Annotated in this window: 42 protein-coding genes and 2 tRNA genes (1 of these 44 cut by a window edge); 19 read left to right on the top strand and 25 right to left on the bottom strand. The window is 56.4% G+C overall.

The features are described from left to right. Positions 1-294 precede the first annotated feature (294 nt). Entirely contained in the window at positions 295-657 is a 363-nt protein-coding gene (locus BLR97_RS13980; protein ID WP_089707184.1) for a metalloregulator ArsR/SmtB family transcription factor, read from the top strand. Positions 658-735: 78 nt separating this feature from the next. Here the strand turns inward: BLR97_RS13980 and BLR97_RS13975 are convergent, their stop codons facing one another. After that, positions 736-2,835, bottom strand: a complete 2,100-nt coding sequence (locus tag BLR97_RS13975; protein WP_089707140.1) for a carboxy terminal-processing peptidase — start codon at positions 2,833-2,835, stop codon at positions 736-738. 136 nt (positions 2,836-2,971) lie between these two features. On the opposite strand from BLR97_RS13975, the gene BLR97_RS13970 reads away from it, so the two are divergent. Next, positions 2,972-4,276, top strand: coding sequence for a M18 family aminopeptidase (locus tag BLR97_RS13970; RefSeq protein WP_089707139.1), 1,305 nt, complete (start codon positions 2,972-2,974; stop codon positions 4,274-4,276). 61 nt (positions 4,277-4,337) lie between these two features. Here BLR97_RS13970 and BLR97_RS13965 read toward each other — a convergent pair. From BLR97_RS13965 to BLR97_RS13920, 10 genes are all read right to left on the bottom strand, one after another. Continuing rightward, positions 4,338-4,414 (bottom strand) — tRNA-Met (locus BLR97_RS13965). Positions 4,415-4,485: 71 nt separating this feature from the next. After that, complete coding sequence (gene mltF / locus BLR97_RS13960; protein WP_089707138.1) at positions 4,486-5,907, bottom strand: membrane-bound lytic murein transglycosylase MltF; 1,422 nt, start codon at positions 5,905-5,907, stop codon at positions 4,486-4,488. A 128-nt stretch (positions 5,908-6,035) separates the two neighbouring features. Next, positions 6,036-7,127 carry a redox-regulated ATPase YchF gene (gene ychF / locus BLR97_RS13955; protein ID WP_089707137.1) on the bottom strand — a complete coding sequence of 364 codons (1,092 nt, stop codon included), beginning with the start codon at positions 7,125-7,127 and terminating at the stop codon, positions 6,036-6,038. Positions 7,128-7,229: 102 nt separating this feature from the next. Beyond that, entirely contained in the window at positions 7,230-7,817 is a 588-nt protein-coding gene (gene pth, locus BLR97_RS13950; protein ID WP_089707136.1) for an aminoacyl-tRNA hydrolase, read from the bottom strand. Between the two features lie 145 nt (positions 7,818-7,962). Further along, on the bottom strand, positions 7,963-8,631 hold the full coding sequence (locus BLR97_RS13945; RefSeq protein ID WP_089707135.1) for a 50S ribosomal protein L25/general stress protein Ctc: 669 nt from the start codon (positions 8,629-8,631) through the stop codon (positions 7,963-7,965). Positions 8,632-8,726: 95 nt separating this feature from the next. Continuing rightward, positions 8,727-9,668 carry a ribose-phosphate pyrophosphokinase gene (locus BLR97_RS13940; protein WP_170833035.1) on the bottom strand — a complete coding sequence of 314 codons (942 nt, stop codon included), beginning with the start codon at positions 9,666-9,668 and terminating at the stop codon, positions 8,727-8,729. A 58-nt stretch (positions 9,669-9,726) separates the two neighbouring features. Further along, a tRNA-Gln gene (locus BLR97_RS13935) sits at positions 9,727-9,801 on the bottom strand. A 30-nt stretch (positions 9,802-9,831) separates the two neighbouring features. Continuing rightward, on the bottom strand, positions 9,832-10,680 hold the full coding sequence (gene ispE, locus BLR97_RS13930) for a 4-(cytidine 5'-diphospho)-2-C-methyl-D-erythritol kinase (RefSeq protein ID WP_089707134.1): 849 nt from the start codon (positions 10,678-10,680) through the stop codon (positions 9,832-9,834). 11 nt (positions 10,681-10,691) lie between these two features. Next, positions 10,692-11,327 (bottom strand): lipoprotein insertase outer membrane protein LolB, encoded by a 636-nt coding sequence (gene lolB / locus BLR97_RS13925; protein WP_089707133.1) that lies wholly within the window; start codon positions 11,325-11,327, stop codon positions 10,692-10,694. A 64-nt stretch (positions 11,328-11,391) separates the two neighbouring features. Further along, positions 11,392-13,146, bottom strand: a complete 1,755-nt coding sequence (locus BLR97_RS13920) for a tetratricopeptide repeat protein (protein ID WP_244511314.1) — start codon at positions 13,144-13,146, stop codon at positions 11,392-11,394. Between the two features lie 202 nt (positions 13,147-13,348). Between BLR97_RS13920 and hemA the strand changes: the two genes are divergently transcribed. From hemA to BLR97_RS13895, 5 genes are read left to right on the top strand one after another with little or no spacing between them, the layout of a single operon-like run. Beyond that, positions 13,349-14,662 carry a glutamyl-tRNA reductase gene (gene hemA / locus BLR97_RS13915; protein ID WP_089707132.1) on the top strand — a complete coding sequence of 438 codons (1,314 nt, stop codon included), beginning with the start codon at positions 13,349-13,351 and terminating at the stop codon, positions 14,660-14,662. Further along, positions 14,659-15,747, top strand: coding sequence for a peptide chain release factor 1 (prfA, locus tag BLR97_RS13910; RefSeq protein WP_089707131.1), 1,089 nt, complete (start codon positions 14,659-14,661; stop codon positions 15,745-15,747). The genes hemA and prfA overlap by 4 nt, the downstream gene beginning before the upstream one ends. Continuing rightward, complete coding sequence (gene prmC / locus BLR97_RS13905; protein ID WP_089707130.1) at positions 15,747-16,604, top strand: peptide chain release factor N(5)-glutamine methyltransferase; 858 nt, start codon at positions 15,747-15,749, stop codon at positions 16,602-16,604. Before prfA ends, prmC begins: the two co-directional genes overlap by 1 nt. Positions 16,605-16,626: 22 nt before the next feature. Beyond that, the gene (locus BLR97_RS13900; protein WP_089707129.1) at positions 16,627-17,127 is read left to right on the top strand and encodes a winged helix-turn-helix transcriptional regulator; all 501 of its coding nucleotides are present in this window, start codon (positions 16,627-16,629) and stop codon (positions 17,125-17,127) included. A 3-nt stretch (positions 17,128-17,130) separates the two neighbouring features. Then, positions 17,131-17,880: a HesA/MoeB/ThiF family protein gene (locus BLR97_RS13895; RefSeq protein WP_089707128.1), complete on the top strand. Its 750-nt coding sequence runs from the start codon at positions 17,131-17,133 to the stop codon at positions 17,878-17,880. A gap of 15 nt (positions 17,881-17,895) precedes the next feature. On the opposite strand, the gene BLR97_RS13890 is transcribed toward BLR97_RS13895, so the two are convergent. Further along, positions 17,896-18,477, bottom strand: a complete 582-nt coding sequence (locus BLR97_RS13890; RefSeq protein WP_089707127.1) for a bactofilin family protein — start codon at positions 18,475-18,477, stop codon at positions 17,896-17,898. A gap of 254 nt (positions 18,478-18,731) precedes the next feature. Between BLR97_RS13890 and BLR97_RS13885 the strand changes: the two genes are divergently transcribed. Further along, positions 18,732-19,277: a bactofilin family protein gene (locus tag BLR97_RS13885; RefSeq protein ID WP_170833034.1), complete on the top strand. Its 546-nt coding sequence runs from the start codon at positions 18,732-18,734 to the stop codon at positions 19,275-19,277. Positions 19,278-19,308: 31 nt separating this feature from the next. Here BLR97_RS13885 and ahpF read toward each other — a convergent pair whose 3' ends face one another. Together ahpF and ahpC are read right to left on the bottom strand one after the other, a co-directional pair. Then, entirely contained in the window at positions 19,309-20,865 is a 1,557-nt protein-coding gene (gene ahpF, locus BLR97_RS13880) for an alkyl hydroperoxide reductase subunit F (protein WP_089707125.1), read from the bottom strand. A gap of 149 nt (positions 20,866-21,014) precedes the next feature. Beyond that, entirely contained in the window at positions 21,015-21,578 is a 564-nt protein-coding gene (gene ahpC, locus BLR97_RS13875) for an alkyl hydroperoxide reductase subunit C (protein WP_089707124.1), read from the bottom strand. A gap of 320 nt (positions 21,579-21,898) precedes the next feature. On the opposite strand from ahpC, the gene BLR97_RS13870 reads away from it, so the two are divergent. The 4 genes from BLR97_RS13870 (at position 21,899) to BLR97_RS13855 (ending at position 26,074) form a co-directional block, all read left to right on the top strand. Further along, positions 21,899-23,002 (top strand): polyamine ABC transporter substrate-binding protein, encoded by a 1,104-nt coding sequence (locus BLR97_RS13870; RefSeq protein ID WP_089707123.1) that lies wholly within the window; start codon positions 21,899-21,901, stop codon positions 23,000-23,002. Positions 23,003-23,107: 105 nt separating this feature from the next. Next, on the top strand, positions 23,108-24,289 hold the full coding sequence (locus tag BLR97_RS13865; protein WP_089707122.1) for an ABC transporter ATP-binding protein: 1,182 nt from the start codon (positions 23,108-23,110) through the stop codon (positions 24,287-24,289). A gap of 37 nt (positions 24,290-24,326) precedes the next feature. After that, positions 24,327-25,238, top strand: a complete 912-nt coding sequence (locus tag BLR97_RS13860; RefSeq protein WP_089707121.1) for an ABC transporter permease subunit — start codon at positions 24,327-24,329, stop codon at positions 25,236-25,238. Continuing rightward, entirely contained in the window at positions 25,235-26,074 is an 840-nt protein-coding gene (locus BLR97_RS13855) for an ABC transporter permease subunit (protein WP_089707120.1), read from the top strand. The genes BLR97_RS13860 and BLR97_RS13855 overlap by 4 nt, the downstream gene beginning before the upstream one ends. A gap of 10 nt (positions 26,075-26,084) precedes the next feature. On the opposite strand, the gene BLR97_RS13850 is transcribed toward BLR97_RS13855, so the two are convergent. Further along, on the bottom strand, positions 26,085-26,294 hold the full coding sequence (locus tag BLR97_RS13850; RefSeq protein WP_089707119.1) for a zinc ribbon domain-containing protein: 210 nt from the start codon (positions 26,292-26,294) through the stop codon (positions 26,085-26,087). Positions 26,295-26,407: 113 nt separating this feature from the next. Here BLR97_RS13850 and BLR97_RS13845 point away from each other — a divergent pair, with 113 nt between their 5' ends. Next, the gene (locus tag BLR97_RS13845; RefSeq protein WP_089707118.1) at positions 26,408-26,833 is read left to right on the top strand and encodes a DUF3617 domain-containing protein; all 426 of its coding nucleotides are present in this window, start codon (positions 26,408-26,410) and stop codon (positions 26,831-26,833) included. 63 nt (positions 26,834-26,896) lie between these two features. Here the strand turns inward: BLR97_RS13845 and BLR97_RS13840 are convergent, their stop codons facing one another. Further along, entirely contained in the window at positions 26,897-30,010 is a 3,114-nt protein-coding gene (locus BLR97_RS13840; RefSeq protein WP_089707117.1) for an efflux RND transporter permease subunit, read from the bottom strand. Beyond that, complete coding sequence (locus BLR97_RS13835; RefSeq protein ID WP_089707116.1) at positions 30,010-31,077, bottom strand: efflux RND transporter periplasmic adaptor subunit; 1,068 nt, start codon at positions 31,075-31,077, stop codon at positions 30,010-30,012. The genes BLR97_RS13840 and BLR97_RS13835 overlap by 1 nt, the downstream gene beginning before the upstream one ends. Positions 31,078-31,263: 186 nt before the next feature. On the opposite strand from BLR97_RS13835, the gene BLR97_RS13830 reads away from it, so the two are divergent. After that, entirely contained in the window at positions 31,264-32,448 is a 1,185-nt protein-coding gene (locus BLR97_RS13830) for a BaiN/RdsA family NAD(P)/FAD-dependent oxidoreductase (RefSeq protein WP_089707115.1), read from the top strand. Positions 32,449-32,457: 9 nt separating this feature from the next. Here BLR97_RS13830 and BLR97_RS13825 read toward each other — a convergent pair whose 3' ends face one another. The 4 genes from BLR97_RS13825 to BLR97_RS13810 form a co-directional block, all read right to left on the bottom strand. Beyond that, a complete protein-coding gene (locus BLR97_RS13825; RefSeq protein WP_089707114.1) occupies positions 32,458-32,778 on the bottom strand; it encodes a YqjK-like family protein in 321 nt (106 codons plus the stop codon). Beyond that, positions 32,753-33,154 carry a phage holin family protein gene (locus tag BLR97_RS13820; RefSeq protein ID WP_089707113.1) on the bottom strand — a complete coding sequence of 134 codons (402 nt, stop codon included), beginning with the start codon at positions 33,152-33,154 and terminating at the stop codon, positions 32,753-32,755. Before BLR97_RS13820 ends, BLR97_RS13825 begins: the two co-directional genes overlap by 26 nt. Continuing rightward, positions 33,154-33,486 carry an ElaB/YgaM/YqjD family protein gene (locus BLR97_RS13815; protein WP_089707112.1) on the bottom strand — a complete coding sequence of 111 codons (333 nt, stop codon included), beginning with the start codon at positions 33,484-33,486 and terminating at the stop codon, positions 33,154-33,156. Before BLR97_RS13815 ends, BLR97_RS13820 begins: the two co-directional genes overlap by 1 nt. A gap of 70 nt (positions 33,487-33,556) precedes the next feature. Next, positions 33,557-34,585 carry a phospholipase A gene (locus BLR97_RS13810; RefSeq protein WP_089707111.1) on the bottom strand — a complete coding sequence of 343 codons (1,029 nt, stop codon included), beginning with the start codon at positions 34,583-34,585 and terminating at the stop codon, positions 33,557-33,559. Positions 34,586-34,764: 179 nt separating this feature from the next. On the opposite strand from BLR97_RS13810, the gene mscK reads away from it, so the two are divergent. Next, complete coding sequence (mscK, locus tag BLR97_RS13805; protein WP_089707181.1) at positions 34,765-38,070, top strand: mechanosensitive channel MscK; 3,306 nt, start codon at positions 34,765-34,767, stop codon at positions 38,068-38,070. Here mscK and BLR97_RS13800 read toward each other — a convergent pair. Continuing rightward, positions 38,060-38,842 carry a TlyA family RNA methyltransferase gene (locus BLR97_RS13800; RefSeq protein WP_089707110.1) on the bottom strand — a complete coding sequence of 261 codons (783 nt, stop codon included), beginning with the start codon at positions 38,840-38,842 and terminating at the stop codon, positions 38,060-38,062. The genes mscK and BLR97_RS13800 overlap by 11 nt on opposite strands. After that, a complete protein-coding gene (locus tag BLR97_RS13795) occupies positions 38,839-40,881 on the bottom strand; it encodes a hypothetical protein (RefSeq protein WP_089707109.1) in 2,043 nt (680 codons plus the stop codon). The genes BLR97_RS13800 and BLR97_RS13795 overlap by 4 nt, the downstream gene beginning before the upstream one ends. A 492-nt stretch (positions 40,882-41,373) precedes the next feature. Between BLR97_RS13795 and BLR97_RS13785 the strand changes: the two genes are divergently transcribed. From BLR97_RS13785 to BLR97_RS13775, 3 genes are read left to right on the top strand one after another with little or no spacing between them, the layout of a single operon-like run. Continuing rightward, a complete protein-coding gene (locus BLR97_RS13785) occupies positions 41,374-41,700 on the top strand; it encodes a DUF1820 family protein (RefSeq protein ID WP_089707108.1) in 327 nt (108 codons plus the stop codon). Positions 41,701-41,749: 49 nt separating this feature from the next. Beyond that, positions 41,750-42,385 carry a TIGR04211 family SH3 domain-containing protein gene (locus BLR97_RS13780; protein WP_089707107.1) on the top strand — a complete coding sequence of 212 codons (636 nt, stop codon included), beginning with the start codon at positions 41,750-41,752 and terminating at the stop codon, positions 42,383-42,385. Between the two features lie 17 nt (positions 42,386-42,402). Next, on the top strand, positions 42,403-43,035 hold the full coding sequence (locus BLR97_RS13775; protein WP_089707106.1) for a thiopurine S-methyltransferase: 633 nt from the start codon (positions 42,403-42,405) through the stop codon (positions 43,033-43,035). Positions 43,036-43,084: 49 nt separating this feature from the next. Here BLR97_RS13775 and BLR97_RS13770 read toward each other — a convergent pair whose 3' ends face one another. Continuing rightward, a complete protein-coding gene (locus tag BLR97_RS13770) occupies positions 43,085-43,678 on the bottom strand; it encodes a YajG family lipoprotein (RefSeq protein WP_089707105.1) in 594 nt (197 codons plus the stop codon). Between the two features lie 212 nt (positions 43,679-43,890). Between BLR97_RS13770 and BLR97_RS13765 the strand changes: the two genes are divergently transcribed. Next, positions 43,891-44,508 (top strand): alpha-ketoglutarate-dependent dioxygenase AlkB family protein, encoded by a 618-nt coding sequence (locus BLR97_RS13765; protein WP_089707104.1) that lies wholly within the window; start codon positions 43,891-43,893, stop codon positions 44,506-44,508. A 56-nt stretch (positions 44,509-44,564) separates the two neighbouring features. On the opposite strand, the gene BLR97_RS13760 is transcribed toward BLR97_RS13765, so the two are convergent. Further along, positions 44,565-44,785: the 3' end of a sulfate/molybdate ABC transporter ATP-binding protein gene (locus BLR97_RS13760; RefSeq protein ID WP_089707103.1), read on the bottom strand. The gene runs 874 nt beyond the window's last position; 221 of the gene's 1,095 nt are visible here — the last part of the coding sequence; its start codon lies beyond the right edge, outside the window; its stop codon occupies positions 44,565-44,567.

Here is a 44,785-nt window from a genome sequence, read left to right as displayed (position 1 = left end):
CGATAGCTCAGTTGGTAGAGCAAATGACTGTTAATCATTGGGTCGCAGGTTCGAGTCCTGCTCGGGGAGCCAGTTCGTGATTACTTACCTCGTTATTACCTACCTGAATACGATGTCTGGCGGCTATTAATAGCAGCTGACTGACTCGCTTATTTCGTTTGATCCCGCTCTGTGATGCTTAGCGCCCGCTGCCCGATGGTGGCCTGGGGGATTTCTTATGTCTGCCAGACGCTTATTTCAGTGGCGTGAGTGGCGTAAACTGTGTTGATTCATTTATTGGTTGGGGAAATCGTCGTGGGGAAAGCAACCACACTGAATGCGCTACAGGTCTTTAAGTGCTTAAGCGATGAGACACGCCTGATGTTGGTGCTGTTAATTGCCCAAGAGCAGTCGCTGTGCGTGTGCGAAATGACCTATGCCCTAGAAGAGTCTCAACCGAAGATATCGCGCCATCTTGCTCAGCTGCGCCAGTGCGGGCTGCTAGTGGATCAGCGAGACGGGCAGTGGGTGTACTATCGGTTATCACCGCAGCTGCCGCCGTGGGCACAGCGTATTATTGAGGCTGCACCAGAAGGCTGTGCCGCGCGGTTGGCCAGCCTGACCCAGCGTTTAGCGGCGATGGGAGACCGCCCAACGCGCCGAGCTGCCCTGTGTTAGTGGGATAAAATAACAGCGCCGATACCCAAGGCACCGGCGCTGTTGTTTACCATTCGTCTAGAGACAGGTCAGCCGTGATTAGCGGTTGACGAAGCGCTGGGCGGATTGCAGCTGAGCGTAGTCGAGCAAGATTTCGACGGCTTCGAGTACATGGGCGCGATCCACCGGCATTTCCTCGTCTTCATCGTTATCGGCGCTGCCGCTGTCGTTGCCATTGTCGTTAAGCGGGTCTTGCTCGCGGGCGTCAGTCCACTCGTCGAGCTCTTCAAGGCCTAGCGCGCGCCGCCGCTGGTTTTCCAGTGACAACAATTCGGCTTCTTGCGCCTGGGTTTCACGCTCGCGCTGTTCGCGGTTTAGGCTAACGCTTGTGTTCTGCTCGCGAAGTTTCTGCGACAGCGACGACTGCCGCTCTAGGTAGCGGAAATTGGGGTTGTCTTCCGCGCGTGCGTCGTGGGTCGCCAATAGCGCGTCAAGGTAGCGCTCGGGTTCTCCATAACGACGGTATTGTACGTCCTGCACCGTGTCCCATTTCAGAGCATTGTCCAGGCTGCTTTCGCCAATGCGTTCCGGGTCGAGCAGGGTGGGGAAGTCAATATCGGGCTCGACACCGCGGTTCTGAGTGCTTTCACCGGAAATACGGTAGAACTTGGCGCGAGTGAGCTTGATTTCGCCATGGCTCAAGTCGCTCAGCGTCTGAACCGTTCCCTTGCCAAAGGTGGAGCTGCCCATCACCAGGCCGCGCCCGTAATCCTGAATGGCGCCTGCCAAGATCTCTGATGCCGAGGCCGACAGCCGGTTAACCAGGACGCCCAGCGGGCCGTCGTAAAGCGTACCGGCCTCACTATCGCCGTATAGATTGATGCGTCCTTCGGCGTCGCGCACTTGCACGGTGGGGCCGCGGTCAATAAACAAGCCAATCAGCGAGTTGGCTTCCTGAAGCGCGCCACCGCCGTTGTTGCGCAGGTCGAGCACAATGCCTTCGACGTTTTGGCTTTTTAAGTGCTTAATTTCTTTGGCAACATCGCGGGTCGTGCTGCGGTAGTCCTCGTCTCCGGCTTGCCAAGCGTCGAAGTCGACGTAAAAGGTAGGGATTTCAATCACGCCTAAGCGATGGGTGGTGCCGTCGCGCTCGACGTCAATCACTTCGCTTTGGGCGGCCTGGTCTTCTAAATCAACTGTGTCGCGGGTAATTTCGACGATTTGTGAGCGGGTCATATCCACTGCTTGGGCGGGAACCACGTCCAGCCGCACCACCGAGCCTTTCGGGCCGCGAATCAGGTCAACGACGTTGTCCAAGCGCATGCCGATCACATTGACCATGTCGCCGTCTTCCTGGCCGACGGCGATAATCCGGTCGGCCGGCTCTAACACCCCGGCTCGCTCAGCAGGGCCGCCTGCCACCAGGCTCGATACTTTGACGTATTCACCGTCTGATTGAAGCAGTGCGCCGATGCCTTCCAGCGACAGGCTCATTTGAATGTCGAAGGACTCGCCTTGGCGAGGCGAAAGGTAGCTGGTGTGCGGGTCAATCGTGCCGGTGATTGCGGCCATGATCAGCCCAAACACGTCTTCGGACTCTGTCTGGCGTAGGCGTGATAGCTGCCCTTCATAGCGCTGGCGCAGATTCTTAACGATTTGCTCGTTGTCCTGGTCGCTCAGTGCCAGGGTTAGGGCGTCGTTTTTGAGGCGTTTTTCCCACAGCGCATCCAGCTCGCTTTGGTTATCGGCCCAGGCGGCATCCTCACGCTCAAGCTCAAGGCGTTCGTTGCCATCGAATTCAAAGGTGGTGTCGTCATCGAGTCGCTCAAGTAACCATTCAAGCCGAGCGGTGTGGCGCTCGCTAAGCCGGTCATAAAGCGCAAAGGCTTCGTTTAGGCCACCTTCAAAAACGGTGTCGGCCAGGTCGGTTTCCAGGTGACGATAGGGGGCAATATCGCTGCTCAACAGATAAGCTCGCTGACCATCGAGAATATCTAAGTAGCGTTCAAAGGCCTCTTCTGACCACGCTTGGTCAAAGCTGACCTCTGCGTAGTGGCCATAGCGGAGCGAGTCGGCAATTTCTACCGCCGCTTGGCGCTGTTCTTCGGTCGGCTCAAGTTGCGCTAGCACGGTTGGGCTGGTAATCACCAGCGTGACCGCTAAGGCGACCGAGCGCGAAAGCGTTGCAAACAAGCTCATCAGTCAAGCTCTCCCGGATTTGTGTACACTCATGCTCTAGACCCGCATCTGACTTATGAGTTGCGAAGGCCGAGGGAGCATTGTAGCAGGTCGCCTGCTTTGCTGAGACTCAATCATGTCGGTAAAGAGGATTTCCATGTCCGAAACGTTAAATGCTGATCGTGTCACGCGGTTATGCGATTTTTTACGCCAGTCGCCTACGCCGTGGCATGCCACGGTTTCGATGGCTGAGCGTTTGGAGCACGCTGGTTTTCAGCGGTTGGAAGAAACGGCGAATTGGCAGTTAATGCCCGGGCAGCGTTACTACGTTACGCGCAACGATTCATCGTTAATTGCTTTTCAATTACCCGCAGGGCCGCTTTCCGAATTGCGGATGATCGGAGCACATACGGATAGCCCCGGCCTGCATTTAAAACCCAATGCCACCCAGCACGCCGCCGGCTGGTTACAGTTGGGGGTGCAGGTTTACGGCGGTGCATTGCTGGCCCCCTGGTTCGACCGCGATCTGGGTTTGGCGGGGCGGGTGCATATCCGCCATGGCGATGGGCAACTGGAGAGTGTGCTGCTCAACGTGAATAGGCCGGTGGCGATGATTCCGAGCTTGGCGATTCACCTGGATCGCGATGTGAACGCTGGACGCAGTATTAATCCGCAAACTGAAATGGCGCCGGTGCTGCTACAAAGCGATACCGCGAAGCTTCAAGACCTGCTGGCAAGCTGGCTAGAAGAAGAGCATGGCCTCCGGGCGGTCGATGTAGTGGATTTTGAGTTGGGCTTTTATGACGTTCAGCCGCCTTCGTTGGTGGGCGTTAACCAAGAATTATTAGCCAGCGCGCGGCTGGATAACTTGCTGTCATGTTTTGTAGGTTTGGAAGCCTTACTGGCGTGCGATGGTCAGCAGGGCGCGCTGCTGGTCGCCAACGACCACGAAGAGGTTGGCAGCGCCAGCGCCTGCGGCGCCCAGGGGCCTTTCCTGGGCGATGTACTGAAACGCTTGAATGCCCAGGTAGGCGGGGCGAGCGAGGAGTCGCTGATTCAGTTAATTCAGTCATCGCTGATGATCTCGTGCGATAACGCCCATGGCCTGCATCCTAACTTTCGTGATAAACACGACGAGCAACACGGGCCGGCGCTTAACGCAGGGCCGGTAATTAAGATTAACGCCAGTCAACGTTACGCGACCAATAGCGTGACAGGTGGGCTGTTCCGCGATATTTGTCGTGAGGCGGGTGTACCTGTTCAGTCGTTTGTGACCCGCTCTGACATGGGCTGCGGCAGCACCATCGGCCCGATTACCGCCACCGAAGTCGGCGTGCCAACCATCGATGTGGGGCTGCCCCAATGGGCAATGCACTCGGTGCGTGAAACGGCGGGCACCCATGACGTCGAGCATCTTGCCTGCGCGCTGGTAGGATTCTTAAACCGCGCAAGGCTAAGCTGATTTTCGTCGATTGCCCACAAAAAAGCCCGCTGACAGGGTCAGCGGGCTTTTGGCATTCGGTTGGTGGCTACGCCCTGATTTGAACAGGGGACCCCATCATTATGAGTGATGTGCTCTAACCAACTGAGCTACGTAGCCTTTCAACGGGGGCGAATATTACTCAGCGACGCGCCGCCCGTCAAGCGTTTGTTGTGCAAGCACATAGGCTGTCAGCCATCCTCAAGTGGCAACCGCACCATCGCAGCGCTGATTATGTCCTGGTAGTTGCGGATGCGTTGCACATAGTGCACCGGCTCGTAACCCCGCGCGTAGCCATAACGGGTCTGCGGGTAATAGCGTTTGTCAGCCTTGAGCGGCAGCACCTCTTTCATGTCTTCCCAGGAATTCGGATCTTTGCCCAATTCGCGGGCCAGTTTTCGAGCGTCTAGCACATGACCACGACCAATGTTATAGCTTGCCAGGGCCAGGTAGGTGCGATCTGGTTCGGGGAGGGTGCCGGGCAGGCGCTCATGGCGGTCGGCGAGATAGCGAGCGCCGCCGTCGATAGCCGCTGCGGGATTCAGGCGGTTATCGACGCCCAGGGATTCAGCGGTATTCTGGGTTAGCATCATGATGCCGCGCACGCCAGTGGGGGAAACGGCCTGGGGATCCCAATGCGACTCTTGATAAGCCAGGGCAGCGAGCAGGTCAGCGGGCATACCGGTTTCTTCCTCGGCCTTTAGGAATATGTCGAGGAAGTTAGGCAGGCGTTCGTCGATGCGTCGGTTAAGCGCGCGCAGGTCGACGAAGTCGAACTCACCAATGTAGGCATAGTAGTGCTGCTTTACCTCGGCAATGCTATCTTGCCCCTCGGTGCTTTCCATCCATTCATCGGCCATCTCAGCGAGCGCTTGTTGGTCTGGAGGCAGATACCAGCCCAGCCGATCACCGCTGGTGAGGTTCATGGCCACTTCCAAGTGTGGGAAGTGGCGCCGCACTACCCGAACGATATTGGAATCGGCCAGGGTGCAGTCGATGCGCTTTTCGGCCACTTCGGTCAGCAGCATCTCGGTGGTGCGAGGATCTTCCTCGAAGGCGATGCCGGTGTGCTGGTTGACCAAGCTCTGAAGCTTTACGGCGTAGCTGGAATCCGCCGTGACGCGAATATCGACCCCGGCCATTTCCTCAACCTGGCGAGGCATGGGGCGCATGTCACGGTGGCAGACGAGCTGCTCGACGATATCTGTGTGAGTGGGGCCTCGTTGGAAGTGTTCGTCGCGCGAGGGTAGGTGGGTCAGACCGGCGGCGGCCAGTTGAAAATCGCCGTCTTTCAGCGCTTGAAGTACCGCAGAGGTAGACTCGAACAGCGTCCATTCGACCTGCAGGTCGTGGGCGTCGGCGAACGACTCGACCAGGTCGTGCTCCGGTCCTGCCGGTGTCTCGTCACGGTCAAGGTAGTAGGTGGTGGCGCTGTTACGGGTGGCCACCTTGAGTGTCCCGCCCGGTTCGGGCGGTTCAAGCTGCGTGACCGGAGACTCGCTTTGTTCGCAGCCCAAGAGCATGAGCAGCGGTAGCAGCAAGGTGGCGGTCAGGGGGCGGGATCGGGATATACGGCGAATATCCCGACCACGGGGGAGGCTAAAGAAAGGCATTGGCTAACTCTAGCAAGCTTTTGCGGTGCCAGGAAGGCGATGCTTTAAACGGTTCTAGCATGCCTAAAGGGGGAGCAGGGCCTGGTTGCAAAGGCCCATTACTGCCCTATGGAGGGGCGCCCTACTGGTTACACATTAAAGCGGAAGTGGACGACATCGCCATCTTTGACAATGTACTCTTTGCCTTCCAGGCGCCACTTACCGGCATCTTTAGCGCCCTGCTCACCGCCCAAGGACACAAAGTCGTCATAGGCAACTACTTCGGCACGGATAAAGCCTTTTTGAAAGTCGGTGTGAATCGCGCCGGCGGCTTCCGGTGCTGTAGCGCCCTCTTTCACTGTCCAGGCGCGTACTTCCTTCACGCCTGCTGTGAAGTAGGTTTGCAAGCCGAGGAGAGAGTAGCCAGCGCGAATAACACGATCCAGGCCGGGCTCATCCATGCCCATCTCGCTTAGGAACATCTCGCGCTCTTCGTCATCCAGCTCGGCGATTTCGGCTTCGATCTGATTGCATACCGGCACCACGATGGCGCCTTCTTCGGCGGCGATCTCGTGGACGATATCCAGGTAAGGATTGTTGTAGAAGCCGTCTTCGTTGACGTTGGCAATGTACATGGTGGGTTTGAGCGTCAAAAAGCCAAAACTTTTCACTTGGCGTTGCTCGTCTTCACTCAATCCCAGGCTGCGCAGCGGCTGACCTTCGGCTAGGTGCGGCTGAATTTTATCCAGCACGGCTTTCGTGGCGATAGCGTCTTTATCGCCGCCTTTGACGACGCGCACTAGCCGTTGGCTGGCTTTTTCGACGGTGTCTAAATCGGCCAGCGCGAGCTCTAAATTGATCGTTTCAATATCGGCGCGCGGGTCGATTTGGTTGGCTACATGGATGACGTTGTCGTTATCGAAGCAGCGTACTACATGGGCGATGGCTTGGGTTTCGCGGATATTGGCCAAAAACTTATTGCCCAGCCCTTCGCCTTTTGAGGCGCCGGCGACGAGGCCTGCGATGTCGACAAACTCCATAGTGGTCGGCAACACTTTTTGCGGCTTGACGATCTCGGCGAGGGTGTTAAGACGCGGGTCGGGCATGGGCACGATCCCCACGTTGGGCTCGATGGTGCAGAAGGGGAAATTTTCCGCGTCGATGCCTGACTTGGTAAGCGCATTAAATAGAGTGGACTTGCCGACGTTGGGCAGACCGACGATGCCGCAGTTAAAACCCATAAAATGATCCTGAGAATAAAGTGGTAGGGGGTAAATTTAGTCGCCATTCTACGAGATGCATTAGCCGTCAGCTACCGACTAAATTGCCCCGTTTTGCAAGGGCTAGTCAGGCTTAAGGCTGTGTAGCTGGTTCATGGCTTTGGCCCAGTCACCAGAGAGCGCCGTGGGCAAGGTGGCCAGGCATTCGTCGATGGCGCGTTCAATGGCGGCTTGTTCGGCTTTGCCGGCGCGACCCAACACGTAATTCGTCACTTGGCGTGAATCGCCTGGATGACCCACGCCTATGCGCAGCCGATGAAACTGGTTTTGGTTACCCAGTGCGCTAACGATATCGCGCAGGCCATTGTGGCCGCCGTGGCCGCCACCGGTCTTATAGCGCGCTTGCCCGGGCGGTAGGTCGAGTTCGTCGTGGGCGACCAGTAAATTGTCCGGCGTCAGTTTGAAAAACTGGCTGAGTGCGGCGACGGCAGCCCCGCTACGGTTCATAAAGGTGGCGGGGTTGAGTAGATGTAGCTCATGGTCGCCGAGGCGTACCTTTGCGTAGTGGCCAAGAAATTTCTTTTCCGGGCGCAGTTCGCTGTGTGTGCTACGTGCGATAGCATCGACCAGCCAAAAACCGGCATTGTGGCGTGTGGCGGCATACTCCGTCCCGGGGTTGCCTAACCCAATAATGGCCGTTACCTGGCTCATATTCCCACCTCATACAAAATTTCCAGGTGACATTTTTGACGTCGCTCGAGCGGCGGCAGCAAAAAAAAATCAAGCGCCGAAGCGCTTGATCTTAACATCATACCAGCATCACGAGGGCCATGCTGACATGGCCCAGGTAAGCTGCTTACTCGGCGCTGGTGTCGTCTTTACCTTCACTGTCGCCGTCGGCTTCGCCTTCGCTTTCATCTTCGTCATCTTCTTCAGTAGCACGAACTTTCATCTTGGTGATACTGAGGATGGCATTGTCGTGGTCTTCACCGTGGGAGAGATCGACAGATGTCACGCCCGCCGGCAGAGTAAGGTCAGACAGGTGCAACGTTGTGCCCAGCTCAAGCTCGCTGATGTCAACTTCCAGGTAGTCAGGAAGGTCTTTCGGCAAGCAGCTGATCGCTACTTCGTTAGCGAGGACGTGCAGTTCGCCGTCATGGTCTTTGATGGCGACACACGATTCTTCGCCGAGGACGTGCAGCGGCACGTTCATGGTGATTTCGTGAGTGGCATCAACCCGCAGGAAGTCAGCGTGGGTCAGCAACGGCTTGAACGGGTGACGCTGAAGGTCACGTACAACCACTTGCTGTTCTTTGCCTTCAATCACTAGCGTGATGACCGAGGAGAAGAAAGACTCATCTTCAATCGCTTTGTAGAAAGCGGTTTTTTCTACGGCGATAGACTGCGCGTCTTTGTCACCGCCGTAAACCACGGCCGGTACTTGCTCGTTCGCACGACGCAGGCGGCGGCTCGCACCTTTCCCCAGGTCGTTACGAACACTGGCTTTTAAACTAAAATCAGACATGGAATTGCCTCTTGGTTAAGTAAGAAAACGTCGGCGTCCGCGACCAGACGACACGACGTTTCCAGGAGCCCGCTACGGGCTGTGACATCAGGCGATTAGTGGAACATCGCGCTGACGGATTCTTCATTGCTGACCCGGCGAATAGCTTCCGCGATCAGGCCAGCAACACTCAACTGACGAATTTTACCGCTGCGCCGCGCTGAGTCGGACAGCGGGATGGTGTCGGTCACCACCACTTCGTCGAGTACCGAGTTGGTGATATTGTCAACGGCTGGGCCGGACAATATCGGGTGCGTAGCGTATGCGACGACGCGTTTAGCACCGTGATCTTTTAGCGCTTCGCCGGCTTTGCACAGCGTCCCGGCGGTGTCGATCATGTCGTCGACCACCACGCAGGTACGGCCTTCAATCTCGCCGATGATGTGCATGACCTGGGCTTGGTTGGCCTGGGGGCGGCGCTTATCAATGATGGCCAAATCGGCGTTTAGCTGTTTGGCAATGGCTCTGGCGCGGACAACGCCACCTACGTCGGGGGAGACAACAACTAGATCACTGTAGTTCTGACGCTCAATGTCGTCGAGGAGGATCGGTGATCCGTATACGTTGTCGACCGGTACGTCGAAGAACCCTTGAATTTGGTCGGCGTGCAAGTCCATGGTCATTACCCGGTCGACGCCACCTTTGACCATCATGTCGGCCACTACTTTGGCGGAAATGGGAACCCGGGCCGAACGCACGCGGCGGTCTTGTCGGGCATAGCCGAAGTAAGGCAGTACAGCGGTGATGCGAGTGGCTGAGGCGCGCCGCAGGGCGTCGACCATCAGGATCAGCTCCATCAAGTTATCATTGGTTGGCGCACAGGTGGATTGCAGAATGAAGACATCCTTACCGCGCACGTTCTCATTGATCTCTACCGCGATTTCACCGTCGCTGAATTGACCCACCGTGGCATTACCCATTCGGCTGTCTAAGCTCTCGGCAATTTTTTGAGCGAGTTCCGGATTGGCGTTCCCGGCAAAAACCATCAATTTTGACACGCGCAGCCACCTTTGCAGTGTTGGGGTTTAGGGAGGAAAACGCTGGTCATCGCTAGGTTGGCTGGGGTACCAGGACTCGAACCTGGGAATGCCGATACCAAAAACCGGTGCCTTACCACTTGGCTATACCCCAATAACGACCTAATGCAACGACCGGGCGCACTCAGCAGCCCAAAGCATCATGTAGAGGAGAGGTGTTGAGCCCACGTGCTACCCAAGCTGACCCGTATGGGGCCGCTGCTTTGGCAACCGTGTGTGCTGTTTGTGCATTATTAAATGCAGCAAACACGCAAGCACCTGTGCCGGTTAGCCGACTCGGTGCGTGCTGTGATAGCCAATCAAGGGCTTCCGCAATGGCGGGATAGCGCTGCTTGACCACCGTTTCACAGTCGTTGCGCCACTCCGACGCTCCCCCCTGCAGTGCGCGCGCCATAGTAATGGGGCGGCTGTCGCGTGTCAATTGCGGGTCTTGGAATACGGCAGGGGTTGAGACGCTAACGCCCGGGTGAATAATCACAAACCAGGGGGTGTCGAGCGTCGCTGAGGTGAGCTGCTCGCCAACCCCTTCTGCCCAGGCACTATGGCCGTGTACGAACACCGGCACATCCGCGCCTAGCTGGAGCCCCAGCGTGGCGAGCTCGTCAAGCGAAAAGGCGAGTTGCCAAAGCGTGTTGAGCCCGACGAGCGTGGTGGCCGCATCTGAGCTGCCGCCCCCCAGTCCGCCGCCCATGGGTAGCTTCTTTTCCAGGGCCAACGTGACGCCTTGACGAGTGCCGCTTGCCTGCTGCAATAGCTTGGCCGCGCGCACAATCAGGTTATCGTCGTCGGCAACACCCGAAATGCGATTCACCAGTTGAATAACCCCGTCGTCGCGGGCGGTTAGCGTCAACTGATCGCAGAGGTCAATGATCTGAAACAGCGTTTGCAGCGTGTGGTAGCCGTCTGGACGACGGCCGGTAATGTGTAAAAGCCTGTTCAGCTTCGCGGGGGCGGGAAGCGTTAACGTCGACATGAGTGTTTGGCCTACTCGCCGTCCGTTTGGCGCCATTCATTGACCACCAGGGTGATGCGTATATCGTCGTAGTTCATAACCAGGCGCCGCGGTAGCCATAGGCCTGCAAATTCTTCCCAGTCGCGGTAGTCGATTTCCCAGCCGTCTTGGGATAGGTGGCTGGGGAAGCCAAGCGCGTCGGTTTCCAACTGATAGCTACCCTGGTCGCCGGGCAGGCCGCGTACCCAGTCGGGCATGGCACTGACGGGGAGCGCCCAGCCAAGTTGCTCTTTCATCAGCGCTTCCGGGGACTCTGCTTCATAACGGCCATCGCTGTTGGAGAGTGAGAACCGTCCTTCGCGTCCTTCTAGCACGTTACGTCCACCGCCGAAGGGCCCGCTAATCAGCATGCGGAAATAATACGGGTGTTGGTTCCAGTCGAGATTGGCGCTGGTGTTTTCTTCGGGAGTGCGTAACCCGGCTTTGCCGACCAATGTCCAGGTGTCGAAGGCTTCAACCTCAGCTTTTTGGGCGTCCCAGTCGCCGGACTGCCGTCCGCTTTCGTCTTGCGGCGCTTGGGTCGCGCACCCGGCCAAGAAAACCACCGCCGCGCAGGCCATTAGTTTTGAAAGGCCGCGCAGCACGTGGGGCGTGGTAAAGGTGGGCATGTCGGGCTCCTTGTCAGTTAATCGGTCAGCGGCTATCACGTTAAAAGAAGACGTTAAGCTCGCCTTAGAGGCGATTTGCCGGGTCGAGTTCGGGGTGGCGCTGTATTAATGCATCAATTGTGGGGTGATTATCACTGCGCTGCTGTACGTCGTCGATAATCTGACGTGCCTCATCGCTGCGCTCAAGGACATGCAGCACTTCGGCGAGGTGGGCGGCAATTTCTTGGTCGGGCATGCGGGCATAGGCTTGTTCGAGCCAGGGTAGCGCTTGCTGAGGGTCGCCTAGGCGGTAATTGACCCAACCCAGGCTATCGAGAACTGCCGGGTTGTCGGGGTCAAGCGCGTGAGCGCGTTCGATTAACTCGCGTGCCTCGTTAAGTCGGCCGGGTAGATCCAAGTCGGCTAGCGTATAACCTAGCGCATTAAGCGCCACCGCGTTATCGGGTTCAATGCTCAGCACGTGACGCAGGTCTTGTTCCATTTGCTCGACATCGCCCATTTCCCAGGCGCGCATGGCGCGATGATAAAGGAGGTCGGTGTCGTCTGGCGTGCGGTTCAGCTCGCGGTCGAGTAACGCACTCGCGTCAGCGGTGCGGCCCAGCTCATCAAGTAGCTGGACTTCGAGTTTGACCAGCTCACTAAAATAGTCTTCATAGCGCATGCGCTCGACGCGTAGAAAGGCGCGAGCGTCGATTAACCGGTCGTCCTCAATCAGCATTTGGGCCGCCGTCGCGCGGGCAGGCATAAACTCATTGCCGCCATCGACCTGACGGTAATAAAGCAGTGCGTTATCGGTGTCGCCTTCAGATTGGGCAATCACGCCTAATAGATAGTAGGCCAGATTAGGCACGTCTTCTTGGCCGATCAGAGGTTGAAGAAGCCGCTGTGCGGGAGCGGCATAGCCTTCGTCTAGATAAAGCTGTGCCAGGGCCACGCGTAACGCATGGCTGCCTGAATGCCGGTCGAGTAGCGCATCGGTTTGTTGTTCGGCGGCCGCGAGGTTCTCGAGTCGAATCTCGGCTTGGGCCAGCAGTAATAAAAAGCGCACATCGTCGGGGTTATCTTGCAGGCCGAGTTGTGCCACTTGGCGAGCTCTCCCGGGATTACCGGTTTCAATCGCCAGTTGGCCCTCTACCAGTAGCAGCGTTGGGCGCTGGGTCAGCCCTGAGGCTTGGTCAAGATAGCCTCTGGCTCGCTCGGTCCGACCCAGCGTGGCCTCCCATAGAGCGGCGGCCAGCAGGGCATCGGCTTGTTGCGCTGTGTCTTGTGGAGACGCTTGGTTTAAATGTTCGACGAGCCGGTTGAGTAACGCATCAAGCGGGGCTTGCTCGGCGATTGCCGTTTCGGCAAACGCGGTTAATTCACCATCCTGGTTGGCCGACGTCAGCGCAAGACGCCGTTCTAAGCTTTCCAGCCAATTGCCTTGCTCGAGCGAAAGGGCAGCCAGTAGCCGGTTTGGGGAGTCGGCCTGAGGGTTGAGGGCTTGCCAGCTTTGCGCCGCTTCTTCGATCAAACCGTCGTTATCGCTAAAACGTGCAGCAAACGTGGCGCGTTCGGCTAATGCCTCCGCGCCATAGCGCCGAGCAGCTTCGAGGTAGCCTCGGCTGGCGCGTTCAAAGTCGCCGCGCTGGCCGGCGAACTCCGCTTGAAGTAGTGTGCTCAAACCTGCGGCGTCGAGCCCCTGGTCAATGGGAGGCGCGTTACGCATCGGGTCAGCGGTATATGGCAGCCGCTCATCTTGGGCATTGGGCGACAGCTGGCAGCCGCTCGCTAATAGCATGATGGCGGCCAGGGAAAATAGCAGCAAACGTGGTGGCATGCGGGTCTCAATTCAGTGGCCGAGTGCTCAGCATAGCGGCTTGCCCGCCTGCGGCAAAGTGGTGGGCGCCAGATCATCTTGTGCTGTGATAAGATAATGCTCTTTATTGAGTGGCGATTAGCCCTCACCATCGCTGCTTAGACTTGCCCGAGCAAGCTCAAATTGACGTGAAGACCGACACACTAGCGAAGACGCATACCCGATGACGCTCCTTGCCCTGGGAATTAACCATCGCACCGCTGGCGTAGCCGTGCGTGAACAAGTCGCTTTTACCCCGGCGCAGCTGGATCACGCGCTGGCAGAATTGCGTGCGCTGCCACAAATCAGCGAAGCGGCGGTGCTGTCGACGTGTAATCGCACCGAGCTTTACTGCGTAACTAATGCGGCGGGAGAGCAAGTTGTACTTGATTGGCTAGGCCGCTTTCATCAGCTAGAGGTTGATGAGTTGACCCGCTGTGCCTACCACTACCTGGACAACGAAGCGGTGCGGCATCTCATGCGCGTGGCCGTGGGGCTGGATTCCATGGTGTTGGGTGAGCCGCAAATTCTTGGTCAGTTGAAAGACGCCTATCAGCAGGCCCGTGAAGCCCAGGGGCTGGGCAGCGAACTTGAACGGTTGTTCCAGCATACCTTTGCCGTTGCCAAACAGGTACGCACGGAAACCGGTATCGGTAAAAACCCGGTGTCGGTGGCCTACGCGGCGGTCAGCATGGCAAGCCGGATTTTTGACGATTTTGGTCGTTCGCAGGCGCTGCTGATCGGCGCGGGAGAAACCATTGAACTGGTGGCCCGGCACCTTCACGAAGCAGGCGTAGGTAAGCTTACAGTGGCGAACCGAACCCGTGAACGCGCCGAGAAAATTTCGACGGCATTGGGCGGCTCGGCGATTACCTTGCCGGAAATACCCGCAGCGCTGGAGCAGGCGGATATCGTCATTTCGTCGACGGCCGCACCCTTGCCGATTTTAGGCAAGGGGATGGTCGAGCGTGCCTTGAAAAAACGCCGTCATCGCCCGATGTTTATGGTCGATATCGCCGTGCCGCGGGATATCGAGCCGGAAGTCGGCGAGCTGGCCGACGTGTTTTTATATACGGTGGATGACCTTGAAGAAGCCATTCAAGAAAATCGCCGTCACCGTCAAGTGGCTGCCGACCAGGCGGAGTCGCTCATTGAGCACGGGGTTAGCGGCTGGCAGCATGAACGACGGATTCGCCTCGGCGGCGAACTTATACGCGGCTATCGCCGCCATGGGGAAGAGCTGCGCGACACGGCGCGAGACCAAGCGCTGGAACGGCTAGCGCGTGGCGAAGACCCCACGAAGGTGGTGGAGCGTCTGGCTCACCAACTGGCTAACCGGCTTATGCACCAGCCCACTCAGGCGCTGCGCGATGCAGCGTCCCAAGAGGATCACGCCCTGCTGGAAGCGGCGCCAAATCTCTTGCTGCCGGCCAAGCCCGCCTTTGAAAAACCACCGGTATCGACGACTAATCGTCAGAAGGATGACACCCCCGCATGAAAGAAACACTGCGCCAACGTTTGGATAGTTTTGCCGACCGGTTCGAAGAGTTGTCGATGCTGTTATCCGACCCCGAGGTGATCCACGATCAGCAACGCTTTCGTGACTATTCCCGCGAATATGCCGAGCTCGACGAGTTGGTAGCTGCTTGGCAGCGATATCGCCATATCGAGCACGATGTCGACGCAGCGCAGCAACTAAGCCGAGACAGCGATCCCGAAATACGCGAGCTGGCGGAGATGGAGATCGACGACGGTCGCGAGCAGTTGGAAGCGTTGGATGTCGAGCTCAAGCGTTTGCTTGTGCCCAAAGACCCGGACGACGGCCGTGGGGTGTATTTGGAAGTGCGCGCGGGAACCGGTGGCGATGAAGCCGCATTGTTTGCCGGTGATCTATTCCGTATGTATTCCCGTTACGCAGAAAAGCGTGGTTGGCGCGTTGAAGTAGTGAATGTCAGCCATGGTGAGCAGGGCGGGTACAAAGAAATTATTTCCCGCGTCAAAGGCGATGGCGTCTATGCCCGGCTAAAATTCGAGTCCGGTGCGCACCGTGTGCAACGCGTCCCCGCCACCGAATCCCAGGGGCGTATTCACACCTCGGCGTGCACAGTGGCGGTGATGCCCGAAGTCGACGATATCGGTGACGTGGACATCAACCCTTCTGATTTGCGCGTTGATACCTTCCGCTCCAGCGGTGCCGGCGGCCAGCACGTTAATACCACCGACTCGGCGATCCGTCTTACCCATCTGCCGACCGGGGTGGTGGTGGAGTGCCAGGAAGAGCGCAGCCAGCATAAAAACCGCGCAAAAGCGATGTCGTTGCTAGCGGCCAAACTAAAGCAGAGTGCTCAGGATGCTCAGCGTCAGAGCCAGGCGGATGCCCGCCGCTCCCTGGTCGGCTCGGGCGACCGCAGCGAGCGGATTCGTACCTATAACTTTCCACAAGGGCGGATCACGGATCATCGCATCAATCTTACGCTGTATAAGCTTACCGAGGTGGTCAGTGGCGAGCAGCTTGACGACGTGATCGACCCGCTGGTTCAAGAGTATCAAGCGGAGCAGCTATCCGCGTTGCAGGACGCCTGATGACGCTTGATACCCTGCTTATCAAAGCCGCCGAGCGGCTACGCCAGGCAGGCTCGCCGTCCGCGCGGCTTGATGCGGACGTCCTGCTTAGCCATGTGTTGGGCCGCGACCGCACTTGGCTGTACACCTGGGGAGATAAAGTCTGTTCAACCTGGCAGCACGCCCGTTTTGACGCACTCGTTGCGGCGCGTGCCCAGGGATGCCCTATTGCCTACTTAACCGGTGAGCGCGAATTTTGGGGTTTAGCCATCGCCACCTCACCCAACACACTGATTCCCAGGCCCGATACCGAAACCTTGGTGGACGTGGCGCTCAGCCGAGCTCAACTGCATGGCGGGCGCTTGCTGGACATGGGCACGGGAACCGGAGCGGTTGCCCTAGCGCTCGCTAGTGAACGGCCGAATTGGCAGATTATAGGCGTGGATATACTGGCTGATGCCGTGACGCTGGCCCAAGCCAATGCCGCGCGATTAGGTCTGCGCAACGCCTCGTTTCAGCAAAGTGACTGGTTTAGTGCGTTTGGGTCGCCGGATGAGGCCGCAACGTTCGATATTATCGTCAGTAATCCGCCGTATATCGCCAAGGACGACCCCCATCTGGCCCAGGGCGACGTGCGTTTTGAGCCCATATCTGCCTTAGTTGCCGATGCCAACGGTATGGCTGATCTGCTGTACCTGATCATCACAGCGAGGCGCTATCTGTCGCCGACCGGTTGGTTGCTGCTTGAGCACGGTTATCGTCAAGCCGACGAGTTACGCAAAGCGATGGATGCAGCGGGCTACCAAAGCGTTGAAAGCATTCGTGACTTGGCCGGCCATGAACGCGTTACCCTAGGATGCTTTTCGTCAACCGCCTGATTCATCAGCAATGGATCCTGCCATGAAAGTAAAAAATAGAACGCTGGACCGTATCGATTTAAAAATTCTGCGCTGTTTGCAGGAAAATGCGCGCATCTCTTATGTGGATTTAGCCACTGAAGTAGGGCTTTCCACCACGCCTTGCCTCGAGCGCGTCAAACGTCTCGAAAAATCCGGCATAATTCGCGGCTATCAAGCGATTCTTGAGCCCCAGGCACTTAAAGCTAACTTGCTGGTATTTGTCGAGATCAGTCTTGAAACTCAGTCGCCTGCGGTATTCGACGAGTTTCGACGCGCCGTCGAAAAACTGCCCCAAATTCAGGAATGCCATTTAGTATCCGGGCAATTCGATTACATTTTAAAATGCCGTATTCCGGAAATGTCGGCGTATCGACAACTGCTCGGCGATGTGGTGTTAACCCTGCCAGGGGTTAAAGAGTCGAAAAGTTATGTGGTCATGGAGGAAGTGAAAGAAAGCTTTAGCCTACATGTACCTGAGTTTGAGGAATTCGAGGAAAAATAACCCATGATGGATGATCACTCGCTGTTGCGCTATAGCCGACAAATCATGCTGCCCGAGGTCGATATTGAAGGTCAGGAGCGGCTGATTGCAGGCAATGCGTTGATTGTAGGGGCGGGTGGTTTGGGCTCTCCAGCGGCGTTGTATCTAGCGGCGGCGGGTGTTGGGCATATTACACTCGTCGATGCGGACAGCGTCGAGCTTTCCAACCTTCAGCGCCAAATTGCTCACCAGCAGACGAGCCTCGGCCAAAATAAAGCCCACTCCGCCCAGGCGAGTCTACAGGCGCTCAACCCTGAGTGCCGGGTTAGCGCCTTGGCTTACCACGCCCAAGGCGAGCAGCTTGACCAGTTGGTTGCCGACGCCGATGTCGTGCTCGACTGCACCGACCGTTTCTCGAGCCGCTATGCGATCAACGCCGCTACACAAAAAGCCAAGGTGCCGCTTGTTTCTGGGGCGGCCATTCGCTTTTCGGGCCAGTTGGCGGTGTTTGACCCACGCGTTCCGGAAGGGCCGTGTTATGCCTGCTTGTACCCACCCGATGACCAGGGCGACGACGCACTAAGCTGTGCCGAAAGCGGAGTAATGGCACCGCTGGTGGGGATCATTGGCTGTTTTCAGGCCATTGAAGCGTTCAAACTGCTGAGTGGCGCGGGCACTTCTCATCAAGGGCTTTCCACCTTTGAGGGATTGAGCGGACGTTGGCGCCATTTTCAAGTGCCCCGCGACCCGGCCTGCCCGGTATGCGCTCACTAACCGGATTTGCTTCCATTAGGATGCATCGGTTGAGTTGCTTTCAGCTTGGTCAGCGTGGACTGCGTCTTCTTTAGCGTCTGAGCGCTTATGGTCACGTGATGTCTTAGCGGTCGTGTTTTTTGGCTGCTGCGATGTGAAAACGCTGGTGAAGATTTCGTTATTGGGATTCATATCAATACTGCCTTGGAAAATGCTGCCGTCTTCTAGCACTAGGCAGGGCGTGGTGATGGTGCCGGTGACATCCGCGCCCTCATGGACGATAGCTTTATGCAGTGCGACCAAATTCCCTTCGACTTTTCCTGACACGCGCAGGGTATGCGCGTAAGCATCTCCGTGTAGACGACTATCGCTCCCGAGTGTGACAGTATGTTGCTTACAGGTGACGATGCCGGTGACCTGACCTTCGATGGTGAGATCTTCGTCGCTGTTGATATCGCCATGCACCTGAGTGTTGCTACCAATCACCGATGTGCTTTGGCGCGAAACGCTAGGCAAGCTTTTAGTAGGCTCGATAGGTGGCGCTTCCGTGTTGTTGTAGGCCGTGTTTTGCTTTGTGTCAGGGGACTTAGTTTCAGGGGACTTAGTTTTACTGAACATGGGCCGTTCCTGTTGGTTTGGAGGCAGGGTGGTGCCGACGACATTGAGACTAACGTCATCGGGTAATTCATTCGAGTTTAATTTACGCTGCGTACCGCTAGATCAAAGCGTAAAGATGCATGGTTACTCGGCGCGTATTCTTGACGCTAGCCTATCGGCTTGCAGGCTATAACGGATATTGAGTATTTAAAGGCAGGGGGTCGTTGCATCTCATGGTGATTGAAACATGGCTTATCGTTATTGGCGTTGCGGCAATGACGATGATTATATTTGACGGTAAACGCAAAAAGAAAAAAAATCAGGTGGCGAGTGCTGATACACCGATGCCTCTCAATGCCGTGAATGATGATGAATTAGCGTCTAATGCGGCTTTTGCGCCTGATGATACGCATAACCGTCTTGACCCTGATGCCAGTTCGGCGTTTAAGAGCCAACGGGATGGCAGTTATCTAGGCGTTGCCACGCAAATCCAAGGCAAGATCATCGCCAATGAGGGCGTGTCGATCAAGGGGCGTGTGGTTGGCGCGGTCATTGCGAGAAATCAGTTTATTCAGCTTGCTTCAAGCAGCGTCGTCAATGCCAGCTTAGAGAGCGCTCATATCTTTATCGATGGCCATTTAGAAGGCGATATCAACGCCAGCCAGCGCTTAACGTTGATGTCGGGCGCCAAGGTGCAAGGGACAATTTCAACCAACAGCTTTGCATGTCATGCGGGCGCGAGCGTCAACGGTAGCGTGCTGCCTAGCCAAGGAAGAACCGCCGTATTTCCCAAGCAAAAGCCCGCTGAGCAGCGGGCTTGAGGTTTACGTCGTCAACGGTCGGCAGGGCGAGTTAATGACGGATCAGGTAGTCAAAGGCGCCGAGTGACGCTTTTGCGCCTTCGCCCATGGCAATCACAATCTGTTTGTAGGGCACGGTGGTCACATCGCCCGCAGCGAATACGCCGGGCACAGAGGTCATACCATGGCCATCGACAATGATCTCACCGCGTGGCGTCATCTCAATCTGGGATCCCTTCAGCCACTCGGTGTTGGGCACCAATCCAATCTGGACAAAAATACCTTCCAGCGCGAGAGTTTTAGTTTCATCGCTGGTGCGATCCTTGTAGGTCAGACCGTTGACACGGCTGCCGTCGCCAGTGACTTCGGTCGTCTGGGCGTTGAGGATAATATCCACATTGGGCAAGCTCTTGAGCTTTTTCTGCAACACCGCGTCGGCGCGCATCTCGCCCATGAATTCGATAAGCGTGACGTGCCCGACAATACCCGCGAGATCAATGGCTGCTTCAACGCCGGAGTTGCCGCCGCCAATCACCGCTACATGCTTGCCCTTGAATAGCGGGCCGTCGCAGTGAGGGCAGTAGGCAACGCCTTTGTTGCGGTACTGTTGCTCGCCGGGCACGTTCATCTCACGCCAGCGTGCCCCGGTGGCCAGTACCAGGGTTTTACTTTTTAGCGTGGCGCCGGATTCAAGCGTCACTTCGTGCAAGCCGCCTTCCGCTTCGGCAGCTTTTAGCGAGGTCGCGCGCTGCAGGTTCATCACGTCGACTTCGTAATCTTTAACGTGCTCTTCTAGTGCGCTGACCAGCTTGGGGCCTTCGGTATACGAAACCGAGATAAAGTTTTCAATGCCCAGGGTGTCCACCACTTGACCGCCGAAGCGTTCAGCGGCGACACCGGTGTTGATCCCTTTACGGGCAGCATAAATAGCCGCAGAAGCGCCTGCCGGGCCACCGCCAATGACGAGCGTATCGAAGGCGGCTTTTTCGTTGAGCTTTTTAGCTTCCCGCTCAACGGCGCCGGTATCGACTTTGGCTAGAATCTGCTCAAGGGTCATGCGGCCTTGGTCAAAGGGTTTGCCGTTTAGGTAAATGCCCGGCACCGACATAACTTCCCGCGACTCAACTTCATCCTGGAATAGCGCGCCATCGATAGCGATGTGACGAATCTTGGGGTTGAAGGTAGCCATCAGATTGAGGGCTTGAACCACGTCAGGGCAGTTCTGGCATGACTGCGAGTAGTAAGTCTCAAACAGCATCTCGCCATCAAGCGCTCTGATTTGGTCGAGTAGTTCATCAGAGGCTTTAGGTGGATGGCCGCCGACGTGGAGCAGTGCCAGCACCAGCGAGGTAAACTCATGGCCCATGGGAATGCCAGCAAACACTACGCCGGTGTCTTCGCCGGGTCGGTTAATAGCGAAAGCAGGCGTGCGAGGGTCGTGGCCTTCGGTCGACAGGCTGATCTTGTCGCTTAAGCTGCTGATATCTTCTAGCAGGCCGAGAAGCTCTTGTGACTTGGCGCCGTCATCGAGGGAGGCAACGATCTCGAGCGGCTGAGTTACTTTTTCCAGATAGGCTTTCAACTGGGATTTTAAATTGGCGTCGAGCATGACAGTCGCTTCCTCGCAGTTGGCATGTAAATGTTTGGGCACAACGTAGAAACGGGCACTTAAAATAAGACACCCAGGCTGAAGCCCGGGTGTCGCGCTGCCAAAAGGGCAACAGGGTGGATAATGTCCGTTTGGTAGCGGTAGACCGTTTAGATTTTGCCTACCAGATCCAAGGAAGGCGCGAGTGTCTCTTCGCCTTCTTTCCATTTTGCCGGGCATACTTCGTTGGGGTTTTCGCGAACGTATTGCGCGGCTTTTACCTTACGCAGCAGCTCTTCAGCATTGCGCCCAATGTTGCCGGCGTTAATTTCGACGATTTGAATTTTGCCATCAGGATCGACGACAAAGGTGCCGCGCTCAGCGAGGCCCGCTTCTTCAACTAAGACGTCAAAGTTGCGCGAGATTTTCAGCGTCGGGTCAGCAATCATTGGGTATTGCAGCTTGTTGATAGTTTCTGAGCTGTCGTGCCACGCCTTGTGGGTAAAGTGGGTGTCGGTGGAAACGCTGTAGATTTCTACGCCCAGCTTTTTAAATTCATCGTAGTGATCGGCTAGATCACCCAGCTCGGTTGGGCAGACGAAAGTGAAATCCGCGGGGTAGAAGAAGAAAATGCTCCACTTACCTTTCAAATCGGCATCGGAAACGTCAACAAACTCACCGTTCAAATAAGCGGTTGCGTTGAACGGTTTTACTTCAGTATTGATTAAAGACATTCTGATCATCTCCGTTAGTGATGAATAACAGCATAAAACTTTGATCACTAGACTAAAGGCTAATATAGAGTGATTAAAATTGATAAAAAGTATGGCAGCGATAGTGTTTAGCTATCATTAAGGTGCCATTCGCCATTGTGCTCTGTTGCGCTAGGCTTTAGGTGGTGTTGCTCGGGTGTGAAGGCAATAATTTTTGCGCATTGGCTTGCGATAGCGAACCCCGCACCGCAAAATTCGCTCGGTCAACCTCGGGCGGCAAAAGGATAGGGGTTAAGATGCCCTGCCTGGGTTCATTGTTAGTATCATTAAGGAGTAGGTAAATGGGGAACATCCACAAACTTTCCGGGGCCGTTGCGGCCATTTCACTTGCCGCAGCGGCAACCACCGTTAACGCCGAGGAAGTGCGCGTCTATAACTGGTCCGACTATATCGCGCCCGATACCTTGGAGAAATTTACCGAGCGTACCGGCATCGACGTCACCTATGACGTGTTCGACAGCAACGAAATTCTCGACGCAGCGTTGCTTTCAGGCCGTTCCGGCTATGATGTGGTCGTACCGTCCACCTACTACCTCACGCGGCAAATGAAAGCCGACGTGTATCAGCCGCTGGATCACGACAAGATCCCCAATCTGAAGCACTTGAATCCCAAGCTGATGGAGAACCTGGAAGAGGTGGATCCAGGCAGCGAGTACTCGGTGCCTTATATGTGGGGAACCAACGGCATTGGCTACAATGTTGATCGCGTCAAAGAAATTTTGGGTGACGACGCGCCCGTTGATAGCTGGGCGTTACTGTTTGACCCGGAAATCACCGGTCAGTTGAGCGAAGCCGGCTGTGGTTTGTCGATGCTGGATTCCGGCGATGAAATGCTGTCGCCCGCGATGGTGTATCTGGGGCTGGATCCGACCAATGAAAGCATCGAAGACCTCGAGGCGGCAGGCGAGCTGCTCGCCGAGGTTCGCGATGACATGACCTACTTCCACTCGTCGCGCTACGTGTCGGACCTGGCCAACGGCGACATCTGCGTTGCCGCCGGTTACTCGGGTGATATTTTCCAGGCGGCCGCCCGGGCAGAAGAAGCCGAGCGCGATTTCGAGATTGGCTACAGCATTCCCAAAGAAGGTGCTGCGCTGTGGTTCGACATGATGGCGATCCCTGCCGACGCGCCCAATCCAGATAACGCCCACGCCTTCATCAACTTTATCCTCGACCCGGAAATCGCTGCTGATATCACCGAATACGTGCGTTACGCCAACCCCAACGCCGCAGCGGATGAGTATCTGTCCGACGAGATTCTCAACGATCCCGCCATCTATCCGGACACCGACGTGATGGATAACCTCTACGTTCAGGTTGAAAAGCCCCAGGATATCCAGCGCGCTCGCACCCGTATCTGGAACCGCGTAAAATCCGGTCGCTAAGATACGTTCATTCGACGGCGAGTCCAGGCACCTTGCGAGCCAGCCTGGGCTCGCTGTTCGCTTTTTGATTGCCCGGTTTATCGGGCTTTTTGATGGGAGTGGCGAATGGCAACTACGCCCCTATCGAACGACGCGTCATCCACACCCTCCGCGAATGTCGCGGCACTGCGCGCCCAGGGCAAAACGCCTCGGTTCGCGGACGACATTGTGCTGGAGGTCAAGCGGCTGAGTAAGCGCTTTGATGATGCCTTGGCGGTAGATGACGTCAATCTCCAGGTGAAACGCGGTGAGATTTTTGCCCTGCTGGGCGGTTCTGGATCGGGCAAGTCGACGCTATTGCGCATGCTGGCCGGATTTGAAACGCCCAGTGAGGGCCGCATTTTGCTTGGCGGTGACGATATCACCGCTATGCCGCCGCATAAGCGGCCGATCAACATGATGTTTCAGTCCTATGCGCTGTTCCCGCACCTGAGCGTGGCGCAGAACATCGCCTTTGGCCTGAAGCAGGACAAGTTACCCAAGGCCGATATCGAGGCGCGGGTCGCCCACATGCTCAAGCTGGTGCACATGGAGCGGTTTGCCAAGCGTAAACCCCACCAGCTTTCCGGCGGCCAGCGCCAGCGTGTGGCGCTCGCCCGTTCGCTGGCCAAGCGGCCCAAGCTGCTGCTGCTCGATGAGCCCATGGGGGCGCTGGACAAAAAGCTGCGTACTGAAATGCAGCTGGAAGTGGTCGAGATCATCGAGCAGGTCGGCGTGACGTGCATCATGGTCACCCACGATCAGGAAGAGGCCATGACTATGGCCGACCGCGTGGCGATCATGGCCGACGGCTGGATCGAGCAGGTGGGCTCGCCGATCGATATCTACGAAAGCCCGGTGAGCCGCATGGTGGCCGAATTCGTCGGCACGGTGAATCTATTTGAAGGCGAAATCGTCGAAGACGCCGCCGACCACTGCAAAATTGTCTCGCCGCTGCTCGAACGGCCGATCTATATCGACCACGGCATTACCACCCAGGCCGTTGACCGGCGGGTGTGGGCCGCGTTGCGCCCCGAGAAAATCTGGCTGACCCGCGAGCAGCCCGGTTCGGCGCATAACTGGAGCGAGGGCGTGGTGGAGGACATCGCCTATCTGGGTGGGTTCTCGCTGTACTACGTGCGCACGCCGAGTGGCCAGCTGGTCAAGGTCAGTATGGCCAATACCGAGCGCCGCGGTGACCGGCCTACCTGGGAAGACCGGGTATACGTGCACTGGGAAGATCACAGCGCCATCGTGCTGAATCGCTAACTGTGGACGCCTTACCGTTCCGAGGAGAACGCCTTAGATGATGCCTTCTCGCTTGTCCGCCATGCTGAAGCGCTGGCAACTGGGTCGGCGCGCGGTCATCGCGCTGCCGTTGGTATGGCTGACGCTGTTCTTTCTGCTGCCCTTTGTACTGGTACTCAAGATCAGCCTCTCGGAGGCAGCCATCGCGGTGCCGCCTTACGGCGCCCTGGTCGAGTACGTCGATCAAACGCTGAATATTGCCCTCAATCTGGGTAATTACCTGTTCCTGGCGTCGGATTCGCTGTATGTGGCGGCGTACTGGGGATCGCTGAAAACCGCTTTCATCGCCACGCTGGTGTGTTTGCTGATCGGCTATCCCATGGCCTACGCCATGGCGCGCACCAGCGCGCGCTGGCAGATGATTCTATTGCTGCTGGTGATGTTGCCGTCCTGGACCTCGTTTCTGATCCGCATCTATGCCTGGATGGGGATTCTCGGCAACAGCGGCCTGTTGAACAACCTGCTGCTGGGCCTCGGTCTGATCGACGCCCCCTTGCGCATGATGAATACCCAGTTTGCGGTGATCATCGGCATCGTCTATGCCTATCTGCCATTTATGGTGCTGCCGCTTTACGCCCATCTGACCCGGCTGGACAACGCGCTACTCGAGGCGGCGTCAGACCTTGGGTCGCGTAAGCTGAACACCTTCATCAAGGTGACGCTGCCGCTGTCCATGGGGGGGATCATTGCCGGCTCCATGCTGGTGTTCATTCCGGCCGTCGGTGAGTTTGTGATTCCCGAGCTGCTGGGCGGGCCGGATACCCTGATGATCGGTAAAGTGCTTTGGGAGGAGTTCTTCAACAATCGTGATTGGCCGGTGGCCTCGGCGTTGGCGATGGTCATGCTGTTGCTGCTGTTGATCCCCATTGTCTGGTTCCACCGTTATCAGTCCCGGGAGTTTAACGAATGAGCCTTGCCAGACCGCGTATTCGCTTTACCAGTGTGATGCTGGTGATGGGGCTACTTTTTCTGTACGTGCCGATGCTGGTGTTGGTGGTGTACTCCTTCAATGCCTCAAAGCTGGTCACGGTATGGTCGGGGTTTTCCACCCAGTGGTACGGCGAGCTGTTCCGCGATGAACAGATCCTCTCGGCCATCTGGATGAGCCTGCGTATCGCGTTTTTCTCCGCCAGCATGGCGGTGTGCCTGGGCACCATCGCGGCGTTCGTGATGACCCGCTATGGGCGATTTCGCGGCAAGACGGCGCTGTCCACGATGGTAACCGCGCCCCTGGTGATGCCTGAGGTGATTACCGGGTTGTCACTATTGTTGTTGTTTGTGCAAATGGCGCAAATCACTGGATGGCCGGCGGACCGTGGCATGATGACGATATGGATTGCCCATACGACGTTCTGCAGTGCTTACGTGGCGGTAGTGGTGGCGTCCCGCTTGCGCGAGATTGACCTGTCTATCGAGGAGGCCGCCATGGATCTAGGCTCGCCGCCCATGAAAACCTTTTTCTGGGTTACCTTGCCGATCATCTCCCCAGCGCTGGCGGCGGGCTGGCTATTGGCGTTTACGCTGTCGTTAGACGACTTGGTGATTGCCAGCTTTGTCTCGGGGCCGGGGGCCAATACGCTGCCGATGGTGGTGTTCTCGTCGGTGCGCATGGGCGTGTCGCCCAAGATTAACGCCTTGGCGACGCTGATTATTCTGACCGTATCGCTGGCGACACTCGTCGCGTGGTATGTCATGCGGCGTAACGAAGCCAAACGCAAGCAATTACTTAAAGCCACAGCGGATTAGGGCCTGTTGATTAGAGAACATCGTCGTCGCTGCCGACGCGGACACTGTCCAGCTCGCCAGTGATAAGCGATACCTCAATGTCTAGCTGGATGGGCGCGCAGCACTGGTGACAATCTTCCCAAGTGACATGGCTGCCCTGGGAGGCATCAATCAATAGTGTTAATAAGGTATCGCAGTAGGGGCAGTAGACGTCATACTCTACTAAGGTATCTTCTTGCATGGAGCGATCCTTTTGACAGTGGCACTTTAGTGTAGCAGCCGTGTCATCGACAGGCATCGCCGTGTGGAGTGAGGTAGGCTACAAGCCGTTTTATAAAGCAATGGAGAGCAGCGATGAAGTTACGACAGATGGCCGTAGCGGCCTTATTGGCCTTGCCGGTCGCCGCATGGGCGGAATCACCCAATATAACTCCAGGCCAGTGGGAGTTTGTTAGCACAACGACGGTGAGCGGTGACATGCCCATTCCGGATCAAACTGAAACCGAGCAGCAGTGCATTACTCAAGAAGACTTGGATGAGGCGGATCTGGGCTTTATTCAGGAAGAGGAAGGCTGCGAGCTGTTGGATCAAGACACCAGTGCGGATGGTCTTTCCTACAGCATGGTGTGCCGCGCGGATGGCGGTGAAGCCAACATTGATGGCGACATGCGCTTCATGGGCGAGCACATTGAAGGCTCTGTGGACATCATGACTCAGTCGCCAATGGGTGAATTGAACATGCAAACCCAGATTGAAGGCGAGCGATTAGGCGACTGTTAAGCCATCGCGTAACACGTAATGCAAAAAAGGCGTGCCTAAACGGCGCGCCTTTTTTATCACTGGCTAACGCTCCGGTGGTGCATTGGCGATCTCGCGTTCCAGTCGGCGTTTAACGGCCCCCGGTGACCCACTGTGGCGCGACAATAAATCGTAGGCGACGGGGACGACAAACAACGTGAACAGCGTAGCCGCCCCCACGCCCGCCATGATCACAATGCCAATCACATAGCGTGATTCGGCACCCGGGCCGCTTGACACAATCAGCGGAATAGCGCCTGCCATAGTCGTAATGGCGGTCATTAAAATAGGCCGCAGTCGGGTTACTGCAGCGTCAATAAGGGCGTCACGAAATGCTTTGCCTTCATCGCGGAGCTGATTGGCGAACTCGACAATCAAAATACCGTTTTTGGCCGCGAGGCCGATTAACAGCACCAACCCCACCTGGCTGTAAATATTCAGCGATTGGCCGGTTAGCCACAGCGCCAATAACGCGCCACTCATGGCCAGCGGCACTGTCAACATGATCACGAAGGGGTGAATAAAACTTTCAAACTGTGCAGCGAGCACCAGGAAAACCACCAGCGCGCCCAGGAGCAGAAGAAAGGTTGTGGCACCGCTGGCATTCTGGAAATCCCGCGATGCACCGGCGACATTGGTCTGAACGCCTTCAGGCAGCACGCTGTCAGCGCTTTGTTCAAGGTAGTTAAGGGCTTCGCCTAGTGGATAGCCATCGGCCAAGTTGGCTTCGATCGTGATTGAGCGCACACGGTCAAAGCGATTCAGCGTGCTCGCGCCCGCTGCGTCACTTAAGGTGACCAGGCTTGCCAGGGGAATCAATTCGTTGCTACGTGCGGAGCGCACCTGAATATTATCCAGTGAACGCGGACTGTTTTGGCTGGCTCGATCTCCCTCGACGATGACATCGTACTCTTCACCGTTATCAACGTAGCGGGTCACATTACGCCCACCCAGTAGAACCTCCAATGTGCGACCGATCTCGCTGACCGTAACACCGAGGTCGGCCGCGCGCTGCTCGTCTATCTCAACGTTTAACTGCGGCTGGGTTTCGTTATAGTTGCTTTCGATGGCGCGGATTCGCGGGTTGTCGTCGCGGATATGGTCGATCAAACGGTCACGCCATTCGGCCAACTCTTCGTAGGTACCACCCCCGAGCACAAACTGGACCGGCTTCTCCGTTCGCCGGCCAAAGCCCTGGCGCATGATGGGAAATGCTTGAACACCGGGTAGGGTATTAAGGGCTGCGCGAACATCGTCCATAATCGCCCATGCGCTACGGCGGCTGCCCCATTCGGCCATATTGACGATGATGAAACCGCTGTTGAAGTTTTCAATATTGCCGTAGCCACGCGGTGCGCGCACCACAACCCGCTCCAGTTCGCCGCTTTCGACCATCGGCGTTAAGCGAGCTTCAATCTCATCCATATAATCCATCATGTAGTCAAAGGTGGCGCCTTCGGGGCCGTTAACCAGCACGATAAAGTTACCGCGATCTTCCTGGGGGGTATATTCGTTGGGTAATAATTGGCTTAACCAAGCGGTCATCGCAATGAGTAACACGAAGACGGCTACCACCCAGCTGCGCCGGGCGAGGAGCGCTTCGAGAAGCCTCCGGTAACCATGCTGGGCATGGCGCATGATGCGCTGCACCGCTTTAGAAAGTCGGCTGTCGTGCATCCGGGGGCTGAGTATTTTAGACGCCATCATGGGCGTCAGCGTAAGCGCCAGGAGGGTAGAGATCGCGACCGCCGCCGCCATGGTCAGCGCGAATTCCGAAAATAAGCGGCCGATATCGCCTTGGAGCATGCTGAGCGGCACAAACACCGCGATCAATACCAAGGTTGTGGCAATCACCGCAAAGGCTATCTGTCGGGTGCCCCGAAACGCAGCGACCAGAGGCGTTTCGCCTTCATCATGCATGCGCCGATTGATGTTTTCCAGCACGACGATGGCATCGTCGACGATCAGCCCGATGGCCAGCACCAGGGCGAGTAGCGTCAGCAGGTTGATTGAGAAGTTCATAACCGCGAGCGCGGTAAAGGCCCCAATGATGGCGATGGGCACCGTGATGGCGGGAATCAGGGTGGTGCGCAGGTTGCCCAAAAAAAGGAACATCACGATGATCACCAGCACCATCGCGATCAATAATGTAAAGACAACTTGCTTGATAGCCCCCGAGACGAACACGGATGCATCATAATTTAGGCTCAGCGACATGCCCTCGGGCAGGGTCGCTTGCAAACGTTCAAGCTCTTGTTGTACCGCGTTTGAGAGTTCGACGACGTTAGCGGTCGACTGCATAATCATGCCGAGCCCGACCATGGGAACGCCGTTGGCGCGAAACACTGTACGATCCTCAACTGAACCAACTTCTACGCGGGCCACGTCGCCAAGGCGCACTAAGAAACCATCGTCACCTTCTGCAAGGGTAAGGCGCTGAAAGTCATCGGCGGTTTCAAACGTGCGCGGAAGACGAACAATAAACTGCCGATCCTCGGACTCAATGGCACCGGCTGGCAGCTCGACGTTTTCAGCCCGCAGCGCATCTTCAATATCGCCTACGGTTAAATTCCGCGCGGCGATGGCATTGCGGTCGATCCATACCCGCATGGCATAGTCACGGCCGCCGCCGACGCGCACCCGGGCGACGCCTGTCTGCACCGAGAGGCTATCGACCAAAAAGCGGTTGGCATAATCGGTCAACTCGGTCATCGAGTAATTTTCCCCCGAGAGACTTAGCCATACCACGATCTCTTCGCTGCTGTCGGCTTTGCTAACCTCTGGGTTTTCGGCGTCGTCTGGCAAATTGCGCAGCGCACCGCCGATGCGATCGCGCACATCGTTGGCCGCCACATCGATGTCCATGGTCAGGGCGAATTCGATATCGATACGCGAGCGGCCGTCTTCGCTCTCAGAGGTAATTAATTCGATCCCTTCAACCCCGGCAATACGGTCTTCGAGCACCTGTGTGATGCGTGTTTCAACGACGCTTGCCGACGCGCCGGGGTAACGGGTGTCGATACTCACGATCGGCGGATCAACGGTGGGGTACTCTTGAAGCGGTAAACGGTCGAGCGCGAGCAGGCCAAAGGCGATAATTAATGCTGCCATGACCACGGCTAAGACGGGGCGCTGAACCGAAATGTCCGATAAACGCATTAGCGGTCTGCCTCTAGCAAATCGCGCACATCGGTATCGTCGTCAATCAACCCCATCACCCTGACCGTCTGACCATCACGCGCTCGTTGCAAACCGTGCACAACGACAATATCGCCGGGGGCGACACCGTCGTTAATTTCCACTTCGCCTGCCCGTCGTTCGCCTATTTCGACGCTTTGTTGACGCAGTCTAGGTGACGTTACGTGATCGTCGATCAGCATCACGTAGTGGCGGTTGCCATCGGGTTGTATGGCTGACTCCGGCAATACCAAGCTTTCGCGGGGCTGTTGACGAACCACGACTTCCATCAGCATGCCGGGGCGTAGGCGTTCATCGGGATTGTCGAGTTCGGCACGCACGTTAATGCTGCGCGTTACGGGGTCGACGCGGGTACCTAAGCTGGCAATCTCGCCGTTAAACACCTTGTCGGGGAAGGCGGCGGTGGTGGCACTTAGCGATAACCCTGGTGCAAGCCGGTTGAGGTAGGCTTCAGGCACGCTGAAATCCAGCTTCATTACATCCAGTTTGTCCAGCGTAATTAGCGCCATTCCTGGTGTTACCAGAGCGCCAGGGCTTACGTTACGGATACCCACACGGCCGCTAAACGGGGCTTTTAGCTGGTAGTCTTGCAGTCGTGCGTTTAACGCGGCTATCTCTGCTTCGGCTTGGTCGAGGCGCGATTGGTTGTCTTCAACATCGGCTCGGGCGGCTAAATTACGATTTTGCAGTTCTGTGGAGCGTCCCAGTGCGTTGCGTTGTTCATCACGCAGCGCTTGAGCTACTCGAAGTAGCGCTTGTTCTTCAGCGTCTTGCAGACGAATCAGCGTATCCCCCTGCGCCACGCGTTGGCCATCCTGAAAAGTGATTTCTGCGATGGTATCGGTGACGGTGGCGGAAAGCGTCACGCTCTCATCAGCCTGCAAGGTACCCAGCGCTTCAATAGGGTCAGACCAAGGGGCTAAGACGGCGCGGGCGCCAATCACGCTGGGTTCGGATTGCGCCAGCACCAAGGCAGGGGCGGTGGTAAGCAGCACGATGACCAAAAAACGGGAAAAGAATAAAAGCATAAGTCTCTCTGTGAAATGTCGTACCACCGGGACGAGATTGTGACGTTTAACAGTATCTTCCGGCAGGTATTTATATTCAAAGCTAAATCTATACAAAAACTGTATTTATTAATTTAATGATACAACAAAAACGTGCCTTGAGGCTGCTAGAATGCCGTCTTTTGCCAAGCTTGGGAGCAGTAATTAATGACCTACGATGTCGTGATCATTGGGGCTGGCGCGGCGGGCCTTATGTGTGCTGCTCAAGCGGGCTACGCGGGGAAGCGTGTCCTGGTGATTGATCATGCCAAAAAAGCAGGCAAAAAAATCTTGATGTCGGGCGGTGGCCGCTGCAACTTTACCAACTTGGCCACCACGCCACAGCACTTTTATTCGGCTAATCCTGCCTTTTGTATCTCCGCGCTTAAACGTTACCGCCCCGAGCACTTTGTCGAGCTCGTGGAGCGTCACGGCATTGACTACGTTGAAAAAGCACCGGGCCAGCTATTCTGCGCGGATTCGGCCCGCGAGATCGTGAGCATGCTGTTAACCGAGTGCGCATGGGCGGGGGTAGACGTGCGATTAGCCACCCGCATAGAGGCTGTCGAGCGTTGCGGCGAGGCCATGCGGTTGACCACCTCCATGGGCCGGATCGAGGCGGGCGTGCTGGTCGTCGCCAGCGGCGGGCTGTCGATTCCCACCATGGGGGCCAGCAGCTTCGGGTACGACCTTGCCCGTCAGTTTGGTCTGGAGGTGCGGCCCACGACCCCCGGCCTGGTGCCCTTCACGCTGAGCGACCAGTGGAAAGCCCGGGCCAGCGAGCTGTCAGGCGTCAGCTTGCCGGTGACGGTCAGCACTCGATTGAAGGCGTTCAGCGAGCCGATGCTGTTTACCCATCGCGGCCTTTCCGGCCCCGGCATGCTGCAAGCGTCCAGCGTCTGGTTCCCCGGTGAGTCGATTGAAATCGATTTGTTGCCCCACCAGGATGCCCAGGCGTTGCTGCGCCATGCCAGGGAGCAGACGCCGAAACGCCAGCTGGCTACCTGGCTGATGGATCATCTCCCCAGACGGGTGGCGCAATCGCTGTGCGAATGGTATCCGGACGGTCAAAATACCCAACCGCTGGCACAGTACAGCAATGCACAGCTTGAGGTTTGGGCGGATCGATTAAACCGGTGGCAGTTGAAGCCGGCGGGGACGGAAGGGTGGCGAACGGCAGAGGTCACCATGGGCGGGGTAGATACCCAGGCCATTTCGTCCAAGACCTTTGAAGTCAACGGACTACCGCAGTTGCGCTTTATCGGTGAGGTGCTGGATGTGACCGGTGAACTGGGCGGGCATAACTTTCAATGGGCGTGGGCCAGCGGGGTGGCTTGCGGCCAAGCCTGCTGACCCAGGCGCTTAGGTGGTCGCTTTGGCAAGTAGTTTAAGTTTGCGGTAAAGCATGTAACCGGCCAAGACTTTACGGCCTCCTGCCAGTGCCCCTCGTGGGTGGCGAGCCAGTCGAAAAGCCGCGAAACCCCCAATTGCGTAGATGGGCAGCTTGAAGCGCTGCCAGCCGGTTTCAAGCGGCGATATGGCATCCAATAACTGATCGCTACTGACCAGTATGTCGATGCGCTGTTGCTCAAGCTCAGCCAGCAGGCGTGCTTTTCGCTCGGCCTTTGAAGGCTGGCGAGTCTCGGCGCCTTGTGGTTTATCGGGGGCGTTGTTCAGACTCATTCTTTGCCTCCAGCAAGGCGCGGTCGGCTGCGAGTTGGCGAAGCGTCTCTTTCAGTAAGGTGTGCTGTTTCGCTTGGCGTAGCGCAATCATTGCCAGCAGGAAGCTGGCTGCGATCAACACCAAGGCGCTAACGGCAATGGCGGTGAGTCGATAGGTATCCCAAAACAGCACCACCACCAGCGCCACCAATGTCGCTACGCCTAACAGGAGCAGAAGCAAGCTAGCCCCGGCCAGTAGCATCAGCACGAGCAGCCGGGAGCGTTCTTCTTCAAGCTCCACCACCGCTAAGCGTAAGCGGGTTTCACCATTGGCAATCAGTGAGTTGAGTAAGCGCTTAGCGGCTGAAAAAACGCGCTGGGTCGGACCCAAAGCCATTAGCGACGTCCGATGAGCATACCGATGATAACGCCAACCGATGCCCCGATACCGATACTGGTCCAGGGGTTTTCGTGGACATAGCGGTCACAAGCGTCGGCTTGATGCGTCAGGGAATCGCGGGTGTCTTCGTAAATACGCTCGCCACGCGCTTCCAAACGATGGCGGGTATCTTTGAGGCGTTGCTCAGCACGTGCGCGAAGATCACGCATTTCGCCGCTGGCATCTTTTGAAGTGGCATTTACCAGTTCTTCGACTGTTTCACTCAGGTGACGTAGATCTTCTTTTAGTTGATCTGCTTGTGCTGAGCTTTCGTTTTGACGTTTAGCCATAATGTCTTCCTTTGACGATGAATGTTAGGTACCAGCATAGCAGCCGGCTTAAGTCTGACAAGTGAATGGCTTATCGGTTCAGGCCGCTTGGGCTGAATAGCGGATTCAAACTAAACCCAATGCTTAAGCGATGAACGCGGTTATCGTAATCAATCAAACTCTCGCCGTAGCCATGATAGTACTGAATGTAGGCACGCAGAGAATTGAAGGCCGGCCAGCTATAATCGATTTGTGTTCCCATGTTGCCGGCGCTCGGGTTGCCGCGCAGTTGGCCGCTGATTTCGTGGTTATTTTCGAGTCGTTTGGCGACGCGAATATCGCCGTAGCCCATGTAGCGCTCAATATCAGGGTTGTCATCAGTGCCTTCAGACTCGGGAATCCGCCAGTGGGGCGCTAGCGTGACCGCCCAGTCGCCACGTTGAAAAATGCTTTCCAGATAGACGCGGTTCCAGCTGCGCGATAGCGGGTCGGAGCGACCATTGGACTGGTGGTTGACGGCCACTCGATTAAGCGTATTGACCCAGCCTAGGGCGTCCCAGGGCGCATCAATGTCGATAAATATTTCGGGTTCGTAGTTGGTTTCACGGAACGGCGATGAGGCCTCGGTATTATAGGCTTGCCACCAACTGCGCTGGGTATAGCCAAAATAAACATCACCGTAGCCACCCCACAGCACATCTTCCGCTAAATTTACTTTAGCGCTAAATTGAAATTTTAGCTCTGTATTATCCGGCGGTGAGTCGGCCGAAACACCACGAAAGTTTTCTTTATTTGGATTTGCATTGTAGCTCACCGGAAACAAGTAGTTAGTCCGGTGGGTGGTAATAGAAAACGGGTTACGTCCGGATTCTTGTTCCAACTGACGCCGTTCGTTCAGGTCTTCAACGGCAACGACTTCAGGGGTTGAAACGGCGCCTTCGCCGTTTTCTTCAAGGGCTTCCACTTGCTCAAGCTGCTGGTGGAGTTGAGACAGTTCGCTATTAAGCTCGCGGATACGCGCTTCGATTTCGTCGCGAGTATCGGCGTAGGTGAACGTGCTAACGGCGCTCAAGCCGCATAGCAAAACGAAACATGTTAACCGTCGGTGTCGAATGGCCATCGTTAACTCACCTGAATATGGATTGTGCACATACCTGTGCCAGTGCTGTTCTATCACGCTGCTGGCGTAAGTCAACTGTTATGATTGCGCGGTGGCAAACAACCCACGACAATACTCAGCACAACATCGACGCGTCCGTGAGGCATAGCACTGTGGTGAAATTCGCCTTTCCGTTAGCAATGAACGGATTAGTGGCATTCGTGTTGCTTTTATGTAGCCTCTCAGTCGGCGCGGCCACGCTGGAGGGCGTCCCCGATGCGCAAACACTCCAAACGCGACTTGGCGAGCTTGAGGCGCAGGAGTCGTTAACCGCCCAGCAGGAACTCGATCAACAGGCACTCAACGCGGCACTGGATGCCTATGAGCGTTTAGAGGCCATCGAGCAGCAGCTTGCCGAGCTTGAAACGCGGGTAAGCCAAGCACCTGACGCGTTGATGCGTATCGAGGGTGAGCTTAATGAGGCAGAGGATGGCTACGAAACGCCGTCGGTTAACCAGCTAAGTGCGTTACCGTTGGCGGCATTAGAATCCGAGCAGGCAGAGGCGCTGGCCACATTGCAGCAGCTTCAGAGCCAGCTAGCCGACGTCAATTCGCAATATTTAACGGCGCAAACACTGCCCGAGCGTGCCCAGCAATCCATGGCGGCCACCCTTGAACGAATGGAAGCGCTGCGCCGTGACTATGCTGAACGGGAAGCCTTGCTAGGAGATCGTCAACTCTCCGTCCTTAGCGACGCGGGCATGATTCAATTACGCCTTGAGCAAGCCGTGGCCGAGCGCGAAGTGGCGCTCTATCAACGTCAACTGAGTGCTAACGGACGGCTGCGTGATCTTGCCCAGCAGCGCCGCGATCTACTCCTATTACAAATTGAGCACCAAGAGCAACAGCTGAACTTGTTGCAAAGTGTCATCGACCGACAGCGGCGTTTGGCCTCGGAGCAGGCGATCGCCGATGCGGCTCAGGATAATCCGTTGATTGCCGCCGGGCACCCTGTCGTGGTTCAGGCTCAGCAGCGAAACCAGGCGCTGAGTCTGTCGTTGCTCCAGGCCAGTGAGCGCGATAACAGTTTGATTCGCGCTAACATTGACGCGCAGCGCCAGCTTGAACATGTTCGCCAGCTCCAGCGTAGCTTGAACGAGCAGATCGAGGCTATTCGTGGCAGCCAATTACTATCGCGGATCCTGCGCGAGCAACGTCAGTCGCTGCCTACTGTGCTGCCGCGCCGCGATTTAAAGGATGAAATTGCCGACCTACGGCTCAAACAGTTTGATCTGGTTCGCCAACGTGACCAGCTGCGCCAAGCCGAGCAACTGGCAACCCGGCGACTCCAAGAGGCTAACGTAGAGCCGACGCCTGCGTTGATCAATTCGTTATCGCGGCTTTATCAATCCCGGCGCGAGTTGGTCGAGCAGCTCGAGGAGGTGTACGGGCGTTTGTTAAGCGTGGCGGTCGAGCTACAGCTTAACCAACAGCAGCTGTTGATCACTACCCAAGCGCTGCGTGCCACGATTGATGAGCAACTCTTTTGGGTCGCTAATAGTCGGCCCCTCGACATTAATTGGTTGCGCCAATTACCCCAATACCTTCGTGTGGAGTGGCAGGAGGGCGAGTGGCGTTCCCTCTTAGCGGTTCGCTGGTTCTCATGGGACTGGGGGGTGCTAATTGGACTTCCTTTTATCGCCGTTAGCCTGCTGCTGCTGGCGTTGCGCCGCCAATTCAAAACCCGGTTGGCTAGGCTACACAGCCAGATTGGTCGGCTAAAAAGTGATACGCAAGGGCATACGCCGAAAGCCGTGCTCATCAACGTATTGCTGGCATCGCCGGGCCCCCTGGCGCTAGCGGGAGCCGGTGTTGCTGTGGGTGCGACACAAAGTACTCTAGCGGTGACAGTGGCGCCGGCCTTGGTGCAGCTAGCGCTGAGTTGGGCGGTGATCGCTTTGGGGCGGCGGCTATTGGTGCCTGACGGCGTTGCAGAGCAACACTTCAGATGGACACCCACTTACAACGCCGAGCTGCGTCGCTTACTGGCCTGGTTGGGTATTGCCCTGGTGCCGGTGATTGCAATTTCGACTCTAGCGGACAACCTGCAAACCCCGCTAGCTCAGCGGCCAGTGGCGTTAGGGGTGTTAATGCTGGGGCTGCTGGCGATGAGCGTTTGTTTGGCACGCTTGATTTTGGCCCATGTGCCTATTTTTGGCGTACGACTTTTTCGCTTGTTACTCGGGTTAGCGCTAGCCGCGGTGCCGTTGGCGTTGCTCGGGATGGTGGTGTGGGGCTATGAGTACACGGCGCTAAGACTCGTGGGGCGCTTTGCGGCCACGCTCTATCTGCTGGGGCTGTGGATCGTCGTCGAAGCCACAGTGGTGCGTAGTTTAGCCGTTGCGGCTAGACGCCTGGCCTATCGGCGAGCGTTAGCCAGGCGACACGCTCAAGTTCAGGAAGGGGCTGAGGGTGGACTTGAAGTGGTGGAAGAGCCACCGCTGGATATGGAGCAAATCAATACCCAGTCGCTGCGCATTTCCAAACTGGTGCTGTTGATAGGCTTCACTGGGTTGCTGTATCTGGTGTGGGCCGATTTGCTCTCAGTGCTAGGCTACCTGGATCAAGTATCGCTATGGGAGAACGCTGACGGCGAGCTTGTCGACAGCGCACTGTCTATCTCCGACCTGTTTGGTGCGCTGCTTGTGGTGGCACTCACATTTATCATGGCACGCAATTTACCCGGACTGCTTGAGGTCATGGTGTTATCGCGTCTGACGTTAAAGCAGGGTAGTGCTTATGCGATCAGCTCGCTGCTTTCTTACACCATTGTGGGAACCGGTGTGGTCTCGGCATTAGGCGCGCTGGGTGTGTCGTGGGACAAATTACAGTGGCTGGTAGCGGCCTTGAGCGTTGGCTTGGGGTTTGGGTTGCAGGAGATTTTTGCCAATTTCATCTCCGGGCTGATCATCCTGTTCGAGCGCCCCATCCGTATTGGCGACACCATCACCTTGGGTAACTTGCATGGCACGGTAAGCCGCATTCGTATCCGCGCCACGACCGTGACCGACTTCGACCGTAAAGAAATCATCATACCCAATAAGACCTTTGTGACCGACCAGTTGATCAACTGGTCGCTCTCCGACAATGTCACCCGGGTGGTACTGACCTACGGGGTGGCTCACGGGTCGGATCTGGCTCAGGTACACCGCTTATTGCGCCAAGCGGCGGATGAAAACCCCAGAGTGCTCACTGACCCCGAGCCGCAGGTGTTTTGCATGAGCTACGGGCCCCATAGCCTCAACTTTGAGCTGCGTATTTTTGTTAACGACCTGCTGGATAGGCTATTTGCTGCCGATGAGGTCAACTGCCGCGTGGATGCATTATTCCGCGAAACGGGCGTTCGCGTTGCCTTTGAACAAATGGACGTGTGGCTACATCCTGCGTCGGGTGAGGCGGTTAAAGTGGAAACACTTACCTCGCCGAACGACCTGACTAATCGTTAGGGCCTGTTGCTTGCGTGCCGGTCTTTTGCGCATAGAGCAGAAACTCGCGATTGCCATCGCCGCCAGTAATGGGGCTGGCTTGCCAATGCTTCACGACCAATCCTGCAGATTGGCAGGCCTCCCGCAGGCGTTGTTCTACCTGCGGAAAATACTGCGGATCACGGATCACGCCGCGCTTGTCGAGCGCTTTTGCGGTGAGTTCAAACTGCGGTTTAACTAGCGAAAAGAGCCGACCATTAGTCGGTAATAAGGCCGCTAGCTCAGGTAGTATCAAGGTCTGCGAGATGAATGACACATCCATAACGGCCAAGTCGATGGGATGCTCAATGAGTGCCTGTTGAAGGGCGGTCTCATGGCGCATGGCGCGGGCGTTGATGCCTTCCAGGCAGGTAATTCGCGGGTCGCTACGTAGGCTGGCGTCTAACTGGCCGTGGCCCACTTCAATGCCGACCACATGGCGTGCACCGGCCTGCAGAGCGCAGTCGCTGAAACCGCCGGTGGATTGCCCCACATCAAGCACGTTGAGCCCGTCAAGCCGTAGTGATAGCGCGTCGAGCAGCGCTTCAAGCTTTAGACCCGCGCGAGAAACGTAGCGTTCTTCTGGATCCGGTGTGACCTGAAAGGGGGTGTCTTCGGGCCACTTTTCGCTCGGCTTGGTGAGTGTCTGATCAGTGTTGGGGAGAGATACGCGGCCGTGGCGAATGAGTCGTTGCGCACGGGTACGCGAACTCGCCAGCCCTTGGCTGACGAGCAGTTGGTCAAGTCGCATCATGAGTCGTAAAGCGGGTTGTGGTTGGGGCCTTCGTTGGCTTGTAGGTCTGTGGAAGGTAGCCGTTCTGCGCCCCAGCTTTGCTGTAAATAACGCTTCACGGTGTTCAGTTCGTCTTCAGCGACCGTTGCCAGTTCACCGCGCTCAAGCGGGTCATAATGGTAGATGTAGAGGCGCGAGACAAATTGAGCAAAGGGTAGCGAGGCTTCGCCAAAGCGTTCGCCGTGGCCTGCGGTACTCACTTTAACGCCACCGCCCCAATCCTGACCGCTATCATTATTAGGGTTGTAGAAGTAAATGCGCATAACATCATTAGGGTCGAGCGAGGCGCGTAGAATAGTAATGGCATGCCAGCCAATGAAGCGGGCCGCGCTGTCGGTCACCGCGATACCCGCCGGCTGAGGATGTATCAGCGGCTGGTTACCGTTGTAGTAAGGGTGATAGCTGGCATAAAAATGGCGAATAAAGTCATCGATGTCGGTTAACTGGCCGGAGCCTACATCGACATTGATGCGGAAGCCCCGGCCCGACCACCAACCGTGAAATTCTGGGTTTACCCAGCGGTGAGGGTCGCCCTCACGGCCAACGCAGCGACGGCCCATCTCTGCATAAATACGATCCAGATGCGGTACGACAATCAACGAAACCGGGTCAAGATCCATGGGCAATTCGGTGGCGACACCTGAGAGACTCGCCATCGACGAGATAGCCTGGCCTTCGAAGTGCATGATGATTTCGTCATCCCGCGCGGCCCAGGCGACCATTTGCAATAAATAGTCGGGGTCATTGTAGGCCCACATCGACAGTGCACGTGCCGACTGGCAGGTAGGGTTGTTGCCTTGCCCAACGCCCAGCGGCAGACCCAGCATGCACAGCACACCTTCCAACAAGCGTGCTCGGGGCGATGCAGCCTCGCCATAGGCGATGTTAAGCCGTGCTTGGGACCATTCAGAGAGAGGTAAATTTAGCTGCCGCCACATCGCCGGGGCGACCGGGGGCTGATAAAGAATGCCGCGCTCAAGCATTAACGCCAGCCCATAAACTGCCTGCGAAGTGGCCGGGTAAACGCTGCCCCGAATCAAGGCATGAACCAGTTCGCGGTAGCACAGCAGGCAGTCGCGACCGGTGGATGAAAGCCCGAATGCTTCAGACAGAAGGTGGTCGCCTTCTTCAAGCAAATGGCGTAACAGCACGGCGTGGTAAGGCGATACCAGCCCGGTATCGTGCATCGCACGGGCAAAGCCTGTCGATTCAGCCTGGAGCGCGGCTTGATCCATACGCTCCAGTCGGTCGCGGTAGATGTCGACCCCGGGGTCTTCTCGGCACGCCTGGGTGGGGCCGTAGAGCGAGCTTACCAAACGGTCGGCCCCCTGGCCGCTGGATCCCAGGTCGATTTCGGGATTGACCTGGCAAAGGGCGATTTGGGTAATCATCTGCTTGATGGATTCGACCTGGATCGGGCGCTGCTTGAGAATTCGCCAGATCTCGTCGATTAATTGGTCGACGATGTGTTCGTAGCCAATCCGCTCAGCCAAGTATTGGAAAAGCTGACGCGGGATGGTCGCTAAGTGACCCTGTTGTTCGCGTTCCGCTTCGCTTGGAGCGGTAAACAGAAGCCATAGATTAATCGCCATTACCTGAGTGAGATAATGGTGAGCAAATTCTTGGGAGACCAACGGATGCTCGTAATCACCTTTCGCCACGGCCAGCAAACGCAATTCGCTAAGCGCTTCTATCACCACAACGTTGGGGTCGGTGCTTTTGAGCGAAAAGGGGGTGAGCGTGGGCACCAAATACTGAGGAGCTTCCCAATCGGAGCCCCAAAAAATACCTGCAGATTCGTAAGCCTGCGCACGTTCCTCTATTACTTCCGCACCACCGTCTTGCATCAACAGTTGGCGTGCGGTGTCTAAAACGCATGGTAGCTTCGCAGGTTTTGAGACCGCGGGCGCCTGAGTAAGCAGACGCACGGCGTCGTCAAAGTTGGTCAGCAGCCCGTTTAAATTATCGTCTGGCGTTGTTGGCTGTTGATCGGTCGTCACGGTGAATCCTTGTCCCAGGTGAGCGGGAATTATACATAAAAGTCGAGATGTTCTTGAGATTTTAGTAAATCGCGAAGGGTAGGAGCCTTTTCGCCACTAAAATAGACCAGTCTCCAATGGGTGCCAAATGCCGTCCAGTGGGTAACGGTTTTTTCCATGGAGAGGCCAACTGATGAGACTCAACGTAGGGATGGTCTACCGTCTCATCGGGGATTTCCGAGCGGCTGACCAAGCGGCGGCGTGAATACACCCCGCAGCACCTAGTAAAGCCGTCGGCCTCGACCACCTCTTTCGGAAAGCATTTGGCTACTGCTTTCTTGGTGCGCTTCGGGTCGAATACCAACATAAAAATCAAAACCGATAATGTCATCATCTCACAGGTTAGCAGGTTCTGCTCTGTTGAGGTTGTCCACACGGCAAACGCTTGCTAGCCCCACTATGTTAGGCTAGGCGGTCTATATAATGTTCTAGCGGCAAGAGGGAAAGGCCAACATGGCGGCCAAGCCGATTTACCGAGTGGTAGTGCACCAACAGGGTGAAATTTGGGATTTATACGTTCGCGAGATATTTCAAAGCGAACTCTGGGGCTTTATTGAAGTCGAGGAGTTTGTCTTTGAAGATACATCGCGGGTGGTGGTCGATCCTGCAAGTGAAAAGTTACAGCACACTTTTGAAGGCGTTAAGCGAAGCTATCTGCCGCTCAATGCGATCGTGCGTATCGATGAAGTAGAGCGCGAGGGGCCTTTGAAAGCGGTCAAAAGTGACGCGCAAGTGGCAGAGTTTCCACGGCCTTTTTCGCTGCCGCCGCGCGGGGAATAGTCATGCTAGTGCTGCCCGTTGGGCAGCGTTTCAATTAGGACATTACGTTATGCGAGCAACTCAATTTTGTCATCGTTACCGGGCCGTTGCGGCCGGTGTATTGGTTAGTGTGTGGTGTGTTAACGCCGCAGCGCAGTCAGACAATGACGCCTGGGTATCCGATGAACTGTCTACCTTTGTGCGCAGTGGCCCCACCGATGGGTACCGCATTGTGGGAACGCTCACCGCCGGGGAACAGGTTCAGGTATTGGAAACCAGCGGTGACTATACGCGTGTGCGCGGCGACGGTGGTGACGTCGTATGGATTTTAAGCGATGAGTTGCAGCAAACGCCCAGTGCAACCGAGCAACTTCCCGAGCTGGAATCTCGGGTCGAAGCGTTGACCGATGAATTGGATGGCATCAATGAACAATGGGAACAGCGCGTGGAGACCATGCGCACGACGCTGGATGCCCGTGAGCAGCGCATTGATCAGTTAGAAGCGCGCAATAACCAGTTGGGCAGCGATGCTGATGAAGCGAGTGAGCAGGTGCGCGCCCTGCAAGCACGGCTCGATACCCAGGAGGAAGACTTGCTCATACGCTACTTTATGTACGGCGGGGGTGTGGCAGGTGCCGGCCTAGTGGTTGGGCTGATTGTTCCGCATTTGCCGCGTCGGCGTAAAAAGCGTGACCGCTGGTTTTAATGGGTGATTGAACGATAATGATTGATCTTTGGCGTGCAAGGTGGCAGGAAGGCCGCGTTGGCTTCCATTTATCTCAGCCGCATCCGGCGCTAGAACGCTACTGGCCCTCGCTTGCCGTGCCGGATCGCGCCAAGGTGCTGGTGCCTTTATGCGGCAAAACCCTTGATATGCGCTGGCTCGCCCAGGCCGGCCACCCGGTGCTGGGCATTGAAGTGGCTCCTGAAGCGATCGAGCAGTTTCTCGCCGAAGCGACGACCCCGGTATCGCGCTATCAACAAGCGGGATTTAACATCAGTCGCCAAGGCAGCATTGAGCTGTGGTGCGGCGACTTTTTCCATCTGCATATTCAGCAGGCTGCCGAAGTGGGTGCGTTCTATGATCGTGCCGCACTGATTGCGCTGCCTGAAGCAACGCGTCAGCGTTATGCATTTCACCTTGCCCAATTGGTTCCCCCAGGGGCTAAAGGGCTACTGGTGAGCTTGACCCACGAAGGGGGCGAATCGGGGCCGCCTTACAGCGTCGCCAATCAAGAAGTCGAGACGCTATTGTCGCCCAACTTCCGGCTGACGCTGTTAGAAGAAAGCGAGCCAGATGACCGGGGGTTGTGCGAGAAGATATGGCGATTAGTGCGTCGTGGGCCGTTGAATTAGCCATACGGCTGACGCACTAAACGGTACGCTAATAACAGCAGTTGCGCGCTTAACGAGCCAGCAACTGGCCGAGATCCGGATCGCTAAAGGCACGATTTAGCGCGTCACTCAGCAGGTCGTTGAGCATTCGCGTATTGGTGTCTTTATCAGGCTTAAAGGCGTATTCCTGGCTCCGCCGTGAGGTATAAGTACCTGTGTAGGTGGTTCCGTCATTGCGCGCAATGGCGCGCAGTACGCCCTCCAGCTGTGCTTCATCGATCAAGGGCTGGTCGCTGTTGCCTTGCCTGTAAGAAAGGCTTGCCAGCTCCAACGTTAAGCTAGGCCGTCCTTCTGCTGCTTCACGGGTAGCGGTAAACCCCATGTCTTCAACCGCGCGCTCAGCTTCCTGCTGCAAGCGCGGAATGATTTCATGGCTATTGACGGTAATTTGCGCGGTAGACATGCCACCGCCTGCACGGCTGCCAATCACTTCGCTACCGCGCCCATCCTGCGCGACCACGGTGATCGCTTGGCCTTGGCCTACTGAAGCGACCTGAGTGGAGCGCTCGGGTGAAAGCTGTAAATAGTGAGGGCTTGCACAGCCTGCTAACCAAACGCTGGCCAGCAAGGCTCCCGATAAAGTAACAAAGTGACGCCGTAACATTAGGTTCTCCGCTATGGCTAAAACGTCAGTATAACGCGGGTAGCTTGTTGGCGGTATGCTTACGCAATCTAAGATCGCCGCTTCGCTTCTCGGTAATGACACAGCGCTCTCTTTGCGAACGCAGTGAAGCAATCTGGGATTATGAGCGGCTGCACATTTTTTGGCAATGAGTGGGCGCGGCTCCGCCTGGCGGGCACAGAAAAGGTATTGCTATGGGTTATTCAGATCTGTTTGAAAACGACGATATGAAGCTGACTAATGTGCTTCCCTACGACGGAGAAGCCTATTACTACGGTAACGTCTTGGACTCTGTTAGCGCCGATATGTATTTAGGAAAATGCCTAAGCGAATTAAGCTGGGAGCATGATCGCGCTTTTATTTATGGGAAAGAGATTGTTACCAAGAGGAAAATGGCGTGGTATGCAGATGAGCCAGTCTCCTATTCGTACTCAGGGTATACAAAAGTGGCGTTAGTTTGGCCGGATTTTTTACGTGAGCTTAAGCAGGTAGTGGAGAGCCACAGCGGGGACGTGTTCAATTCGTGCCTGTGTAATTTTTATAACGCAGGCGACGAAGGCATGAGTTGGCACAGTGATGCCGAAAAAGACCTTGTTGGAAATGGCTCAATCGGGGCATTGACCTTAGGCGGCGAAAGAAAATTTTCGTTTAAACATAAAAAAACAGGCGAGAGCGTGTCGCTTAATCTAGCGCACGGAAGTTTACTGATAATGAAGGGCACGACGCAGCAATATTGGTTACATAGCCTGCCTAAAACAAAGAAAGAGGTAGAACCTCGGGTTAGCTTGACCTTTAGGCAAATGCGCTTTTGATTTAATTGGATAACGACGAAAGCTAACTGCCCCACTTGGGGGCAGAAGCGTTGGCCTTACGCCACATGGCGTTGCTCAGGCGCTTTCGACACTGACTCCGGGAAGCGCCGCCAGTGGCGCGGGTGGGCATAGAGCCGCTGGCCGCGCTGTAATTCGAGATGCTCAAAGTCAGTATGGCGCACGGTGGCTAACCACGGCTGGGCTAGCCAATCTGCTTCCAGCTCTACGCGTACCTCTGCGCCCACCGGTGAGATTGCCGTGATGGTGACCGGTAGGT

The organism is Vreelandella arcis (genome assembly GCF_900103865.1).
GTDB classification, from domain to species: domain Bacteria; phylum Pseudomonadota; class Gammaproteobacteria; order Pseudomonadales; family Halomonadaceae; genus Vreelandella; species Vreelandella arcis.
The sequence above is the reverse complement of the archived record's forward strand: the minus strand, read 5'-3'. Positions and strand labels throughout refer to the sequence as shown.

Coding starts and splice junctions, on each gene's coding strand:
- BLR97_RS13975 (WP_089707140.1), bottom strand. CDS start 2,835: ATGAGCTTGTTTGCAACGCTTTCGCGCTCGGTCGCCTTAGCGGTCACG.
- BLR97_RS13970 (WP_089707139.1), top strand. CDS start 2,972: ATGTCCGAAACGTTAAATGCTGATCGTGTCACGCGGTTATGCGATTTT.
- mltF (WP_089707138.1), bottom strand. CDS start 5,907: ATGCCTTTCTTTAGCCTCCCCCGTGGTCGGGATATTCGCCGTATATCC.
- ychF (WP_089707137.1), bottom strand. CDS start 7,127: ATGGGTTTTAACTGCGGCATCGTCGGTCTGCCCAACGTCGGCAAGTCC.
- pth (WP_089707136.1), bottom strand. CDS start 7,817: ATGAGCCAGGTAACGGCCATTATTGGGTTAGGCAACCCCGGGACGGAG.
- BLR97_RS13945 (WP_089707135.1), bottom strand. CDS start 8,631: ATGTCTGATTTTAGTTTAAAAGCCAGTGTTCGTAACGACCTGGGGAAA.
- ispE (WP_089707134.1), bottom strand. CDS start 10,680: ATGTCGACGTTAACGCTTCCCGCCCCCGCGAAGCTGAACAGGCTTTTA.
- lolB (WP_089707133.1), bottom strand. CDS start 11,327: ATGCCCACCTTTACCACGCCCCACGTGCTGCGCGGCCTTTCAAAACTA.
- BLR97_RS13920 (WP_244511314.1), bottom strand. CDS start 13,146: ATGCCACCACGTTTGCTGCTATTTTCCCTGGCCGCCATCATGCTATTA.
- hemA (WP_089707132.1), top strand. CDS start 13,349: ATGACGCTCCTTGCCCTGGGAATTAACCATCGCACCGCTGGCGTAGCC.
- prfA (WP_089707131.1), top strand. CDS start 14,659: ATGAAAGAAACACTGCGCCAACGTTTGGATAGTTTTGCCGACCGGTTC.
- prmC (WP_089707130.1), top strand. CDS start 15,747: ATGACGCTTGATACCCTGCTTATCAAAGCCGCCGAGCGGCTACGCCAG.
- BLR97_RS13900 (WP_089707129.1), top strand. CDS start 16,627: ATGAAAGTAAAAAATAGAACGCTGGACCGTATCGATTTAAAAATTCTG.
- BLR97_RS13895 (WP_089707128.1), top strand. CDS start 17,131: ATGATGGATGATCACTCGCTGTTGCGCTATAGCCGACAAATCATGCTG.
- BLR97_RS13890 (WP_089707127.1), bottom strand. CDS start 18,477: ATGTTCAGTAAAACTAAGTCCCCTGAAACTAAGTCCCCTGACACAAAG.
- BLR97_RS13885 (WP_170833034.1), top strand. CDS start 18,732: ATGACGATGATTATATTTGACGGTAAACGCAAAAAGAAAAAAAATCAG.
- ahpF (WP_089707125.1), bottom strand. CDS start 20,865: ATGCTCGACGCCAATTTAAAATCCCAGTTGAAAGCCTATCTGGAAAAA.
- ahpC (WP_089707124.1), bottom strand. CDS start 21,578: ATGTCTTTAATCAATACTGAAGTAAAACCGTTCAACGCAACCGCTTAT.
- BLR97_RS13870 (WP_089707123.1), top strand. CDS start 21,899: ATGGGGAACATCCACAAACTTTCCGGGGCCGTTGCGGCCATTTCACTT.
- BLR97_RS13865 (WP_089707122.1), top strand. CDS start 23,108: ATGGCAACTACGCCCCTATCGAACGACGCGTCATCCACACCCTCCGCG.
- BLR97_RS13860 (WP_089707121.1), top strand. CDS start 24,327: ATGATGCCTTCTCGCTTGTCCGCCATGCTGAAGCGCTGGCAACTGGGT.
- BLR97_RS13855 (WP_089707120.1), top strand. CDS start 25,235: ATGAGCCTTGCCAGACCGCGTATTCGCTTTACCAGTGTGATGCTGGTG.
- BLR97_RS13850 (WP_089707119.1), bottom strand. CDS start 26,294: ATGCAAGAAGATACCTTAGTAGAGTATGACGTCTACTGCCCCTACTGC.
- BLR97_RS13845 (WP_089707118.1), top strand. CDS start 26,408: ATGAAGTTACGACAGATGGCCGTAGCGGCCTTATTGGCCTTGCCGGTC.
- BLR97_RS13840 (WP_089707117.1), bottom strand. CDS start 30,010: ATGCGTTTATCGGACATTTCGGTTCAGCGCCCCGTCTTAGCCGTGGTC.
- BLR97_RS13835 (WP_089707116.1), bottom strand. CDS start 31,077: ATGCTTTTATTCTTTTCCCGTTTTTTGGTCATCGTGCTGCTTACCACC.
- BLR97_RS13830 (WP_089707115.1), top strand. CDS start 31,264: ATGACCTACGATGTCGTGATCATTGGGGCTGGCGCGGCGGGCCTTATG.
- BLR97_RS13825 (WP_089707114.1), bottom strand. CDS start 32,778: ATGAGTCTGAACAACGCCCCCGATAAACCACAAGGCGCCGAGACTCGC.
- BLR97_RS13820 (WP_089707113.1), bottom strand. CDS start 33,154: ATGGCTTTGGGTCCGACCCAGCGCGTTTTTTCAGCCGCTAAGCGCTTA.
- BLR97_RS13815 (WP_089707112.1), bottom strand. CDS start 33,486: ATGGCTAAACGTCAAAACGAAAGCTCAGCACAAGCAGATCAACTAAAA.
- BLR97_RS13810 (WP_089707111.1), bottom strand. CDS start 34,585: ATGGCCATTCGACACCGACGGTTAACATGTTTCGTTTTGCTATGCGGC.
- mscK (WP_089707181.1), top strand. CDS start 34,765: ATGAACGGATTAGTGGCATTCGTGTTGCTTTTATGTAGCCTCTCAGTC.
- BLR97_RS13800 (WP_089707110.1), bottom strand. CDS start 38,842: ATGATGCGACTTGACCAACTGCTCGTCAGCCAAGGGCTGGCGAGTTCG.
- BLR97_RS13785 (WP_089707108.1), top strand. CDS start 41,374: ATGGCGGCCAAGCCGATTTACCGAGTGGTAGTGCACCAACAGGGTGAA.
- BLR97_RS13780 (WP_089707107.1), top strand. CDS start 41,750: ATGCGAGCAACTCAATTTTGTCATCGTTACCGGGCCGTTGCGGCCGGT.
- BLR97_RS13775 (WP_089707106.1), top strand. CDS start 42,403: ATGATTGATCTTTGGCGTGCAAGGTGGCAGGAAGGCCGCGTTGGCTTC.
- BLR97_RS13770 (WP_089707105.1), bottom strand. CDS start 43,678: ATGTTACGGCGTCACTTTGTTACTTTATCGGGAGCCTTGCTGGCCAGC.
- BLR97_RS13765 (WP_089707104.1), top strand. CDS start 43,891: ATGGGTTATTCAGATCTGTTTGAAAACGACGATATGAAGCTGACTAAT.